Source organism: Leuconostoc mesenteroides subsp. mesenteroides (assembly GCA_009676745.1).
In the GTDB taxonomy this organism is placed as follows: domain Bacteria; phylum Bacillota; class Bacilli; order Lactobacillales; family Lactobacillaceae; genus Leuconostoc; species Leuconostoc koreense.
In genome coordinates, this window is the sequence record CP046062.1 from 1,530,668 (window position 1) to 1,588,338 (window position 57,671).

Consider the following 57,671-nt stretch of genomic DNA (forward strand, 5'->3'; position numbering starts at 1 on the left):
AAGCCTCATTAATTTGCTGCAAGGTTTTAGGGTTGCGCTCGGCCTGGTCTAAATCAAACACTGGGGTTTTAAGCATGGTTGAACTATTAAACACTTCACGCTCATTTAAGACAGCCACAAGGTTGTCAATTTGATCAATAATCTGGCCAAACTCATGACTTGAACGGGTATTGTGCTTCACACGATTAGCAAGGTACAAAACTTTTGCTTCAATCAGTGATTCGCGTGTTCTAATATCTACTGCATCATCACGGAACTCTTTCATCCGTAGGTCAAATTGTTGTTTTGATTGAATAAAACCATACTCTGAGGGTTCTAGTGGCACCACAACATAATCAGAAACGGCAATCATATTCTTAGTGAGGGTCCCAAACTCTGGATGGGTGTCAATTAGAATATAGTCATAATCTTTGATTTCTTCAAGGTGATCTTGAAGCCACATCATCATCAAAAAGTTTTTATTGTTCTTTGATTGTAATGTACCTTCTAATTCGTCTAAATGAGGACTAGCAGGCAATAAACCTAATTGTGGGGTAATTTGTCTAATTTGTGCTAAACCGCCTGTAAAGACGTCATATAGCGTATTTTTATTAGTATAGCTTTCATAGGTAGAGGACAAGTTACCTTGATAATCTGAATCAATTAACAAGACCTTGTAGCCTTGTCGAATCAAAAAACTAGCGAAGTTGAATGTCATCGTTGTTTTACCAACGCCACCTTTAGATGCTGAAAATGTAATTGTTTTACTCATGATGAAGCTCCTTAGTTATTTTATCTGTCAAAACGAAATAACGATGAAACCATCAATCCAGGCATGTAAAACTCGTTTACATATACATTATATCATACGTATAAGATATATATCAATACATTAGACTTTAAATATAGGTATAAGTATGTTTGTGTTATAAGAGGAACATATACACATATATCAATTGAGTATATAGATTGGATACACAAAAGGATAACATTCAAATCATTGCCTCCTGTTCATCCAGGGGGCTTTTTCTTCGCCTCAGGAAAAACCATTTACCTTTATGACATTCTTTGGATACCTTGTACACTGACCACAGATTGAACTTCAATCCAGGCAAAAATAACGTGTTAAAGGAGAAATTATATGTATGAACACTTTACCCCTGGGCGCAACATTTGGAAGAAAGTGTCTCGGTGGCTATTTTTCACAATGGAACGAATCTTTGTCTTAGTCATTGTCTTTGGTATTACTTATTTGATGATTAAGTCTTTCTATCCTTACAACATTGGCAGGTATGGACTAATCCTGATTATCAGTAATGCGCTGCTAGCTGGCTTTTTGATTTTACCTAGTCCAAGCAATCCAATGGGTCTCATGTATCAAGAAATTCTACGTGGCATCTTAAAATCTAGCAAGCACGCCACAGGTGATCTAACTGCGATTACTGAAAACAAGAAACGAGAGGAAAACTAATGGGAATAAAAGCTAAACAAACTCAAAAGGGGCGGGGTTTAACCGTTGTCAAACAAGCATTAGACAACCGCAAACCAATTCCAATCTACTTTGCTTTACCTTATAAAGATATTTTGAATAAAAAGGGGCATCCAATTTTATTGGCAGATGATACGTACGCTGACATGCTGAATCTACCTGGAAAAGATTTGGATTTCCTAAATGCAGAGGGTGATAAGAGTTCTAACGCCATTATCGCTGACTTTCATCAGTTGCTATCAGTTTACGTGGAAGACTTTGATATTTTTGTGAGTCAACTACCCGCTGACACACGTATCCAGCAAGCTTCATGGGGACAAGAGTTAGTCAGAGTGGAAAACCAATTAAATAGTGGTGATCTAGATGATCGACACTACCAACAATTGCTGATGATGCGCCAAACTATTTTGCAAGAAATTAACATTGAAAAGAATGTGGTCGGTGATATTAAGCATCAAGAATACACCACTGTGATCTATGGCAAAACACTAGCCGCCTTAGATAAAAACCGTCGTGACTTTATGGCACACGCAGGCATGGCGTTTACACCTGAGCCAGTCTCAATTAGTCGCAAAAAGATGGTCATGTACCAAATCAATAATCCTGGGGAAACCTTAGAACTGGAGGAGAAATAAGCATGCGCACAAGTTTAAATACCGCGAAACGTTCCGCATTGAAAGCACGCGGCTATAATTTAGAACTCATTGAGGAAGTTCAAAACCCTGGTGGCATTGAATTTCATACTACTTACTTTGATGATGGTATGGCAAGCAGTGCCATTATCAACGTCTATGACTATCCCAAAAATGAACAATTACAAGGTTGGTTTAAAGAGTTAATCAATCATAAAAATACAATTGTAGACATCAAAATTGGGACTGAAAACAAGTTTGAGGTGCAAAAAGCACTGGAAACAGCCACTAACACGTTGCGTAGTAAGGCCCGCAGTGAGGTGACCTCACAAGGTGACGCGTTGGAAGCCGAACAAGATGCTGATATTACACTCCAAGATTTGAATGATGCGCGCAATGGTCGTGAAATTTACAAACGTGTTTATGTCCGTCTATTAGTGAGTGATGTCTCGCCAGAAGAATTACGTCGTCGTGTTAAAGAAATTCAACAACAGCTTTCTAACTATCGCATGAAAGTTTATCCTTCTGAGCAGTTAACGCACTTTCAACAGTTCTTTATGCCCGCCATGAGCATAGAAAATCAAACCATTAAAGACAAAGGTTTCCCAATGAAAGCCTATGCTTTGGCTGGTTCTTATGCCTTTAACCAAACCTTCATTGCTCATCCTCGCGGTTCATACATGGGCTTAACAATGCAACGTGGTGAGGTTATGTATGATCCCAGCTACAATGACCATCGTACGCAATTAACCGCTTATAACCTAGTTGTGGGTGGTGAGCGCTCAGGTAAAAGCTCGTTTGCCAAAAAGAACTTGGGGCCATTAGTTTCTCGGGGTGATACAGTTTGGGTATTTGATAAGTCTAATGAATGGCGTGATCTCGTCAATTATTATTACGGTGTCACTTTGACACTTGATGGCAGTCAAAACATCATTAATTTGATGCAAGTATTTGGCACTGTCTTAGACGCTAATGGCAATGTTGATGTCATTGCTAGCTTCAACCAACACCGAACAAAGGTGATTACTTATTACGCGACACTTAATCCACAAGCCGACAAGAAAGAATTGGAAATGTTAGGGAACTTGATCACCGACTTCTATGTTGAACGGCGTATGTGGTCATTGAGTCCAAAAGATAACCCACAAGATCTACGCGTGATTGGGCTACGAAATGAAGACTATCCAATTCTCGAAGATTTTCAAACTTTCCTAGAAACCAGAAACATGCTGACGCGCAACATGACACAACCTGCCGTAGAACGTTTGGATAATATCTTATCAACGATTAGCAGCCTAATTCAAAACCACGGTGACATGGTGAATGGTGTGACTACCATGCCTGATTTGTCTGGTGAGCGTTTGATTCGCTTTGATACTAGTGGTCTTTCAAGATTAGAGGATGATCTATACAACGCGCAATACTTTACTATTTTGTCTTTGATGGAAAGCTACATCACGATTAATGGCACACAACAACGTGAACGCATTAAACGTGGTGAGGTCTCCACTCAAGCCAACAACAATGGTAATCCACCAAAATACTTCTGGTGGATACAGGATGAGGCGGATGATATTTTCAACGCTAAACACTCATTAGGCATTACCTTCGGTGACAATATGATGGCACAACATGGTAAAGATTTCTTCGGTATGTTTGCTATCTTCCCAGGACTCAAAAACGTTGTCCCAACGGGCAATGCCTCAGATACTGAGGCTAGCCGTGCCGCATCTTCATTCTTTGGCCGATTCCCAAAGCAAACCATTGGTCGGCTTTCAAAAACAGATACCACCCGTTTACGTAGTGTGGTGAGTGAAACTAATATCACTGATGGTCAATTGCAAGCCCTACAAGGATTAGATCAAGGTGACTTCTTAATGAATTTGGTGGGTAAGCAAGCTACGTTCATGCACGTTGATCTCAATGACTCAGAAATTAATTTATTTGGTGGAGGACTCTAAGATGAAATTACCACATCCATTCAAAAAGGCGCGTGATAATCGCGAAAAGATGAAGCAGGAGGCGCAACAAATCGTTGAAAACTATGATAACGGCCAAAAACCTCAGCCAGTGGACAATAAAATTATTTGGTATATCATTGGTGGTTTTGTTTTTGTTTTTATTCTCAAAGGCCTCAGCCTTTTAATCGGAGGTTAGCTCATGTTAGAACGTTGGATGCAAGATAAAAAGCGCCGCTTGTATGTCATCATCGGCATCATTACCACAGCCATTTTGTCACTCTCGGTCATTGCCTTAATGTGTATGATGGTATTTTCTACCCAAAACGCCAATTGTTGGAATGACGACACCACTATTGATGATGGTGGCTCGGCCTTTGGCGGTGATTGGAAGGATCCCAATTCTGGGACACATAAATATATTCAACATGCGATTGATCGCTTTCATAAAGAAATTAAAATGTCAGGGGACAACATCGCTGCTGCGATTGCGATTGGTCTAAGAGAAAGTGGCTTCAATCCAAAAGCGGTTAATCCTGCTGGCTCAGTGAAAGGCATCTGGCAGTGGGGTGCTGGTGGCATCAACGGCGATCGGTTTGGTGATACTGCCGATACCGTTCAAGCACAAGTTCAATTGGCAATCAATGAATTGCATAGTAGCCATAAAGCAACTCTGATTGGTTTAGCGGCTGCTAACAACATTAATAGTTCAATGGTGGCTTGGGATACAAAGTTTGAAGGGGTCGGAGAAAATGATCCACAACGAAAAGTCGCCGACACCGCAAAAACTGCCGAAGAAGTCAAAAAGGTGTTCAAGCTTGATTACCCAGGGGATATTGATGTCTTTGATGGGGGCAACAATGATTCTGGTTCAAGCGATACCTCAGACGATGCCAATTCAAGCGCTATGTCTGATGCTTCATGTGACACAGGTTTGGATACCAACACAGATGGCTTACCAGTTAAAGGAAAGTACAACATAACAGGAGGCTATCCTAACTATGCAGGTCTAACAGGTGCAGAACATTATGGTGTTGATTTTCAAACTGTCAACCACACCATGACTGGTGGTGAAAGTAATGTCTATGCTGTCCATGATGGTGTGGTTGTAGCTAAAAGTTTTGATAGTGTGGGTGGTAATTGGGTTGTCATTAAAGGCACTGATGGTGTGTTCACTTATTATGGTCATGCGCCTACACAGTCAGCCATTGTCGTCAATACAGGTGATAAAGTCTCTGCTGGTCAACACATCAGTCACGAAGGGCAAACTGGTGAAGCAACAGGTATTCACGTTCACTTCGCTGTGCAGACAAAAGATCAATACAATTGGGCGCCCGAAAGTAAAGGACTAAAATCCCCTGGTCTTTATCTCAAGTTACCTGCAAAGGCAGGCACTAACGTTGTTATTCCTAGTGGGCCATTTGATTCTAGTACGGGTAAAAAGGATAAATAGGAGTATTTAAACATGAGTAATTTGAAAAAATGGGGCATAGCAGTATTTTCTTTAGCCGTCATTGCGATATTGACTGCAATTGGTGGAACTTATTACTACAACACAGAGGTGAATGGTTATCCAGATACCAAAAACTTCGCAGACAAAATTGACCAACTAGACAGCAAAAGCCAGAAGAAGACAGTCATAATCTTTCATAAGCCTGGTTGCCCTGACTGTAAGCAAGCGCGTAGCACGATTAAAAAGGGCATCAAGGCGCATCAAAACTCCATTGATTATGTTGTCGTCAATGTTAAAAAATCTGATGCACAAACTTACTTAGCCAAGTATGGTGTGACACAAGTGCCAACAGTGATTGCCTTAAAAGGTAATCAAGTGATTGACAGTACCAGTTCAACCAACAACAAAACCATTGCCAAAGTGGTTGCAGGAGAATAACCATGACAAAGTTCAATTTAAAATGGGTTTACGCGTTTGTGTTAACGCTTGCTTGCCTGTTTTTAGTCCAGCAAGGACTTAGCTATCAACGCACGGTCAAGAGTGTTAATATCGTGCATCAAGAAATCAAAGCAACAAAAGCTAAGACAAGTCAGTACGTTGGCCAGGCTAAACAACTTGATAAGGTTCAAACCGCTGATATTCGAGATACCCAAAACATTCAAAAAATTGGCAATACTTTCCTCAAAGAAATGTTTGCCATCCTACCAAAGTTAAATAAATCAGATGCTAAAAGCAGCGTAGCGACTGATAAAGTGGTGTCAGCTTTTCTAGGGGCAACGTTTGGCGGTGATGTGGATGAAGGGGTGCCAACTTTTCATTTAGAAAGTAATGATATTGTCTATTCCAAAGCAGCCGATGGTTCAGGTCTAGGATTTGGAACGGTTAAATATAAATTAGGCAAAGAAGAAACCAGTACAACACTATTGATGCACATTGAAAATGGCAAAATCACTGAACTACAAACTGGTGCTGTAAAAGATACCTCAGGAAGGAAATGACCATGTCAAAAGTTAATAAAAAAATAGCCTTATTGTGGGCTATTCCGGTGTTGGTGGTGGTTGCTGGACTGGGCTTTTGGTTAGCTATTCAAGTCGCAGTTAAAACGCATCAAAGTGCCTCAAATGAACTTGCGGTACAACAAAGCAAACTCATCAACAAAAAATCAAAAGTCGATACGGTACTAGATTCAAAGCAACCTAATGTGTCGGCTGCCTCAAACTTGCTTGATAAACTGTTTACCCTAGATTGGACAATTGCCTCGCAAAAGGAATTTGATGCCAAAGCCAAACAGATGACACCTTATGTCACTCAGGATGTCGTCAAAAATAGTTTAGATTTCAAGGCTGATCCCGATAAAATGATTACACAGACAGGTGTGGTAATGACCTATGATCACATGGATTTCCTACCCACCTCAGCTAGCGCCACAGAAGTGAAGGGAAAGGTGATTGTCTTTGTTAAAAGCCACCTCAAGGACTCGGCAGATGCCACCACACGTTTTGTCTATAATGTCAGCTACAATCCTAAAACAAATCTTGTGACACAATTAGATCGGATTGGGACTTATCAATTACAAAGTGACAGCAGTGTGTTATGAGTAAATATAAATTATCTGATTTGTATTTCTAAGCCATTTTGATATATTGAAATTATAAACTAATGTTTATTTTTGCTCGATGTGTTCCAGCTCGCCAAAGTAGGAACGACACATCGAGTTTTTTATTTTCTAGTCCCTAAAAATTAAAATAAACTTTATTCTCACAGTTCGTCCATTTGGACGGACCTTTTTGTTTGCCTCAGGAAAAACCATTTACCTTTATGACAATTTTTTGATTCTTGTTATTCTGTGCGTGTGTTGATAACACAACAAAGAAAAAGGAGGACTTTTTGAATGAAAAAGTCAAATGCACATAACAAGTTTCTATGGGAGCGTCGTCCGATTTCACGCTTACAACAAACATTAGCGGGATTGGTTGCTTCATTACCAATGTGGCTACCGACTGTTGCCTCAGCGGACATTGGTGATGCTGCCAAAACAAGTGGTTCAAAGGTCATCACAATTCTTTATATTGTGTTGATTGTTGTTGGCGCTATTTGCTTATTGATTGGTTTCATCATGCGTGCAACTGGTAATGAACAGATGGCGCAAAAGAGTAACAGTAAGCTTATGCACGCCATGTTCGGTATTGGTGGTGGTGCCTTAACTGGCCTATTGTTGACATGGATTTGGCAAACAGCCACAACTGCTGGTGGCGGAAACGTCATCAACTGGCCATTCTAAACGGGGGAATAAGATATGTTTGGAAAGAAAAAACAAACTAGTATCGGTGATCCATTTTTTGCCCGCGTTGAACAATCCGAGATTGATCTCAATGATGAGGTAATTCAAGATTTGGCCGAAAAAAGTGGTGTGAGTGAAAGCTGGCCAAATGTATCACTGGCTGGACTACAACAATTCGCTGCGGGTTTAGTCAATGATGTGGTGCGTGCAGGTGATCATGACGTCCGTCTAGGTAATGTTGTCTACTTTATAACTAACGAAAAAGGTCGTGCTGAGCCAACAGGATTAAGTTGGGAAAGGGCAACTCTAACAGCAGGGTTTGAAAACATTGTTGTTAGCACCGCTGATCATATTTTCAACGACACAGAAATTCGTCAAGATGAAGATATGACCTATGACATTATCGTTGAAGCCTTACAGCCTTTAATGGATGCGGTCATTGCAGATGGTAGTCTGTCATCAGATGATTTGCCAGACTTACCTTCTGAGGAACAATTTAGACAAGCGCGTGAAACTGGTGAAGTCATAACAGTTGAGCCTAATAAGTTCCAACGCACAACGATTGAAGTCAAGCCACCAGTGGTTCAAGCTGTTGAAAATGAAACTAGTGACCAATCACAGGAAAAGGTCGTAAAGACTGTACCTGATATTCCTAAGCTAGTTGAACAGCCAAAGCAACCTTCCACTGCTGGAACAGTGAAGCCAATTGTTCAAGCTGTTGTTCCGACTCAAGACAACGCAGAGGCTGTCATGACTGAAAGTGATCCCACACAAAAGTTAATTGATCGTGTCAACCTGGCACCAAATGCATTTGAAATGAGTGATGTCCAACCTGACTTACCTGCGGAACACCCAGATTATGTGGTTAGCCGTTTGAACGCAGACAAAGCCAAAGCAAACGACTTTCTGAACGACACCAGCAATATTTACACGCAAAAAATTCGCAAGGCTATGGCTGACTTGTTGACACAACAACAAGCAAAGACTAAAGCCGCAGTGGCGCAATTGCGTGAAACTGATGTATCTGAGACAGTTGACGCCCAAATGAAAGAAGAACGGGCTAATGAATTTGAAACCCGCTATGCACAAGCTCACCAAGCTCGTGAAGCAGGTTATCGCACGGCTGTGGAAGATGAGAATGCGCGTCATGATAATACACTCAAAACGCTCAAGAGTGACTTTGTAAGCGACTTAGAGGCATTGAAGGTATCTGTTAATCAAGAGCTGGATAACTGGTTTATAGAACGTTCTAAGGACTTGCAAAGCAATCTTCAAGCCACAGTGGACGATCAAGTCTCAGAAGTGACGTCACAAGCGCAAACAGAGATGCTAACCAGTCTTAAAGCTTTGCGTGATGAGTTATTAGCTCAAAACACACAATCTTTGCTAGACATGCATCAAAAGCTGGAAGAAGACATCAGTAACAAGCGGGCACAATATCAATCAGAGCATGAACAAGCAATGATCAGTGCCACTGAGTTAGAAAGTGCTAAAACGCATGCTGGTAACCTCAGTGAACTTGAGCAACAAGTCCAAATTTTGAAGCAAACTAATCTAAACCTCGAGCAACAATTAAAAGGTAAAGATGCTGTCAATAGTGATGAGGTTTCCCAACTTCGTCAACAGTTACAAATGCTTCAAAATGCCCCCAAGACAACATCACATGATGAAACTAACCAACAATTGATGACTTTGTTAGCAGCGCAAATGAAGCAGCCTCAAGTTGAACAAAAGAAAACAAGTGCTTGGCAATCAGCGGCGATTGGTGTCTTGGCTGTTCTGGCTATTGGTGGTGCGGGCTTTGGTGGTTATGCAATGGCCCAACACAAAACAGATAGCGCCACACAATCATCAAAAGCAGTCTCTGCGAGTAGTCACAACGCAGGCAACGCAACCGTAACCTTAGCACCTGAATCATCTGAGGCTGATTCTTCTTCAAAGGTTAGTGCTTCAAGTAGTCAATCAAGCTCATCTAGCTCATCTAGCTCACAAGCTAACAGTTCTTCTACGTTAGCTGACCGTTACCATGTCGGTGAAGACGTTGATGCCACAATCAATGGTCAAACAGTCACAGCTAAAGTCGTTTCGGTACAAGACAAAACCATTACAGTGCATCATGATGGCTACGATTATGTTGTACCATTTGACAATTAGGCGGTGAACTATGGCAATCAACATTGAACAAGTCAAGCGCCGTCGAACGACAGCGCAACCTAGACGTCCAAATTTCTATCGTTTGAAAAGGCACCATCCAATTCTAAAAACACTGTTATTAGCTTTGATTGGCATCATAATCGTCACGGGTGCCGTAATTTATGGTAATCATACCCAGTGGCAAACCGCTCAAAGTGTCCAAAAAGCTAGTCACAAGGCAGTTACGAAAGCCAAAAAGCAACCCATTGTCAAAGCCAGTCAAGTCAAACAAGTTGCGGCACAAAAAAGTGTTAAACCTGATTACTCAGGCACTGGCGGCTTGTCTAGCAAAGAAGATATGCTAAAGCTAGCGCAAAGCAATCAGGCTGAAATTCTACGTGGTCATGTGGCTGTGCCTAGTTTTAGCATTAGTGAGCCAATCTATGAAGGTACAAGTAACCACGTCTTAGCCATTGGTGCGGGTATGAATGCGCCCAATCTAAAGTTTGGCACTGGCTTAGTGCCAATATTTGCGCACAATATGGGTGATTATAACGCCGTGTGGCCATACCATCCAACCAAGTTTAGTGCTTTACAGAACATGACTGAGAAAACCATTTTAGGGAAAGATATTTATCTCTCTGATGGTCAAACAGTTTATCGTTATAAAGCCACCAAATTAGATTATGGTATCGCTGTGGGCGTGATGAATCAAGAAATAGCTGTTGAAAATACAGGCAAGGCTAAGGTTAAGCTGATTGCCTGTTTGGAAGATCAAGAATTTTGGCAACAAGTCAAAGCGAGTCATTACACAAATTTCACCGCTAAAAAGCGAATCGTGCTCACGGGTGAACTGATTGGAAAACAGTCAATCAATTCACTGGACAACAATTTAAAGCAACAACTGCAATAAAACCTATTAAATAGCATGGGGTGGTAAACCACCACCCCCCACAAACCGAAAGAGAGAATATTTATCATGACAAATAACATTAAGCACAAATTACGCCATCGTATTTTTGAAAGCGCGGCCATTGCCACCATTATGATTCCAATGGCTTCACCTATCATTGCACACGCCACTGATACTGCGACACCAGTTAAGGTATCGACGACTGGGACAAAGGTAAAAATTGATGATGCCGCTTTGAAAAAAGCTATCGCGGAAGCCAAAGCTGCTGGTGTAGAGTTAACGCAGGAAAAGACTGATACACAAACAGTTAAATCTAGTGAAGTAGCCTCAGCTAAAAGTAAGATCACAGAGGGGTACAAATCACAAATAACTACCCTTGAGGCCGCTACTAAAGCGCAAAAAGCCCAAGATGATGATTACAACAAAAAGGAGGCGCAATACGAAAAAGACAAGGCTGCTTTTGACAAACAAGAAGAGGAAAATAAAGACAAGGATGGTCATCCATCTGAAACTGTTCTACAACAACTCCTTCTTCAAGCGGAAGATGATGCCAAAATTTCTGGTAAAATTGACTCAGCCGATGGTAATTTCGTTGACAATGATGGTAAAGACAATGGTCAGACACCTGCTTTGGTTTATCGTAACGGTGATAAAGACTTTGAGAAGAACAAAAACGCCAACGGTGTTTCAATCAATTGGTATCATGTCTTCTTAAACAACGGCAAGAGCTTCACGACTACGCACGAAAACCTTAAAAACGCTAGTTATAAGGGACGTAAAATCACTAAAATGGTGCAAACTGTTAAAAATGTCGGTAATTCAACGGCTGACAATGTCAGTCTTTGGGTTGCCTCAGATCCATCAATGGGAATTTGGTACTCAGGAATCGTTGATAAAGGTAAAGGGGCAACTCGTGAGGTAGTGGATAGCCGCACGTATTACTATGAGGATGGCTCTAAAGTCGTCTTTGATGATGATAACGCCTATATCAGTGTTGGTTCACTGAATGCTGGTTATCAGTCTAACAGTGGGAATGGTTTAGGTAATTCAAAACACGTTGAGAAAAGTAAAATGGCTGATGCCTCATTAATTTCAATCAACGGTGGCACAATCAAAGCGCAGTCAGATGGTTGGGACTATGCAGATATGAATAGCTGGTTCAACAAAGATGGTAGTGTCTTTCAAACGCCATTTGGAAATGGTAATGACTACTTACCCGAGCATACTTGGGACACTGGTACATCTGATAAACGGTGGTACGGTACAGCGGTTTATAAGCTAAAGGCGGGAACAAGCACGATTACAATGTCTGCTCGAACTGATTCACAGGCTTACGATACTAATGGTGCTACCTGGTGGACATCATCAACGACCATGCCTTTCAATACAGCGCCAATTCCACCTGTAAAGCCGACACCTAAAAAAGCAACTTATAAGCTTAGTGAGCTTTACACAACGCCAGAGCCACACAAATCAGAAACAGATGATAGTGGTAAGGACAACAACGGTCAAAATGTTAAGCCAGGTCAAACTTTGCATTACAAGTTGACGTGGGACTTGAAAGGTTTAGAAGCCATTGACGTGGATAAGGATACTTTAGCTAAGGGCTTGTCATTCATGGATGATTATGATGAGACTAAGCTAGATATTACCGATCAAACTAAAAAAGAGTTCACTGTCATTGATGCTAAAACACAAAAGTCAGTGATGGAGGAACTCCAACAGGATTGGGATATTAAGAACGGTAAATGGACTTTGAAAGCAAAGAACGTTCAAGACTTTTTGAAAAATCATGCTGGTCATGAATTGACAATCACTTTTAATCCAGTTGTCAAAAAGGATGCCTCAGGTACGGTAACAAACACCGCGGTTCAAAACGACTTTGGTCAGGATTTCGATACGGAAACAGTGAAGAATCCAATCACGCCCGATGCGCCAAAACCTGATACACCTAATACACCAAACACAAGCTATGGTGAAGCGCCAAAGGGTTGGTTATATGGTGCGATTGCAGCGATTGCATTAGCAGGAGCCGCCTTTGGATTCCGCAAACCAATCAAGAAGTGGTTCCACAAATAACAATGGTTAACAGTGCCTTAGGGCATTGTTTTTTGTTTTGTCCTTATCAAGCGATAAAATAATGAACAATATATCTTGTTTTGTTCTTCACAAAGTGGTATATTAAAGAGGTTCAGAAGAGGTCTTGACATGCAATATCAGTAGTTTGCTTTCAGAATTTTCACAGTTAACTTGCAAGAAATTATCATATCTCACTTCATATAAATACTGTTGTTGCATGGCTTTTCAGAACATTTTTCCTAAGTTAAACAGTGAGTCAATCAGACCTGATTTACTGCGCAAATAAAGCCATCCACTGATGGCTTTTTTGTGTGCGATTATAAACAATCGCACTTGACAAGGTGGATGGACATAGCAAATTGACTGCTATTAGGTAAATTAATTAACTCAATATTATGAGAAAATAAACCAATGTTTTGATTTAAAATCTAGTCTATTATCAATGTCAATATCAGTCTAATGGCTAATATACACGTATATATAACACAAACATATTCACGTATATACTAGCCACTATATACGTATATATATGTGTATATATACACCATTATGTTAGCCATTATAGTGGTGTTATATACACGAACATATATACATTATATACATCTTAAAACCTTGCTATAACAATATTTGCGCAGTTGTTCACTTTTGTTTTTCTTAACATTTTAACTATTGACCGAATGTCAATTTTATAGTCTTATTGAGAGAAGGAATAATTGCCACATGACTAAAAAAAATCCCCAATCCAAATACGCACGTTTAGATTTTAGTGAGCGTATCACGATCAAAAATATGATTGACGCGGGTAAAACCAATGCGGAAATTGCTCGAAAACTAAACCGTCCTCGAGCTACCATTACACATGAATTGCAGCGTAATGCCCGTGTCATGACTTGGCGTGGCAAAAAGAAAATATTGCGCCATACATACGAACCTGTGCAAGCGACAAGACGGGCTGAGTATTATCAATCAAAAGGACACCATTCACAGCCAAAAATTACGCCTAAAAAACGTGAAAAGATTGATTATTATCTCAAAAAGAAACATTGGTCACCAGAACAACTTGCACATGGTGTGCCACGAATTGGTGTCTGCACAAGGACAATCTATAACTGGATACTTAACCGCAACCTGAGTGCAACCATAAATGATTTACCGCTTAAAGGCAAAAGGCGCAGGCATCTTAGGGCAAAACCAGTTAATCCAGAACATAAACGGATGATGATTGAAACACGTTCAATACACAACCGTCCAGAAGTCATCAATAATCGCTCAACATTTGGTCATTGGGAAATTGATGGGGTGATGAGTCCGCAAGACTCCCAGTCTTTTGTGATCACTTTTGTGGAACGTAAAACACGCTTTATGGTTGGTGTCAAAGCAAAAAGTAGGAATTCAGAAGATGTCAAAACAGCCATAGATACCTTTATGTCAAGGTTTGAGAATGTCTGTGACAGTATCACATGTGATCGTGGCTCAGAATTCACCAGTAGTTTATTTATTTACAGCATTGAAAATACGTACGGTAAAAAGTTATATTACGCTGATCCACAATCACCAGGTCAACGTGGTACAAACGAACGCATGAATCGTGAATTAAGGCGTGTATTTCCTGCGGGCTATGACTTTACTAAAATCACGCAACGTAAGCTTCAAAACGCCATTCAGGACATCAATGAGCGTCCCAGAAATGTACTCAGGTTCAAAACACCTGAAAAAGTCTTTACTAAGCGAATCATGGCAGCTTAATCATCAATAGATGCTAAAAAATCGCTAATTGTTAAGACAGTTCAAAGTCAATAGCTTTGGGCTGCATTTTTGCGTATAATAATAACCAGATAAAGACGAATTAAGTGCTTAAATAACTTTTGAAGCAGTCTAGATTGTCAACGGAAAGTCTAAATTGAGGATCAAAAACAACAATAAATTATTTTTGGTCAGCTTTAGAATGGCAAAACGACAAATGGCACTAAAACAGTCTCTGTAATGAGATTGTAAAGAAATCCGCTATCACAACAGCGACAACGGATTAGCGTAATTAAATTCAATTTTTTTAGTTTATTTGTTACTTTAGGGGTTGACAAATTCAATACCAATTAAAGTTAACATAATATATATTATCAAAAGTAATTATTCAGTGGGCAGATGTCAACGTAATTTTTCTATCTGTAAAGGTTTATTAAAGTTTCTGTTACATTCTGTAATTTGTAATGAGTTTGAAATTCTTATTGAACACACTTAATCAAAACGTTTCTTAACTTATATCATCAATATTAACCTTGACATCTTTATCATTATCAATAAATGCATTGATTTCTTCGGCTAACTTTTGTTCATATTGTACTCGTGTTAGCTTGTTTGACCAACTACCTTGCACAGCTAAGGATATTTTCTTATCCCCTGCTTTTTCTCTTTCACTCATAATATCGTTTAAACGTCCTTTCTAACTGATGATATTCAGTACGCATATACTCACTAGGCGCTTTATAGTTTTCTTCGGTAATAAGCCCAGAAAGTCCCGGGTTTTCTATAAAGAAAGCCATGAGTTCAATATCGGTAGATAACGGTTTCCATTCATTCAGAGATGGTTCTTTTTCAGTACGCATCTCATTTTTTATTTCAGCCATAGGCTACCAACTTCCAATATAAAAAGCACTTAAAAAATACTGAGTAAAAATTAAGTGCATATTTGCTATTCTTTGTTTTGATGAACGTACTTAACCCAGTTCGTTTGTTAACGGACTAAATTCTCATGAACTTTATCTAAAAGTGAAATATTGCCACATTTTAACAGAAAAGTTCCTGTTTGTTTTATATTGTTGGATATTTTGTTAACAGTCGGCTATATAGTCCCTCGTCAAGTTGCGCATGGAGAACTTCAAAAATACCGGTTCGTTCACTTTTTTGACTCTCGGTCAAAACTATGTTGATTATCTCCAAATCTAGTTTCTTAAGTGAAATTCGTTTGCTTTTTATAATTTGAGATAATAACTCAATATACAATTCTTGCAAATCTTCGTTGATCCTATCAAAATTGGCGGGAATGTAACCCAAATTGAAACTAGTATCACTGGCAGATATTATTTTCTGTAAAGATGATGATGATATTAGTTGTTTCAAATTGTTTTGTACAACATCTACTGGACTGTAAAATAGTAAAATCAGTTTTCTAAAATATTTTTCAGATTGTTCTTTGAAAAACATTTCTAACCACTGTTTTTGAAATTTAAAATCATATGATGCATGGAAAATCAATTCAAATATATTTGTACCGTTTAGTTTATCCCAGTCAAAAGAAACTTCTATCAAAGGATCAATTTGCTCCAAAGCAATCACAGCTACATTTTGTTCAATCCAAGTATCATGTACACTAGAATTCAGGATTGATATTACAACTTCTTTAAAAACAACTGTCATATCTATGTTCATTTTATATCGTGAAGAAAATCCCTTAAAGGCAAAAATATTTTTTAATTGCTCATCAGGGAAGTATTCATAGTGACGTCCATACATGAAACTTTTAACGTTTGCAAAAGAAATATCATTAATTTTATCAATAATATCTGAATCTAAAGTATTTATTTTTTTTTCGATTGAAGCAAAAAGATTTAGAAACTTACCAATTGGTGACTGAAAAAATTCTTCGTATGTAAAGTCATCATGAGAAGGCACAACATCTGGGAATTTCTTGACATCGATATTCAACAAAAAATTGCTTGCTTGTTCTACATAATCATCTAAATTTAATAAGTTTTCAAAAAAATCAGCGTCAAGGAAATCAAAAAAACCCATGTTTTTGTTTGCATAATGATCAAAAATCTGTTGAATCATACTTTCACTGGAAGTCAAATTATTTTCTTTATCACCAAATAGATGCCATATATATAGCTTCTTGTATGCAGTGTAGAGTTGCGCCACGTTATTTTGCAGAAGCATGCTTACTATTTCTGCAACTTTCGTGGTTTGTTGTTGTAAAAGTTCTTTAAAAAAATCAATAGTTTCATCAACTTTTTGGAGGAATTCATTTTGAAAAAAAATGTCGTCATTATTGTCTTCAGTAATGAGAATATCCACAATCACTGTTTCATCTAAGGTTAACAATTGTTGTTCATTAACAAGTGCATTTTCTCTTACAAAGCCCGACGACAAGTCAAAAATTCCGTCTACGTAATCTATCTTTTTAATTTCCGGATGTAGTCTCTTTATTTCTTCTTCATTATCTTTATAGAAATCGTTAAATAGTTTCCCGTACATGGGTTCGGAGAAGTCACTAATTTGAATTATTTTAGTTACTACGTTCTCCGGTAATAAATTGTCTTTATACAATAACATAAATAATTTAATAAAGATGGGACTGGAAATTAATTTATCAGGAATACCATCTGTCCAATCAATATCCTCAAAGGTTATTGAATTCTTTAATAGTGCTTGATACAATGCACCAAAGACAGGTCGTTTCACTATCATTTCAGCGGATTCAAATTTTATCATACTTAAATTAGATTGATTATCTTCAAAACAGTCTTCCAGCTTTTTTACAGCTTCATGCACCAAATTATATTTCAAATCACTATTATTGAAAAACAAAGTAGCATCGACATCTTCCGATATCTCGAAAACTAACTTCCATCCTAATATGTTCGGATTTTTTGAAAAAGAAGTATATTCAATATCAGCTTTATCCCCCATCATCATTTCGAACCGATCTCTCGTCTCTTCTTCTAGAGTGAGTTTGCCAATTAGCTCATGAACATCTTCATACCTATATGACATATTATTTCCTAAAACATATTCAATAATTTTGTCTATTCCTTTGGAATTAATGATATTAATATTTGCTAATAAAATACTCCAAACTTGAAACGGAAGTTCCTGATCTTTTTCAGAGAAAATACTGCTAGCTAATAATTGTCGCGCCCTTTGCTTGGCCAAATCAGAAGTTAAATTTAAGTCCCGTAAATATGCTTGTAAAATGTCTTTTTCTGAATGATCAATGATTTCAATAATTGTATCATCTTCTGCACTGACGTCTTTAAACAAATGCCAATTACCAAGTTCACGATTTTCGGCTTCAGGATAAGTGACCCTATTAACATCGTCAACCAATTTTTCGATAAATCCTGCTAATTCTGAAAATTCACTACCGTACCAATAAACCTGAGTATTGTTTGTATGTGAATGGTAATCTTCAATCAAATGCCGAATTGCTTTCTTTCCAGGAACATTAGTCTTTTCAGCTGTAAGAAAAGCAATATTTTTGGTTGTCCCATCAGACAGAAGTGATAGTACCTCGTCTTCTTCCATGCTTGAACCGATAAATATTAACAATAATTCTTTTTCTTTAATCAGCCTACGCAACCTTTCAATATCAGGGTTGTTAGAGTAATAATGTTTTTTATAGGATGACGAAGAACTTATAAAATGTTCAACCTGTCCGCTTGGTGTTCCATGTAAATGAATAACACTGTTTACTGTAATATTATCCGTTAACTCAGCTATGTCTTTTACGGGTACACTTATAGTTTTCATGTCGTCCAGATGTTTTTCAATCTGATTATCGTAATTCGTTGTTAAATAAACTGCGTCTAACTTAGTCAACTGAGTTAACACTGGATTTTGAGATACGATTGGGACTAGTTCGTTAAAATAATAACGCTCAAATTCGACTTTTTTTGTTGCAAACGTTTCTGAATCAAATACATTTTCAAGCAATTGATATAATATATCAACCTTACGCTTGTTTGAAATATGTGACTTCGCCAGTTCTCTGATTGTTTCTACATTTAACATTGATTCTGGATTGGTATTACTATCTCTGAGATGTGACTGCCAATACACCAAAAGATTGTCAATATATTCGTCCCAACTAGGATATCCCTGAATTCTAGAAATACCCGCTCCCACAAAAAAAACTAAACGTCCTTTTTTCATTGCATCAGACATGCTATTAACAATGTTTTGGTATGCATCTTCTGAATTAAAAATATCTGTCGAATCAGTTTTCAAAATATTCAAATTCCATTTCTTTTTTTATAAACTAATTATAGTACATTTATTTTTCAGAATTCATATTTCTTTGTAGAAACTAATTTATGCGTTAGTGTTTTAATTCTGTCATCAAACAGTTTCGCTCAACTATGCTAATTTTGAAAATGCTAAAAAGTCAATCCCGATGCGGTGCATTTTCACGACACTCTTAGGCTCTGCCCTTTTACGAAATGTAATCTAGCACCTTACATCTCTCGACATGTCGTTTTTTGATATTGGAGCAGCAATTGTGACCAATTCAAATGTTCTAGATGTTTATCTCTTACTGGTTACAATCTCCGGATTGAACACATTGCTAAATTAGCGTATACTACAAGTTACAGAAACTTTGTAATATGACTATTTAATATCCGCGGTAGGGAATTAAGACTGTGTCAATCAATATAAAGTTTTCAATGTACAAGAGCCAATTTCAAATTCATCTGCAGATGTTTGTGAAGTTGGTTTTTTTTTGCATTTTTCTTATCTTAATATTTTCTTAACATTCAAAAGCAATATGATTTAAAAAAAGCACTTCGATTGTTACAAACGTGTTTCAACGTCTGCACCAATCTCTATGCTTTTAAGTTTACGCTCTTCGCCTATTATTCATTTCATTTTTTGACTTTTAACCGATTTTTTATTTTCACAGCAGTAACTACCACTTATCACATAACAATATTTCAATAGCTAAAACACCATAATACTTCTCTTGTTCAGGAGTATATATTTTATAAGTGTCATTAACCATTTTTTGGATATCATCCGTTGGATTACTACCAACTATTGCACCGTGAAATCGCTCATACAGATCTGAAAACGTAGTGAATTTGTATAATTGTGTTACACTAACCGTAATTTGATTATCATTCTCTAAATCAGTAAATAAAATTTTATGCCCAATTTTTAAACGTGATCGCTTCTCATCATAGAGTCTTATTTCAATTGTTTTTGTACCTTGCTGTACTAAAACAAATTGATCATGATTTAATCCCATTAACATAATCATTTTCTCCATACTAAAGATTTATTATAAGACACAAAGACTGCTATGTCGACATGTTTTAATATATGACCGATTCTCATATATAAACAGTAACATACTTTTACAAGCTTTTTATTATGATATCAAAAACCGAAACCAATAAAATTTGGTTTCGGTTTTTCAAAATAACCAAAGACTTATAAAAATAACGAATTATACGTAATTAATTCCACCATCAACTAAAATAGACTGACCGGTGATATAATTTGATTTTTCATCAGCCAAAAATGACACTAGGTTGGCAACATCAGCTGGTTCTTCACCACGACCCAATGCAATACCATCAATGTATTCTTGCTTTGTCTCCCCTAATGGGCGGTCGTAAATTTTAGCCATTGCAGCATCAATTTGATCCCACATCGGTGTCAAGACGATACCAGGACAATAAGCATTTACAGTAATTTTATCCTTTGCTAACTCTTTAGCTGCAGCTTGTGTAATACCACGTACCGCAAACTTGGTGGCCGAATAAATACCTAACAACTCAACAGCTTGGTGACCGGCAATAGAACAAGCATTTATAATCTTTCCACCCCTGCCTTGTTTCTTAAATTGCTTAGCAGCAGCTTGAATACCATATATTGTTCCATTGACATTGATATTAAAAATCTTAGTAATTTCATCAGGTTTAGCATCTACAATGGCGGCAATCTGTGCAATGCCTGCATTGTTAACAAAAACATCTAGTTGACCGAAATCATTCACAACGTCATCTACTAACTTGAACATGTCCTCATGACTTGATATATCAACATAGTAACCCTTTGAGTCATTACCAACTTCTTTGGCAACTTTCACCGCATTATCTTTGTTTAAATCAGCAACTGCAACAGTGAATCCATCTGAAGCGAGTTGCTTAACAATACCCTCGCCAATTCCTTGTCCACCACCAGTAACCACTGCAACTTTAACCATGTGAATTTCCTCCTTTTTAATTACAACTACATTATAAACTTGTAAGCCTTTACATTCAAGTTTTCAAATATATTTGTGAATATTACAACATTTATTTCGTAAACAGAAAAAATAATTGCCTAATAAATTAAAGAAAATAAAAAACGCTACCTCCGGAGAGATAGCGGGTAGGTAGATAGATACTACCCAGTTGGTCTTAATTAGTATAGCACTTTATTGCCATGATTGCAATAATTCATTAATTGTTAATTGGCCCGGAGCGCTTTGCTGTGTACCATCAAGTACTGCAAATGTCATTTCTGATCCATATTGATATCCCTCGATGCGGCTTCGTTTACCTATATCACCCATACTCATCGTAATTAGTGGTTGCGAAATATTGACATCCCCAGTTATTTTCAATAGGTAATCAACATCTTTTTCAGATTCAGGCATGACAGCCAGCTTGATAATATCCGCTGAAGTATCAGCCATATCGGTAATCAAAGCTGATAAATTTTTAGGAGTAGATTCAAAATCATGGTATGACAATAATACGGGAACATTAGCTTTATGGGCCGCATCCATAATGCTTTGTCGTAGCGGCTCATCTAATGTATATTCAACATCAACAGCTGCAAACGGAAATCCCGAGTGTAATGCAGTAATAATAAAAGTGGCATACTCAGTGGGACTCATTTCACCATGACCACCCTGTGCAACCGTACGGTACGTTAACAGTACCGGAAAACCACCAATACTATTAAACACCGTACCAGTTAATTCTTTAATAATTTGAACATTTATTTGTGGCCAATTTGTCATGAATTCTTGCTTGGCATTATCGATTTCTGATAACATTTTCGCTTCTGTCATAGCAGAAACGTTTTTTTGTGCCAATTCACTTTGTGCCCCAGCCTTGACTTGTTGCCACATAACCGCTTGACTAAAGTCATCAGCTATGTAATCTGCACGCCACTCGACAATGTCTGGATTTTGTTGTTGTAGTTTTTGTGCGAACGGACTAATTTTATCTGTGGGCCCTAAAGTTAAGGGGACTGCTATGATTGGCTTATCTGTGCTGCTGGGTATGTTTAATAGTTCTCTTAATGTCATAGGACTCTGTAGACGATCCAAACCATTTGAGGCTTTAGCTGTTGCCTAATTTGATATTTTTCGTCTCTACTTTCAGGTAATTTTTTGAATTGATCTTCAGAAACAATTGTAAACCGATTTTGCTCTTTTATAAAGTCCTTTAGTGCAACAATTTTACTTGGTGAAAAAATCACTGAAGGTCCCCAAGCATTATCTAAATTCACAGATGTTAAATATCTTTTCATTAAGCCTTCTGTTGCTGCATGGACTACTGCTATATTTCGCTCAAATTTAGTATTTTCAATCACACTCATCGTCATTAAAGGCAGCGAAAATGTTTTTTCAATTGCTAGTTGTGCCCAATTTAAATAATTAAAGTCGGCCCAATTCAAATCTGGTTCCTGATTAGACTTAAATGCAACTGGTAAAATTATTTTATCTCCTTTATAGTCACCTAAATGTAATAAAACTTCTTCAAAACTATTGTGTAAAACTAAGGTTTCGTCTGTTAAATAATATCGTGCTGCCTGTTCAGAATCTGTACCATTTGGTCCTAATGTGTGAAGTTTCATAAATCACCTATTTAATTGCCTATTTTCTTTGTCAATGGCAGCCTGCATCAAAATGGTCATGATACCATCGATCATCTCATCTGTTATATCTACAGAAGCACTAAAATCTGACTTCAATTCTTTACGTAACTTTAACATACGATCCTGTTGAATCGTCGGTATATCAAATTTTTCTTTATAACGAGCTACCGCTTCAACAATCTGCAAACGCTCCGAAATAATTTTAAAAATTTGACGATCAAATGCATCTATTTGTGAGCGCATTTGTAGTAGTGCTAGTTCATCTTCATTGGCACTAAATAAAGCAATGATTTCAGCTGCAATACGCGCCGGTGTTTTACCAACTGTTTCTACGGTAAAATTGGCAACCTCTTCATACTTTGGATCACGTTCCTGCCACAATGCAAAGAATTCCGCTGTTGATTTTTCTTGAAGTAATGGACGCTGCCCTTCAAGAATTAAGCGCCCAATCGTACTTTCTAAGTTACCATGTAAATAGATAATTGTTGCAGGAGAATGACGCAGAATTTCTAAGTTTTCTGGTCGTTCTACTACACCACCACCCGTGGCAACAATACCATCAAATGTTTGCACATCATTCAAAACCTCGGTTTCTAACTCACGGAAGCCAACTTCGCCACGCTCTTCAAAAATTTCTGCGATTGATTTACCAGCAGCACGTTCGATTTCAGAATCAATATCTACAAACTTTGAATGATGTTGCCGAGCAATCTCTTTACCTACTGTTGTTTTCCCAGCGCCCATAAACCCAATAAGCATTAATGTATCTGGTTCTTTAATCATAATCTTCTCACTTTAACAATAAATTTTTTCTTGATTCTTGTGCTGACGAAATTAAAGCCATCAAAGTTGATGCATCATTATCTTCAATTGCTTGAGAAAATAATTTTAATTGCTCGATCATTAAAGATTGACTAGTTAATATTGCTTCTTTATTACTTAGCAATACATCAGTCCATAACTTTGGATCACTTTCTGCTATACGTGTCATATCTTTGAAGCCACCAGCCACATACTGTCCAAATGTCGTTGAATCGCCTAGCTGATAAGTGGCAGTATTCATTAATGCAAAAGACGTAATATGTGGTATGTCACTGACTACAGCCATCAACTCATCGTGGTCCTCGACTGAAATAGGCATAAATTTAGCTGCAATAGGCTTAAGAATTACCTGTAACTTGTAAGCATTAGAAATTGAACTTGGAATCAAAAAGTACGTTACATCTTGATACAGTTTTTCATTCGCCCATTCAACTCCGCTTCGATGTGTACCAGCCATAGCATGACCACCAACAAACTGAATATTTTTGGGTGTCAGAACTGTTTCCGCCACATCCATAATATCTCGTTTTGTCGATCCTGTATCTGTAACTATCACCTCTTTTTTTAGTGATAGTTTAGATAATAAATGAATTAATTCTTCAATATAAGTTACTGGTGTCGCTAAAATAATAACATCAGCATGAGATGCAACATTTACTAATTTAGAATTTACATCAAAAACAATATCATGATCTTTTGCATAGCTGAGTGATTCTTCATTAATATCAACACCAATTACTTGATTTTGTGGCTCTTTGCTTAAAATTTTGGCTAAAGATGCCCCCATTTCACCAAGACCCACAATAACGATATTTTTCATAACCATCCCCTCTTAATTGAGGACACATCTTCTATAAATCCAGGATACGAAACACTCATAGCTTCTTCACCGGTTAATACTACATCGCCTTCAGTAATGAGAGAAGCAATTACGTTCATCATACCAATACGATGATCCCCATGTGAATCAAGTAACGTTGAACCATTTGATGCGTGTAGGGGCGTCCCACCATGAATGACCATGCCATCTGGTTTCTCATCAATATCAGCACCCAATTTAGTTAACTCTCTAATAACTGTTGAAATTCTGTCCGTTTCCTTTACACGTAATTCCTCTGCACCACTTATAACTGTGTCTCCTACAGCCTGTGTAGCAGCTAGAGCAAGAATAGGCAGTTCATCAACTGCACCAGGAATATCTTCAGCCGTAATTTCAATGCCGTGTAAAGTTTGTGCTTTGACCGTAATATCAGCCAACGGTTCTCCGTCAGATGTAATCGGCTGCTTAGAAATTTTTGCTCCCATTCGTTCGAGTAATTTGATCACACCGTCACGCGTTGGATTGACACCAACTTTTTTAATAGTAATTTCCGAATTCGGTGTAATTAAACCAGCCACCATGAAAAAAGCAGCACTTGAGATATCTGATGGTACTAAAACATGCTGACCACTTAGTTTTGGCTGTTTTTTAACAGTAATTACACCATTATCTGTTTTAATTTGCCCACCAAACTGACGTAGCATACGCTCTGTATGATCTCTTGACGGTAGATCTTCGATAATCGTTGTCTCACCCTCAGCTTGTATGCCAGCCAATAAAATAGCACTTTTGACTTGCGCTGATGCTACCGGCATATGATAAGTAATACCACTTAGCTCAGTATTAGCCTTAATAACAGCTGGTAAAAATTCGTCATTAGATAATTCAAATTGAGCATTCATCATTGACAACGGATCCGTAACACGACGCAATGGCCGTTTACTTAGTGACGCATCACCAAAAATATGCAAATCAAACGGTTGCTTACTTAGCAATCCCATGAGCAGGCGAGTTGAAGTTCCTGAGTTGCCCATATCCAATCCAACAGATGGTGCCTTAAAATTTGTAAGACCTTTACCAATAACTGTCACTTGTGATTCGGTGTGGTTGATTTCCACACCAAGTGCACGAAAAACACCCATAGTATGCATCACATCGTCCGACATCAAGAAATTGTCAATGACTGTTTTCCCTTCAGCTATCGCACCGAACATCAATGCCCGATGTGATATTGACTTGTCACCAGGAACCGTGATTTCTCCATGAAGGCCATTTTTTTCCGCTTTGGTCAATTTAATCATTTCTTTTCATCCTTTGTTCATAATATGTACTATAGCCGAAGCTATATTAAAAATTCCTTATTTCTTCACGATACACTGCCACTTGTTCTTTCATACGTTCAATGTTATCTGCATCAAATTTATCCAAAACAGCTTTGGCTAGTTCAATTGCTACCATTGCTTCAGCAATTACAGCAGCTGCAGTGACCGCAGTAGTATCTGAGCGTTCTATAGAGGCCCGATGGTCTTCGTGTGTATCGATGTCAACTGACTGCATCGGACGATACAAAGTAGGAATAGGCTTAACCACGCCACGAACAACAATTGCTTCTCCTGTCGTCATACCACCTTCAAAACCACCGAGATTATCAGAGCCACGATAAAAACCACGTTTTTCGTCCCAAAAAATTTCGTCCATAACTTGATCGCCATACTTTTCTGCGTTATCAAAACCACCACCAAATTGAACACCTTTGAAGGCATTGATACCAACAATAGCGTTGGCAATTTTAGCATCTAACTTCGTATCGGCTGATACATATGAACCCAATCCAACTGGCATCCCCGTTGCAATAACTTGAACTTGACCGCCTACAGTATTTGCATCACGTTTTGTTTTATCAATTACTTCTTTAATAGCTTCATCAGCTTCTGCGTTTAAAGCACGTGTATCGAAACCTTCTGTCACAACGCGCAACTCTTGCAGGTTCTTATACTTAGTTAATTCATTCAGATCAGACTTAGCGGGCCCAACATTCACAACAAAGCCATGAACGTCAACGCCTATTTCGGCCAATAATTTTTTGGCAACAGCACCGACTGCGACACGCATTGTTGTTTCACGAGCCGAAGATCTTTCCAAAACATTACGTAAATCTTCACGGTGACGGTACTTCATTCCACCAACCAAATCAGCATGTCCTGGACGCGGGCGTAATACCTTACGGAGAGTATTTTCTGCTGTCGCTGGCGCGTTAGGGGCCATAATTTTTGACCAATTATTATGATCATCATTATGAACATTCAAAGTAATTGGTGATCCAAGGGTTGTTTGATGACGAATACCTGTCAGAAAGGTAACGGTATCAGTTTCGATTTTTTGACGTTCGCCACGACCATAACCGCGCTGACGTCGAGCTAATTGCTCATTGACATCCTCTTGACTAATCTGCAATCCCGCAGGAATACCTTCAATAACAGCAATTTCTTCAGGACCATGGCTTTCACCAGCAGTAACATATCTCATATCAATTCTCCACAAATGCCGGCATGTCGGCAATTTTCTTCTTTACAATAATTGGCTGACCCACTTTTTCAAGAGCCACTAAATTCAAAACACCATCATGATTCTTTTTGTCATTAATCAAATGATTAAAAAATTCAGTTGTTCCGATAAACTGCGAATGCGTTGGTAAACCGACGGCCTCTAAACGACTCAATAATTCAGTGGTTAACCCGCTAGGCATTATACCCTGTTTCTCAAATCGGCTGCTAATGGCAATCATGCCAATCGCAACGGCTTCACCATGGCGTAGTTCACCATGGGCCAAAAGCTCAATAGCGTGACCAAAAGTATGACCAAAATTCAAAAACTGGCGGTCTCCTGCTTCTTTTTCATCAGCCATCACTACACTAGCTTTATAAGCAATTGCACGTTTTGATAATTCTTGTGCGTGATGACGTATATCTGCTACCGAGTTAATCTGACCGGTAAAATCAAAAAAGTCTTGATTAGCCAATGCTGATGTTTTAACGACTTCCGCATATCCTTCCACTAAATCGCGGTCAGTCAGCGTATTCAAATATGTAACATCGACTAAGTCTAAATCTGGCTGATAAAAAGAACCAGCAATATTTTTTGTATTACCAAGGTTCACGGCTGTCTTACCACCAACCGACGAGTCAACTTGAGCTGTTAATGACGTTGCAATTTGAATAAAAGCAATGCCACGCATGTACAAAGAAGCGACTACGCCACCTAAATCACCAATTACGCCACCACCTAAGGCGATAACACCGTCACCACGAGTAAATCCAGCAGCTGCCATTTTAGCAATTAATTCACCAGCCACTGACAAAGATTTTGACGACTCTCCAGCAGGAACCTCTAACTCGAGTATATCAAACCCTGCTTCACTTAATTGATTTGCCGTATCCTTTAAATATAATGGCCCAACATTGCTATCTGTTAGTAATGCAATCTTTCGCGCAGACCACACAGCCGATATTTCTTCGCCAAGACGTGTGTGTAAAGTGTTATCAATTTTCACATCATATTTTTTTGTCGCTAAATCAACTGTAATTGTACTCATTTAATGGCCTCGCGCACCTTGTTTGCTTTCTGTGTTAATTGCTTGAATTGTGCCGGTGTTAATGCTTGAGCACCATCAACAAAGGCATGTGATGGATCATCATGTATTTCAGTCATCAAACCTTGAGCACCAGCTGCAATTGCAGCTAAGGCAAGTGGTTCAACAAACTTTGAAACACCAGCTGCATGTGAAGCATCTGCAATGACAGGATAGTGAGTTAACGATTGTAAAACAGGGATAGCTGATACATCAAGCGTATTACGCGTGTATTTATTATCATACGTACGAATACCACGTTCCATCAAAATGATTTGGTCATTCCCGCCAGCAGCAATGTATTCAGCAGCATTGAGCAAATCATCAATAGTTGCTGACATACCACGTTTCAAAACTACTGGTTTGTTTTTCTTACCCAGCGCTTTAAGCAAAGCAAAGTTTTGCATATTACGCGTACCAACTTGGAAAATATCTGTGTAAGAATCTACTAAATCAACGTCTCGTGTATCTAAGATTTCAGTCACCATGTCCATCTCTAATGCATCTGCGGCTGCACGATGAGCTTTTAAGCCTTCTTCGCCATTACCTTGGAATGAATATGGGGATGTGCGTGGTTTGAAAGCCCCACCACGCAGGATAGTTGCCCCTGCCTGCTTAACATCTTCACCCATTTCTTTAACATGTTCTGGGGATTCAATTGAATCAGGGCCGGCCATGAAAACGAAATGACCGCCACCAATGATGCTGTGTTTAGTTTTAATAATTGTATCCTCTGGGTGGAAGTCACGTGATGACTTGATGGCAGAGTGATGACTTGTGATTATCTCAACATTATTTTGTGAAATATTATTCAATACCTCTTCAGGTAAACTTTTCACACCTGCTAAAGCAACTCTATTGCCATGAACAAATACTGGTTTAATAGGGTCTTTGGTATCCAATTGCGCTGCAATTTTTTCTGCTTCTTGACTTGTTTTTGCGATAATAATCATTGTTTTATTCCTCAATTGTTTTCTTCATAAGTTTTCTGTCCGCCGGCTTGTCGAACCAATACTCAAAGCTCAGCGCTCCCTGATTGACTAACATCGGCAAACCATTTAATGTTACTAATCCACGTTGGTTAGCAGATTTCAATAATGTAGTTTGTTGATTACGGTAAATCATGTCTACCACTAAAGTGTGCTGCGGTAGTAATGCTATTTGTAAATCCGTTAATAGCGTCCGCAGATCATTCATCCCCACGGTGGTGGCATTGATAAGCATGTCGGCACGCTTTAACGCTTTAGTGAGCACCTGATTATCTGCTAAATCCTCTAAATGCCCATTTCCTTCGCTAAGATAACTAATTTCTGTTTTTCGCTCATGCCAATCTTCATGAACTCTATTAAATACAATTAATTCTCTCACGCCATATAGTTTTGCAGTGGCAATCACCGACCTAGCTGCTCCACCAGTTCCTAAGACAATTACCGTTTCTTTGGATTGATTGGAACTAATACTTTGCCAAAAACCATCCCCGTCTGTGTTAGTACCAACTAGACGTCCCTTGATATTTTTAACTGTATTTACCGCATGAAGGCGCTGAGCAATTGGCGATAATTCATCTAAATATTGAATAATTTCATTTTTAAACGGTGTCGAAACATTGAATCCGCCTACGTGAAGAGCTTTTAGCCCGATAATAGCCTCTTCAAGTTTTTCTGGTGAAATGTCGAACGCGTGATAGTGTGCATCGATACCATACTCCATAATCATCTTATTTTGCATTTGTGGCGAACGTGAGTGTCCGGCCGGATGCGCGATTAACCCATATAAAGTCATGATAGCTCCTGTGTGATTTTATCGGCGATATCCTCAGGATTAAATCCGAATTCATCAAGAGCTATTTGTGCTGCCGCACTCATACCAAATTCATCAATACCAAATACTATGCCATCATTGCCAGCAATTCCTTGCCAACCTAATGTTGTTCCTGCCTCTATTATGACATTTTTTGTCCCCATTTCGGGGATAATTTGTTGCTTTTTATCATTATCTAATGCTAAGAATCGAGATAGATTTGGCATAGAAACAACGTTTGAGGGTTGTGATAGTAATTCACTCACCTTCTGTGCTATTTGAACTTCGGATCCTGTAGCAATCAAGTTAATTTTAGCCTCGTCATGATGACTTATTTGTGCTGCGCCATTTTCAAGTGATTGTTTCGCTTGATCTTTATTGCCTTGAATGCCGATTTCTCCACGACTTAAAATTAAGATTGTTGGTCGATCAGTTGACATCAAAGCTTGCTGCCAAGCACCGGCTATCTCTTCAGCTGTGCCTGGACGTAATACATCCACACCAGGAATCAGGCGAAGCCCCATCAATTGTTCAACCGGCTGATGTGTCGGTCCATCCTCACCAACAGTAATACTATCATGAGTAAAAACATAAATACTTGGTACATGTTGTAAGGCACTCAAACGGATAGCTGCTTTCATGTAATCCGAAAAAGCTAAGAATGTAGCACCGAATACTTTGGTACCACCATGTAAAGCAATACCGTTCATTACCGCACCCATACCAAACTCACGCACGCCAAACGCAATATTTCTGCCCAATCGATTATCAGCATTGAACAATGATGAATCGACTACTTCAGCATTAGTCGATGCTACTAAATCAGCTGATCCACCCCATAACTGTGGCAATTGTGCCGCAAAATGTTGTAACACATATTTAGAAATTTTCCGCCCTGCTTGTATTTTTAAATCCGCAGGGAGCTCAGGTATCGTTAACGAATTTTTAGTTGAAAACGCTATGTAGTCCGTTAATTCGTCATTCAAAGGACGTTTTTGATGCAAAAGTCTATTCGAAATTTTAGCACGCATGTCTTCAAGTAAGTTACTTGGTAATTCAAAGTTCTGTATATGAACGTCTAGTGCTGATGCAAGATCTTGCAATTGTTGACTATCTAACGGTGTACCGTGGGCCTTGTTAGTACCAGCGAATGGTCCAAAATCCCCAATAATCGTTTTCACGGCAATCAGTGTGGGCTCAGGAGACATTTTAGCATTTTCAATTGCATCATGAATAGCTTCTAAATCATTACCATCGTTGACCTCCCGTATATCCCACCCATAACTAGCAAAACGCGCTAGATTATTTGATATATCTGATCTTGGCTTCAAACCATCAAGACTGACGTCATTATCATCATATAGAACAACCAACTTACCGAGCTTTTGTTGACCAGCGAGCGATGCTACTTCATGACTCACCCCCTCCATTAGATCTCCATCACCAACTAACGCAAATGTAAAATGATTAATTACTGAGGGGAATTGGCTATTGAGTTTCGCTTCAGCCATTGCCATACCGACCGCCATACCTAATCCTTGACCAAGTGGTCCAGTCGTTGCTTCAACACCCGGTGTCAAGCCAACCTCTGGATGTCCAGGCGTTTTTGAGTGTGGTTGTCGAAATTCTGACAAGTCTTGGGCTGATAAGTCAAATCCAGCGGCATGTAAGGTTGCATAGAGTAATGCAGCACCATGACCTGCAGACAGAACGAAACGATCACGATTAATCATATTAGGATTTTCTGGATCAATATTAAGTTGATTTGCATACAACTCATATAAAATCGGCGCAGCACCTAAGGCGATACCCGGATGTCCGGAACCAGCCTTGCTAATCATTTGGTTAGACAGTAACCTCAACGACTGAATTGTTTTTGTTGACAAAGATGATATTTCCATGAGATTCTCCTTAAATAAAAATCGTACTAAGTGAGTAAACACCTAGTACGATTTAACAGAAAATTCCACTTCTGAAAAATAAAAGTCACTAAGTGTTTACTATTAACACTTAGTGACTCAACCTTGAAAAGCTTCTGGTCGCTAAGTGCGTCGTAACCGACGCACTTGCAATGCGACGGTTCTACATAAACCAGAAGTAGTAATAACTATTATTTTTCAAGACTTTGTTGTTCATAATTTTTCTCATTCCTATTGATGTAATTAACTATACATTTATTTATTATAAATGTCAACAGTTTATTAAAATAAACTTCATTACACTATTAATTTCTCATGAAAAAGTTTTTTACTCTGGTTTTAAATTTAATTATTATAGTTTTTATTTTGCTTTTTCAGTTAATGCTATAAATTTTTCGATCATTGTTGATCCCATCGGTGTGCCAATGGATTCTGGGTGAAATTGGAAGCCAAACAGCGGCAAACTTTTATGTTGCATAGCCATTATTTCATCGTCATCCTGTGCAATACCAACCACTTGGAAATCTTTTGGAAAGTTTTCTTTATCAAGAATGAGGGAGTGATAGCGCATAATTTCAACTGGTCCCGTGCTCAGTAAAGACGCTGTTTCTGCTGTTAGCATATCAGAAACCTTACCATGACGAATAACAGCTGCCTGCTTAACATGACCACCAAAAACTTCACCAATAGCTTGGTGACCTAGACAAATACCCAACATTGGTTTGCTGTTGGCATAACACCTAATCATGTTTTCCATTTCTCCTGCTTGATCAGGCTTCCCTGGGCCGGGCGAAAAAATAATTCCGTCAGCTTTATCAGCAGTTGAATACAGTTTCTGATCATCGTTTCTTAAAACAACTAAATCAGTTTTTGTGCCTACAATTTGTGCTAAATTATATGTAAAAGAATCATAATTATCTACAATTAAAATCATACATCCCCTCCAACACGCAACAAAGCTTTAGCCTTGTTAAGCGTTTCTTGGTATTCATTTTCTGCTATAGAATCATAGACAATACCAGCACCCGCTTGTACATATCCTTTGTTATTTTTAACAATCATTGTTCGAATTGCAATGGCAAAATCCATCTGGTTATCACGAGATAAATAACCAATTGCACCTGCATAAACACCTCTTTTAACGGGTTCCATTTCATAAATACGTTCTAGCGCACGAACCTTGGGCGCGCCAGAGACAGTTCCAGCTGGTAATGTAGCTTTCAAAGCTTCGATAGCAGGTGTGTGTGCCTTTAATTTACCACTAACTTCAGAAACCAGATGCATGATATAACGGTATTTTTGAATTTCTAACAACGTTGTGACTTTAACACTGCCATATTCAGAAACTTTGCCAAGATCATTGCGTCCAAGATCAACTAACATACGATGTTCTGCTAGTTCTTTCTCATTTGTTTTTAACTCTTTAGCTATAGCAACGTCTTCTGTTAATGTTTGTCCTCGTCTACGCGTTCCCGCAATTGGATTAGTAGTTACTTTCTCTCCTCTTACCGTTACCAGGCTTTCTGGGGATGAACCAATAATTTGATAATCGCCGTAATCCATATAATACATATATGGTGATGGATTAGTACGACGAAGTTGTCGATAAAAATCAAACGGTTTGTCCCGAAAGTCAAAACTAAATCGTTGCGACGGAACCATTTGAAACATATCGCCTTCTTGAATTAATTCTTTCGTACGATTAACGATATTTTTAAATTGCTCGGGCGTCACATTTGATTTTGGATTTAATTCATGTAACTTTACCGAAACAAGCTCATCAGCCACCGGTAATTTTAACTTATTTTCAATTGCAAGAACGACGTGTTCTAAGTTTTGACGCCCCGAATAAACATTATCAACGACAATTTTTATTTTTTCTTGATGATGATCGAAAATAACAAAAGTTTCATATAAAAATAAATGGCTGTCGGGCATACCCAAATCATCTTTGGGTTGGCCTTTTAGTTTTTCATAACAAGCAACTGTATCAAAACCTACATAGCCAATGGCACCTCCTTGAAACGGTAACTCCTCTACAGGCTGCTCTTCCACAACTGCTAAGTTTTGCAATGCCAGTAAGGGGTCTTTACTTTCGCTAGTTTGACCATCAATAGTCACCAGCATGCCGTTTGTCTTAAACTCATGGACAGGATCAAGTGCGATAATTGAATAACGTGATTGCTCACTATTTGTAGGTACAGATTCAAATAAAAAACTGTGTTCTCCGCGCAACCGAAAATAAGCACTGATTACTGTTAGAGTATCCGCATCAATTGTCTTAATTTTGCGCATGCCGCGCTCCCTTCATGTTTTTAATAAAATCTCTCAAATAGGATGTAGCATCCTCTGGGTGATCTTCAATAATTTTGACAAGTGCTGAACCAACAATAATTGCATCAGCAGATTTAAATTGTTTTGCCTGCTCATATGTCGTGATGCCAAAACCAACTGCAACTGGCAAATCTGTTAGACGCTTAATTTTAGTGACAATCTCATCAGCTTCATTTGACAATTCACCTCTAGAACCCGTTATTCCTAAGGAACTAACGACATATATAAATCCAGAGGCCCGTTCAACAATTTTCGGCAAACGATTTCCTGATTGTAATGTTACAAGTTGAATAAAGTCGCGGTCATACTGGTGGGCAAGTTTCAAAAATTCATCTTGCTCCTCCATAGGCATATCAGGTATAATGACACCCTGAATATCTAACGCTTCCATTTTACTGAGAAACTTTTCGTATCCATATTTAAATACTGGATTTGTATATGTTAGAAAAACTAAAGGTACATTCGTGTGTTTGCGAACTTCAGTAACCAAATTAAACACATCAGCTGTTGTTGAACCGTTTTCAAGAACCTTTTGGTCAGCATTCATGATAGTGGGACCATCGGCACTCGGATCACTAAAAGCAATGCCGATTTCAATAAGATCTGCACCAGCCTCAGCCATATCAACAATATATTTTGCACTCTTTTCAAAATCTGGATACCCAGCTACTGCGAAACCAATAAAAGCATTTTTATTTTGTAATGCTTGTGAAATTCTAGTCATTTATTACTCCTTGCTATGCGAACCACTTCGCGCATCTTTTCTAAATTTTTTACACCGTTATATTCTATCCCTGAACTAATATCAACAACTTCTGGTTTTAACAAAGAGATTGCCTGTTGTAAATTATCAGGTGACAGTCCTCCAGCTAAGAAATCTAATGATTGTATTGGTCGAAAATTTTCCCAATCAAATGTTTTGCCAGTGCCCGCCCCTGCATCAATCATACGTCGCACGGCTTGTGTTTTATACTGATGGTCAGGCTTCATCACTTTAATAACCGGTAGTCCTGCTTTTTGAATTTTATTAATTTCCTGTTCTGACTCACTGCCATGCAATTGAACCATTTGAATAATCTCTTTATATTGCAAAATCTGATCTACCTCTTGATTCAAGAAAACACCAACTAATGGTATTTTGTCATCCAATTGCAAACGTATTTTTTGAGCAAGTGCAAAAGATACCGATCGTCGTTTGTTAGGAGCCAAAATAATGCCAGCTAAATCAGGTTGAACTTCATTCAAATAATCTATATCTTGTAAACGAAAATTCCCACATAATTTAACTAGCGTCATTTTTCACCTCTTAACTGCTGTATAACCGCTAATTTATTTTCAGCTTTCATGAACGTCTCACCAACTAAAATACCGTCAACACCAATCTGTTCAAGAGCAGCAACATCTGATCGATTCTTTATACCGGACTCTGAAATAAAGAGAATGTCTGATGGCACTAATTGCCTTAAGCGCTTAGTGTTATCAAAATCAACCGTGAAATCTTTTAAATTACGATTGTTCACACCAATAATTCGTGCATTTGCTTTTACTGCTCGGAGAATTTCTTCTTCATTGTGTGCTTCTACAATTGCTGACAATCCTAATTCGTCTGCTAAAGATAGATATTCTTTTAATTGTTCATCTGTTAAAATGGCAACGATTAATAAAACGATTTGCGAACCAGCTAATTTAGCCTCGTAAATCATGTATGGATCAATTGTAAAATCTTTGCGTAATACGGGAATTGTAGAATCTGCTGCAACTGTTTTTAAAATCTCAAGAGATCCCTTGAAATAACGCTCTTCTGTCAAAACACTTATTGCATCAACGCCTGCCGTCTTATAGTCTTTTGCGATTTCTTGATAATCAAAGGATGAAGAAGGTACAATTTGTCCTTTCGATGGGGATGCTTGTTTAATTTCGGCAATAACCGATATCTTTTGTTGTGATAAATTATTTTCGAAAGGAAATTCTCTTGAAACTGTGATTTGTGACGCTTCTTTTTGTAAGTCATGAAGTGATTTTTGAGCTTGACGCACCAACATATTTTGATGTGTTACTGCTACTAGATCGTCTAATATCATGCTATCACCGCCCTAGAAGATACCCGCAGCGCCTCTAGTTGATCTAATGCTGCTCCACTAATCAAAGTTTCTCTAGCTAGCTGAATAGCATCATCAATGGATGTCGCTTTTTTTGCAATGAATAATGCTAGCGCAGCATTTAAAATTGCAGTATCTGCCATAGGACCCGTAATTTCCCCTGTCAAAATATGCTCCGTTATTTTAGCATTCTCATTTGGCGTACCTCCCTGTAAGGATTCAATAGAAACGTACTCAAAGCCATAATCTTGTGGGTCGAAAATAGTCTCTCTAATATGACCATCTGATAATATGGCCAAATCAGTTTTAGTTGTTAACGTTACCTCATCTAAACCATCTTGTCCATGAACCAATATGGCTTCTTGAACGCCTAACTCTGACAATACATTTGCTAGCGGCACGAGCAACTCTTTTGCGTATACCCCTACCAACATTGTACGTGGACGTGTTGGATTAGTTAACGGTCCAAGAACGTTAAAAATAGTACGAAATCCTAGATTTTTACGAATTAATCCAACATATTTCATTGCTGGATGAAACGAGCGTGCGAATAAAAACGTTTGTCCAGCCTTTGCTAAGACATCAGTCGCTTGTTTTGGCGTTAAATCAATGGCGACCCCAAGTGCTTCCAAGGCATCCGCTGTACCGGACTTAGAACTAGCAGCGCGATTTCCATGCTTAACAACAGGTACTCCTGCACCAGCTACAATAAAACTAGCTGTTGTTGAAATGTTGAATGTACCGGATAAATCACCACCGGTTCCGACAATATCCATTGCCTCAAATTCGGATGGCATTGTCTTTGCATGTTCAATCATGGCTCGTGCCGAACCAACTATTTCAGAAATTGCTTCTTTTTTTACGGCTAATCCCATTAAATAAGCTGCAATTTCAGGATCAGACACTTTACCGTCCATAATATCGTTCATTACTTTTTGTGCCATATCATCTGTTAAATTTTTTTGCACGAGCAAAATTTTAAGTGCTTCTTGAATATTACTCATGAATATCAACCCCTTTATACCGAGCTATCGCAGCAACATCTTTGTCACCTCTACCACTCAAATTAACCATGATTTGTTGATCTTTTCTCATTTTTGGTGCTAATTTCATTGCGTAGGCTACTGCATGTGCACTTTCAATTGCAGCAATTACACCTTCTGTTTTTGCAATATATTCAAATGCAGCAACTGCTTCATCATCTGTAATCGGTACATAACTTGCTCGGTGGATATCCTTTAGATAAACATGCTCCGGTCCAATTCCAGGATAATCCAATCCTGCAGATATACTGTAAACTGGGTCAATTTGCCCATCAGTTGATTGCAAAAATCGAGACTTCATACCATGGAAAACGCCTTTTGAACCTAGTGCCATAGTGGCAGCCGTTTGATCAGTTTTTACGCCTTTCCCAGCAGCTTCAACACCTATTAATTCTACTTCTGCATCATCAATAAACTTCGCGAAGGCACCAATTGCATTAGATCCACCACCAACAGCAGCAATAACAGCGTCTGGCAGTTTTCCAGTCATTTCTAAGAATTGCTTTCTGGCTTCCTCACTTATAACCGATTGGAAATATTTAACCATTTCTGGGAAGGGATATGGGCCAACTGCTGAACCAAGTACATAAAAAGTATCATCGATTCTTTTTGTCCAATCTTGAAAAGTTGCGTTCACTGCATCTTTTAAGACTTGTGTTCCAGTTGTCACTGCATGAACTTTAGCCCCTAGTAGCTCCATACGATAAACATTCAACGCTTGTCGCTCTGTATCCTCCTTACCCATGAAAATTTCTGCTTCCATACCAAACAATGCTGCAGCAGTGGCCGTTGCCACACCATGTTGTCCAGCACCCGTTTCAGCAATTAAACGTGTTTTACCCATTTTTTTGGCAATTAATGCTTGCCCCAAAACGTTGTTAATTTTATGCGCCCCTGTGTGATTTAAATCTTCTCTCTTTAGATAAATTTGCGCACCACCTAAATCTTTAGACATGTTTTTTGCATAATATAACATCGATGGTCGGTTCGCATAATTATCGAATAGATCTTTCAATTCACTTTTGAAATCTGGATCTTCTTTGTATCTGTTGAATGCCTCTGTGACTTCATTAATTGCCGGCATTAGTAATTCTGGAACAAATTGTCCCCCATATTCTCCGTAATAACCTTTTCTTGTCATCTTATTCCTCTTTCTTTAAGCAAACAAAAACCGTCCTGAAAAATTTGCTTTTGCAAAAATTTCAGGACGGTTTTCCCGCGGTGCCACCTGATTTCGTTTAAATCAAATGGTACTCAAAAATCCCACTCGAGTTAAAACGCGTCTCAACAGTTATCTAACAATAACCTGATCACTTACGTGGATCTTACGTTTGGCAGTACTTGAGATTGCTCTCGTTCAACCAACCCTCAACGGTCCATTTGCCATGCTGCGTTCGGCCCTACTTCCAGTAACAAGGGCTCCCTTTACGTGCACACATGGTTTGATCTCCGTCTCATCAGTTTATGACGTTTTTAAATTACTATTAGTTTAAAACATTATGGCAGATAATGCAACCTTTTTTCTTAATTCTAATAAAAAAGCATTAATACCAGTGTATCAATGTTTTTATTAGAAAAATTGTAAGCTATAGGTACCGTTAAATGTATCACCAGCAGCTAACACATTCGAACCAAATTTCTCTTTAAAGTTGCCTGTTGCATCTACCGTATCAGCCAGACCCCACCATGGTTCAAGCGCAATAAATGGTGCTTGTTTACCAGCAGGTGTCCAAACACCAATAAATTGTGCGTTATCTAGTGTCATACGCAATCCATGCTGATTAGCCAAACGAGCCAACAAAAACGATGTTTTTTGTCGATTGAGTTTCAAAATAATCGCATCATCATGATAGTCTTCTTGACGCAAGCGTAGCGGAATACTAGCATTAAAGGGCGTAGGGTGGTTTGGATTAGAATACGGTCCGACTAGGCGCACACGATCATATATTTTTTCAGGTTCAATTGACAGATAGTAGTCTGAAAACTTTCCGCCATCAAGTGGTAAATTAAAAGCTGGATGCCCACCGACACTAAAGAATAAGGTTTCTTCCTTATCGGGATTATGTACAATATAAGCAATATGTAATGTGTCATCCTCTGTTAATTCATAACTGATATCTAATTGAAACTTAAAAGGATAAACACGTTGCGTTGACTCAGAATCAACAATACGAAAAACAGCTTTATTGTCGCTCTGTTCAACAACATCAAATAGCATGTTGCGTGCAAAACCATGTTGGTTCATATAATATGTCTCGCCTGCAACTCTAAATTGATCACCACGTAATCGACCCACGATAGGGAACAAATTTGAAGCATGTCGTCCCCAATATTTAGGGTCTGCAGTCCATATATACTCTAACTCAGCATTTTTATGCCAGACACTTGTCAATTCAGCGCCTTCTGGGTTAATTTTTACAATGAGGTGTTTATTTTCTAGCGTTATCATAACTTTTATTTTACTATCTTTTCTTAGATTTGTGAAGCGTTTAATAAAGGATTTTTGTAACCGTTTACTTATTGGCTCGCGGAAAGAAATTTTGATAATTTTTTTGTAAACTTTCTCGCGTCACGTGAGTATACATTTGCGTCGTTGACAAATTAACATGGCCTAAAAGTTCCTGAACCGTTCTCATATCTGCCCCACGATTAATTAAATGTGTCGCAAAAGTATGACGCAACATGTGTGGATGAATTTTACCGGTCAGTTCAGAATGTTTCATCATTTGGTTTAAAATGTAGGTAATACCTGCCGGTGTAATTGGTTCGCCACGATGGTTTACAAATACATATTCATGTTCTTGATTTACCGTTAATGATGCACGTAAATCTGTAATGTATTCTTTCATTATATTTTCAGCAAAATGCCCAAAAGGTACATAACGATCTTTATTTCCTTTACCATGAATGAGCACCAAACGCTGTGAAAAATCTAGCTGGGATAATGTCAGTCCAGCAATTTCAGCTACTCTTATGCCAGTAGCATACAAAAATTCAAGTAAAGCCGCATTACGCTCCCATAAATAATTTTCATGATTGTAAGCCACCTCAAAAAGTTCATGCAGTTCATCTTCGTAAAAAAATTCTGGCAATTGATTCTGATGTTTCTTTAATGAGACACTATCAAATGGATTATCAATAGCAAAGTGATTAGTAATTAAAAATTGGTAAAACATGCGCAAACTGCTAATCTTTCTTGAAATCGTTGCACGTGCCAACTTTTTTTCATATAAATCATTCAAATAGACACGTACATCTAAAGCTTGAATGTCTTTAAATTTTGTAAATCCACCATTTTCATGTAAATAGTTCTTAAATTCAGCTATATCTGTCAGATAAGCTTTCAGAGTTTGCGGTGAATATTGGCGTTCTGATTCTAAATAATCATGATAAAGTTGTTCTTCACGTGTTGTCATACCTTCATTATACTATCTATTGAAAAGATTAAGAACAATTAAATTTGTTTGCAATCATATAAACTCACCCAAATTTACCTTAAGATGTCGTATAGTAAAGTTAAGACTTACAATTAACGTTGAAGATATGGAGATTAAATATGAAAGTACCAATATATAGCCCCATAGAGCAATTACGTGATCACGTAATGAAATTACAAAACAAGGCAATGGTTAATATTGCTAATTTCCGAAAAAATGTCTTAAAAAATCGAGATGACCGACGTAAACGAATAGCTAAGTTAGCCAAAACACGTGAAATTTCTATTGTTCCTTATGAATCAACAGCCAGAGCCGTTGACACAAACAGCTTCGCCTATGCCTTAGAAGCCTCAATTACGGAGAGTGCAACACCGCAAAAAAAGCATTTTACCATTTCATATTATGTTAAAAACTTCTTCTATCACCCACTTCGTGTGTTATCTACTGTCATTATTCTAATTTTGTTAGTTTATATTGCGATTATGTTTTCTAAGGCCGTTTCCACAAATCAACATCCAATTACTGAAACACGGACACACCAATCTAAAAATACAAAATAAAAAAGTTGCGATGATTTTTATCGCAACTTTTTTATTAGTTTTTAAACGAATGGATTGGTGCTGGAATGTGACCACCACGATTGATAAAGTCTGCACTTGACTTTTCTACAACTGGCATAACTGGAGCAGTACCTAACAAGCCCCCATAATCAACCATATCACCAACCTTTGTGCCCAAAGTCGGCAAAATACGGACAGCCGTAGTTTTATTATTTTGTACACCAATAGCAGCTTCATCAGCAATCATCGCACTAATTGTTGTTGCACTAGTATCTCCGGGAATAGCAATCATATCCAATCCAACCGAACACACAGCAGTCATTGCTTCAAGCTTTGATAAAGTCAATGTGCCTGCTTTTGCTGCATCAATCATACCAGCATCCTCAGAAACTGGAATAAACGCACCAGATAGACCTCCAACGCGTTGGGAAGCCATGACACCACCCTTTTTAACAGCATCATTCAATAGCATTAGTGCAGCTGTAGTTCCGTGCGTCCCCACTTGTTCAAGACCGATTTCTTCAAGTACTTCAGCCACAGAATCACCTCGTGCAGGTGTAGGCGCCAAACTCAAATCGACAATTCCAAATTCAACTCCAAGTCGTTCAGCCGCTAATGCACCAACCATTTGTCCAACACGCGTAATTTTGAAAGCTGTTTTTTTGACAGTTTCGGCAACTACTTGAATGGATTCGCCTTTTACTTTTTCCAGTGCACGTTTTACAACGCCAGGGCCAGAAACACCAACGTTAATGACAACATCAGCTTCACTGACACCGTGAAAGGCGCCAGCCATGAAAGGATTATCTTCGACAGCATTTGCAAAAATAACTAGCTTAGCATTAGCTGTATCAGATTTTTCAGAAATTCCTTTAACGGTTTCACCCATCAATTTAATTGCATCAAGATTTATGCCTGCTTTAGTTGAACCAATATTAACACTCGACATCACTAAATCAGTTTCTGTTAGCGCACGCGGTAATGATTTGATTAATGCCAAATCCCCATTGGCAAAACCCTTTTGGACCAATGCTGAATAACCGCCAATGAAATCAACACCCACTGCTTTAGCTGCATCATCCAAGGCATGTGCGTAATAAAGCATGTCATCCGGTGTTGCATGACCTGCAATCAAAGCAATTGGTGTTACACTGATACGTTTGTTTGTGATTGGAATACCGTATTCACGTTCAATTTGCTCAGCAACTTTTATCAAGTCTTTTGCATATGTTGTAACTTTTATATATATATTTTTTGCAGTTTGTTGTGGATCACCTGCGACTGTGTCGAGCAATGAAATACCCATTGTAACTGTACGGATATCAAGGTGTTCTTCCTCGACCATGTTGATTGTTTCTTGTATTTGCTTTGTTTCCATGACTTCTCCAGATGATTCTATTTGTAAGTTGTTAGCAGATTAGCTACAAATATTAAACTCTACTCATCGCATCAAATATTTCTTCACGTTGTGTATGAATAGTGACACCTAAATTAGTTCCTAACTTATTCAAATCATCTTGCAACACATTGAATTGCCCTTCTAATTCTTCTAAATTAATTAGCATACTCATCGTGAAAATATCCCCCATAATTGTTTGAGAAACATCTAAAATGTTGATATTATGATCTGCTAACGTGTTAGCCACCCCAGCAATAATTCCCGGTTTATCTTTACCAACAACTGTTACAACTGCTTTACTCATAGTCATACAAATTCTCCATTAAAATTTACTTACAATATTATACCAGATTATATAGCAAACTATCTCGCAAAAACGAATAATTAATAGGATAGATCTTTTTTTATTCGTTTTATTATCTATTCAATATACGTTTAAATCGCTGTTATCAAACGCTTGACAAATAACGTCTAAATAACATCACATCTTTTGTTCTGAAGAAAAACTTCCAGTGCACTCTTGAAAACTAAAAGATTTCACCACTAAATTCAATCTTTGGCGTCGTATCAAAGTCATAAGTCTCCAAATCTGAGATATCCGTGATGTAGGCTGTTAATGGCATTCCCATCATTAGATTTACTGCACCAGCTTTTTCTTTCACAACGATTACCGGAATGTTTTTAGCTACTGCATAACCAAATTCCCAAGCAGTTCCCGGATCTACTTCCTGCCCAACATAATCAATAACCGCTACCATGACATCAGCTTGTTTAATTGCCTCAACATCACCATTAAAGGTTGCTACACGCCACTCTGGACCAAACATTTCAAATTCTTCATGTTGGTGTTTACGTGGTGAAAAAATTGAGCTTAATGTTTTATTGGCGGCTAAAGCTTTTTCAACACGCTCAACACGATCGATTTGCTCTTTATCGAAGAATGGACTCGCAAGGTAAACATTTTTTGACATTTTAAACTCCAATATTATTTAATGCTATTAGTATAACACACCTTTTGGTAAGATTAATCGGCCTAAAGGTATAAAATTTCTAAATGAATAACGTTTCGCAAAATGATTGATTAGTAGTTCCTTGATACTTGAAACAGACAATTATTTTAGATATAATGATATTGCAAGCGCTTAGCTATAATGGTGATACCGTGCCGGGACACGCTTCATCAGTTAAGCGCTTTTTCTTTTTCAAAATAAGGGGGCTAAGAGAATGATATTTTTATTCATCATTTTGTTTTTGTTAAGTATATTGTTTGTCAGTTTTACGATACAAAATAAGCAGCGGTATGGGACATTGCTGGTACCACTTATATTCTCTATATTATGTATTAGTGGTACAATTTTTTCTGGTTTTCAATTACCAGCAGTAATACAAAAGATACAAAAGAATAATATTGCCCAGGCAAATTCAAAAAATCCAATCAAGGCACAACAAGCTCATTCACAATCAAATTTGGAAAATGGCAATACGACTGTAATATCCGATGCTACAATGAAACAACAGCAGGAACAACTCAAATTAAAAGAGCAAGAGCTCACTCAGAAACTGGACACAGCTTATAGCAAAATTGGCGACGTCACTTTTAATACTGATACCAAAACTTTCCAGCTCAAACTCTACACTGATTCAGATTTATCAAAGTCGGTTGGTCAAATAGAGACAGACCCAAGTCTAGCAGAAGAAGCACACTGGTCGAATTTCACTGATTCACTTTTAGAAACGTCAAAAAACATCAAAAAATCCTTTCAAACAGGATACACTTTTGAACTAATGGGTGTTAATGATAGTAATAAGGTGTTGTTTGCGGCAAAAGATGGTACTGAAATCAGTTCTATCGCAAAATGAAGAGATGCACAGGCATCTCTTCATTTTTTATTTATATTGTCTTCCACCATTTTTCCAACCTAAAAATTGAAAACGATCTGAATCGGTATAGTCAGATACAACGTTCTCATGTGAATCAAGAAGTTGTGAATTAAATATTTGTTCGTATTGATCCACAGATACTTTTTTCCGATCAGCTAATTCATCTTTAGTGTCTTTTGCTGGGACATATTTAAAGAAATTTTCTTGTAATGTCATAGAATAAAGTTCGGCCTCAGCGCCTGAACCATAACTAAATATGGCTAACTGCTCTCCTGCAACTAAATCTTGTGCGTAACTTAATAATGATAACAAGCTTAAATATACAGAGCCAGTGTACAAATTCCCTACTTCTCGACTAAACTTTTGACTTGCATTTAGGTTGTTTAATAAACGTTTTTGCGTTATTTCATCTGCCTCATCTATAATTTGATCAAAAGCTTTTTTACCCATTTTGGTATATGGTAGATGGAAAGCAAAACCTGCAAAATCAGTGATTTTCCTACCAGATTGCTCCTTATATCGCTGCCATAGTATCAAAAACATTTCCTTATAGACATCTGTTGATAGATGGCCATCCACTATGGCTTCCGTTCTATCAATAGGTCGCCAAAAATCTGCGACATCTCGGCTCATATAAACTGAATCAGAATTAATAGCTGCAATGTGTGGGCTTTCTGAAATAATCATGGCAACAGCTCCACCCCCTTGGGTCACTTCACCAGGTGTATTTAATCCGTATCTAGCAATGTCTGATGCGATAACTAAAACTCGTTTACCGGAATGATTTGCAACGTAATCTCGGGCCTGCATTAGTCCTAATGTTCCCGCATAGCAAGCTTGTTTAATCTCGATTGTTCGCGAAAATTCAGATAGATTAAGTAATTTTTGAACATATAACGCACTTGATTTCGAGTTATCGATGCCAGATTCAGTAGCAAAAATAATTAAATCAATCTGCTGACGATCATCATCATCAATAATTTTTACAGCTGCATTGGCACCCATTGTAACAACATCTTCATAATTCGGTATCACCGATTGTTTATCTTGACCTATGCCAATAGTATACTTATTTGGATCTACACCACGGTGTCGAGCTAATTCTACCAAATCTAATACATATTCAGTCGTGTAAAATGATAATTTATCAATTCCAATTGACATTCTATTGATCTCCTGTTTCGTTGTAGCAAATATCAAAAAAGAATTAATAAGTCGACACTTAAAATTCATAACATGCTACAAATTATGATTTTGCGTCAGCTCATTAATTCAATTGATTAGTAAAGTTCATTTACTTTGTCCTGAATGCTATCATTATTAATAAATTCATCATACGTCGTATCAACGCGATCAACAACTCCCTTTGGGGATACTTCAACAATATGATTTGCTGTAGTTGCTAAGAATTCATGATCGTGTGATGTCATAATAATTGAACCCTTGAATGCAATTACCGCATCATTTAGGGATTGAATAGATTCCAAATCCAAATGATTGGTTGGGTCATCCATCAATAGCACATTAGCCTTGAGCAACATCATCTTCGCCAAAACAATACGGACTTTCTCGCCTCCTGATAATACATTAATCTGTTTTAAGGAATCATCACCACGGAACAGCATTTGTCCAAGCATACCACGTAAACTTGTGTTATCTTTCTCATCTTCTTCGGCAAAATCGCGCAACCAATCCAAGATAGTTACATCTTGGTTATCGAAGTTATCATTCAAATCTTTAGCAATATATGACTGTGATGTTGTAACACCCCAAGAAACGGTACCTTCATCCGGTGCCATCGTACCTGCTATGATTTGCATCAATGTAGTTGTTGCTAAATCTGAACGTGATAAAATAGCAATTTTATCGTTTGGTCGACCAATAAAAGAAATATTATCTAATACTTTTTCGCCGTCAATTGTTTTTGAAACATTTTCAACGCGAACCATATCATTCCCAAGTTCACGATTCATGGGGAAATTAATAAATGGGTATTTTCTTGATGAAGGTTTGATATCATCTAAAGTAATTTTATCTAATTGCTTTTTTCGTGCTGTAGCCTGTTTTGACTTTGAAGCATTGGCTGAAAATCGAGCTACGAAATCTTGCAATTGTTTAATTTGTTCTTCCTTCTTAGCATTTTGTTGAGAAGCTAAACGTTGAGCTAATTCAGATGATTCACGCCAAAAATCATAGTTTCCAACAAAGGGTGTTATTTTTCCAAAATCAACATCCAAAATATTAGTTGAAACGGCATTCAAAAAATGACGATCATGAGAAACAACAATCACTAAGTTCGGAAAATCAGCAAGAAAGTCTTCTAACCAGTTAATTGTTTGTACATCTAACCCGTTAGTTGGCTCGTCTAAAATCAAAATGTCTGGATTACCGAACAATGCCTGTGCAAGCAGAACTTTCACCTTATCATTTTCAGTTAGCTCACTCATTAAGGTATCGTAAAAATTATCATTAATACCAAGTTTGCTCAACAATTGACCCGCCTCAACTTCAGCATTCCAACCATCTAGTTCTTCAAATTCTGCACCTAAATCAGCAACACGCACACCGTCTTCATCATTAAAGTCTGGCTTAGCATAGATAGCATTCATCTCAGTTTTAACTTCGTACAATCGCTTATGACCTTGAATCACTGTATCTAAAACCGTAAATTGATCAAACGCAAAGTGATCTTGTTGCAAGGATGACATTCTCTCGTTGTCACCGATTGAAATGGTTCCTTCAGTTGGTTGTAGCTCTCCTTGCAATAACTTCAAAAAAGTAGACTTACCAGCACCATTAGCACCAATAATACCATAAGTATTACCGGGTGTTAATTTCAAGTTAACATCTTGATAAATCTTAGGGCCTGAGAAACTAAAACCCATATCTGAAACTGTAATCAATGTAAAATCCTCCAATTAAGTAATGTAAAATGATCTCCTCAGTATTTATTAATATATGTATACTTTGAATAACAATCATTAAACACAAATGTAAAATATCCTATACCAGTGTAACAGAAAAAGTGCGAAATATCGCACTTTTTCTAGTTATTACTAATACTATTTATACTTCTCAGTTACCATCAACTGAAACTTGTCCGCTATTCTTTGTCTCACTTTTTAAATCATGAAATCCATTTTCAACTGGAATTTGATTTTCATCTGGATCATCGCGTGTATCTCCGAAAAAGGTAAATAAACTCAGTACGATATACATTAGTCCAAAATAAAATCCATACTGATGAGATACCAAATGAAGTGATGCTGTTGAAATTCCTGAGAATACTGCAGGCAAAGCAAGTAAAATGAGAGGCGACAGTCCACGCTTACGCACACTATACCCAAGATATAAAGTATAAAGACCATTAATGACCAGATAAAACCAGATAACCTTGTGTAACCCACTCATGCTAAGTAACTTACCGATAAATGGTAGTAGCAAACCAAGTAAAAACGCAGCAAGCCACTGATACCCGTAGTATTTTTTGAATATCTTCAGCATTATTTCACCACCTATAGTTATCTCATTTATTTATTATATTATAACGAATTAATTTAGTTCACGCAATACGCTAACCGCCGACATTACATAGAGTGGCGCGGTTTCAGCTCTCAATATTCGAGGACCCAATCCAGCTAACTTAAAATTCCGCATTCTCAATTCCGTAATTTCATTGTCTGTTAGACCGCCTTCAGGGCCGAATACACAAGCAATTTTTTCTCCAGCGGGAACAGCAGAAATAGCCGCCACCAGCGCTGCGCTTTCTCCATCACGAGCTGATTCTTCCCAAGCAACAAGTCCGGTGTTTTTTGGCATTTTGATAGTATCTTGCCACGTAGCAAAAATAATTTCTGGAATAACCAACCGATGTGCCTGCTCTGCTGCAGCTTGCGCTATTTTATTAAATCTTTTAACTTTCTTTTCTTGTTGCTTTTGCCAATCAGCAACTGTACGCTGCATCGAAGTAAAAACGATTGTTTTGACACCGAGCTCTGTTGCTTTTTGGATAAACCAATCAGAACGATCATTCTTTAGAGGAGACACAATGAGTGTTACGTCAATCGGTAACTCAACATTTGAGTAATATCGATCAATCACTTGAATATCGATTACCTCGGAATCAATTAAAATAACTTCTCCAAGGCAAATTTCCAAGTTATTACTAACAAATTCAGCTTTGGAACCCACTCGAGCTCGTAAAACTTTACCAAAGTGCTTAAAAATATCATTATTAGCTGTCAAGCGAATCGTATCGCTAATTGGTTCATTTAGAAAATAGCGTTGCATTATTTAGAATCCTTTTTTGCAATGAATGCATGCCAATCACCCATTGTTGTATGTTGAAAAATTTTATATCCTACTTGCTGTAACTGTTGTTCAATTAATCCTGAAATGTCATCATAGATTCCTGAAACCAAGAAGTAGCCACCTTGATTAAGTTTTGACCACGTCTGTGGAATAAGGCGTTCGATAACGTCAGCCAGAATATTAGCAACAATCAAGTCTACAGGTTTATCAATAGTAATTGACTCCAGTAAATCACTAGCTATCACTGTAACATCATTGGCCACTGGGTTTAATGCTAAATTTTCTTTAGCAACGTTCACTGCCATCTCATCAATATCTGTTGCTAAAATGTCTGCTACACCTAATTGTTTTGCAGCGACAGATAGTACTCCTGAACCCGTACCGACGTCTATCATACTTTCTCCACCCCGAACGACAGTTTCTAGCGCTTGAATCATTAATCTTGTTGTCTCGTGAACACCAGTTCCAAAAGCTAGCTTAGGATCCATAATAATTGGATATTCATTCTTTTGGGCTGCAACAAAGTTTTCCCATGAGGGTACAACAGTAATGTGTCTTGTTATGCGAGTCGCGTGGTAATATTGTTTCCAATTGTTTTCCCAATCTGATTGGGAGACACCATTTAATGTAACAGTTGCAGGCGATGCATCAACCCCAAGCGTCATTAAATTTTTTAACTTTTCTTTTATCTGACTAACAATGCGAGGTAAAGATGCGTCATCTTCAAAGTAAGCTGTCACTGTCACTGGTGAAATATCATCAATAATTTGCACGCCTTCTGCACCGCTTGACATCAATATATCAGCAACTAGCTCAATGCCATAATTGTTCGTCGCAACAGTGATTGCTTGCCATTTATTATTCATCATACTTCACCACCACTTTGCCAATCATTCGTCCAGCTTCCACTTCTTTAGTAGCAGCACGGATATTTTCTACGGATAGTCCGTGATATGTTTTGGAAAGTGTCGTCTTGATTTTATTCTCATCAAGCAAATGTGCTACCAGATTCAATGCGTCCCCTTGAGACTGCATGTTAACACCATAGTTCCCCTTAGCAAACATGAAGACCCAGCTAAACTGTGCACCAATGTTTTTCAAAGGTCCCATATCAATTGGATTTGTCGTTTCAACAATTGATGCAATTCGTCCAAATGGCTTAATAACGTATGTTGCAAGTGGCCAGTAATAATCTGTATCTTGCAAAATTGCAATATTATCAACTTTCTCGTGCTGAATCTTTCTCAATTGCTCGTTCAAATCTTGATGATAATCTAGGATATAATCAGCACCAAGCGACTTAACCCAAGTAACAGATTCTGTGCGAGATGCTGTAGTAATGACTGTCATCCCGATATACTTTGCTAATTGAATTAATACAGATCCCACACCGCCAGCCCCATTCACAATTAAAATCGTGTGCCCTAAAGCACTATTTTCCTCAAAGTCGTAGCACAAGGCATCATGTAAGATTTCGTAAGCTGTAATTGATGTTAATGGCATAGCCGCAATTTCTTCATCATTTAATGAAGCGGGGGCGTGACCGACTAATGCTTCATGAACAACTTGAAGTTCTGCGTTGGAGCCCGCCTTCAATTGTGATCCAGCATAGTAAACTTTGTCACCAGCACTAAAATGTTGAACATCTTGGCCAACGTCTACAACTACACCAACTGCATCAAAACCTACGATACGAAAAACACCATCATGATCATAATTGGCTCTCATTTTTGTATCCACTGGATTAACAGAACTAGCCAAAACTTTAACTAATAATTCATCTTTATCTGGTTGTGGACGAGGGATAAACTTTTCCACAAAAGCTTCTGGTTGATCAATTAACAACGATTTTTCAAATCCAATGGCTCGTATTTTATGACTTTGACCAAATGGCCAAATATTTTTTATTTTATCTAATAAATTCATTCTGATAACCCACTATTTAAAATATTATTCAGCGTTTGTTTCGATACTTGGTAAATTGGTTTAAAATTCTCATGAGTATACAACATTGTTATTGTCATATTCCTCGTCGCTGACGTTGGCATGTCATCTTTCAAAACACTCTGCCAGTGTTCAGCAATCATAGCATACTCAACTAAGCGCAACTGCTCTGAGGATAATTTGCTTGCCTCATTAGATTTTTTTTGTAATTCTTTTTCAACATAACTTTGAACTTTTTTCTGACCGGCAGGTAAATCGATAGGTGTTACTTGATATTGAATCTTCGCATTATGGTATTGATCATACTTTATTTTTGTGATTTTATAGCTACGATCACGTTGTAAGGTCTTTACATATTGTTGCGATAAATCATTTATGACTTGTTTCTTTTGATAATGATGACCATCAAAAGTAACTGAATTTGCTACTTTAGCGCTGCTCTTAAATGCTTTACCAATACTAGTCGCAATTTCTGCTTGCCACGCTTTATTTGTTAAATGTACAACTTGTTTGGTACGTTTGTCATCAGAATGACCTGTCAGGCCAAATTGTAACGCAACTGCTGCATCTTTTTGAAGGGTTTTCACGCGTGTTTCTTGGGAAATACCATCAAAATTAAAGACAACTCTGGCAACTGTCATACTAACCACTAATAGCATAAATATTACTGAACAGACTGTTAGTATTATAGCTTTACGATGTGTTGGCTTTGACTGTTGAGATAAATTTCGTGCTAATCTAGAGCGCTTTGTGTTAGTTTCCTCGGGCATATTGGGCATCGTCCTCCGTTTTAAGCACCGCCATGAAAGCTTCTTGCGGTACTTCGACTGAACCAACCGACTTCATACGTGCCTTACCCCTTTTCTGCTTGTCGAGTAACTTTGCACGACGATCTGGATCACCTGTATGAATTTTAGCCGTAACATCTTTGCGGTAAGCCTTAATGTTTGTACGAGCTAGTATTTTAGCACCAATAGCTGCTTGAACTGGGATTTCAAAGTTTTGACGTGGAATAATCTCTTTCAGTTTAGAAGTAATAATCCGTCCTCGTTCTACAGCAAAGTCACGATGAACAATGAAACTCAAGGCATCAACTTTCTCGCTATTTAACAGAATATCTATTTTGACCAAGTCGGACTGTCTGTAGGACGATAACTCGTAATCAAGTGAAGCGTAACCGCGCGTACTAGATTTTAGTTTATCAAAGAAATTGAAAATAATTTCTGACAACGGTATATAATACTTGACATTAACTCGTGTATCATCCAAATATTCCATTGTGTCAAATTCACCACGTTTACGTTGCGCAAGTTCCATAACAGCACCAACGTAATCATTAGGCACCATAATTTGGGCATGAACATAAGGCTCTTCAATGGATTTCACTTTAGGTGTATCTGGCATTTCTGATGGATTTTCAATTTCTATAATTTCTTCATCATTAGTTATCACGCGATAAGTAACAGAAGGAGCAGTCGTCACCAGGTCTAAATCAAATTCGCGTTCTAGTCGCTCTTGAATGACATCCATGTGGAGCAAACCTAAGAAGCCAACGCGATACCCAAATCCCAATGCTTGCGAGGTTTCTGGTTCAAAGGTTAACGCAGCATCATTGAGTTGTAGTTTTTCCAAAGCTTCTCGTAAATCCGTGTACTTAGCATTGTCTGAAGGATATAGACCAGAATAAACCATAGGGGTCATTGGATGATATCCAGACAATGGTTCACTGGCAGGATTATTTACTAGGGTGATAGTATCCCCAGAATGTGTCGTATGAATGTCCTTAATAGCTGCTGTTAAGTAACCAACATCCCCTGCCATCAAGTAATCGCGTTTCTGGGCATTTGGAGACATTACACCGACTTCGGTAACCTCGTATTCGGCGCCTGTATTCATCATACGAACCTTGTCACCAGGTTTTACAATGCCTTCTCGTACACGCATATTAACAACAACACCACGATAAGCATCGTAAGCTGAATCAAAAATCAAGGCACGTAGTGGTGCATCAATATCACCGTGTGGTGCAGGTAAATCAGTCACAATTTTCTCAAGTAGTTCTGGAATACCGATACCTTGTTTAGCTGACGCTAACACTGCCTCTGAAGCATCAATACCAATTACATCCTCAATTTCCGTACGAACCTTTTCAGCATCCGCCGCTGGTAAATCAATTTTGTTAATGACAGGTAAAATTTCCAAGTCATTATCTAGGGCCAAATAAACGTTAGCTAACGTTTGGGCTTCAACGCCTTGAGAAGCATCAACAACAAGTATAGCTCCTTCAGCAGCGGCCAACGCCCGTGACACTTCATAGGAGAAGTCAACGTGCCCTGGTGTATCAATCAGATGGAAAATATAGGTTTCACCATCTTTAGCGTCGTAATGAACTTCGACGGCATTCAGTTTAATCGTAATTCCACGTTCGCGTTCTAAATCCATTGTATCTAGTAACTGATTCTGCATGTCGCGTTCAGCGACAGTATGTGTCTGTTCTAGGATACGATCAGCAATAGTTGATTTCCCGTGGTCAATGTGTGCAACAATTGAAAAATTACGTATATGTTTTTGTCGTTCTTTAAGTTCATTCAAATTTAATTCTGTCATAATTTGGCATTTTTTCTTTCAGTTTTCTATCTACTTAATTCTACCATAAAGCCTTGCCTTACTTTTCGAAAAAGACGCCGTTATGATAACAAAATAAAAAAGCTAGGCTATTGCCAGCTTTTAACTTTTATGAAAATTTAACGACGTGCGGTCCTTTTTCTTTCAACCCTGCAGACAGTATCTTCATCACAGTAATCATCGATTCATCGGAAACCAGTTTTGGTGTTCCTTTGACCAATGTGTTATAAACAGAATCATAGACTCTACCATAATCACCCTGAATAGTAGGTATATATTTATCAATGCGATCACCACTCTGGTTGTAATATACTAAGTGTCCGTAGTTTTGTGGTGTATCAACGCCAAATCGTGCGTCTCCAGGCATAACACCAGTTTTAAGATCGTTTTCCTGTTCATCAACTTCATACTTGATAAATGTACCTTGTGTACCACGCAATTGCCATTTTGGATATTGAATTGTTGCTAATTCTGTAGTCTGAATAGTTGCTTTAAAAGCTTGTGGATAAAAAAGATTAATCTCAATTTGATCGTCTACAGGACTGTTCAATAATCGAGTGGAACGTATATCGTAAGTTGCAGAATTGGGTGCACCAAAGAGGCTCACAATTTGATCTGCCAAGTGAACCCCATGCCCAAATAGTGATCCGTCAATTTTACTACCAGTCAATTGCCCGTCATTTGGCCGATAATGGTCCATATGAACCTCAAGATCAACTAAACGACCAAGATACCCATTCTGAATGACTCGTTGGACTGTTAAAAAGTCACTATCAAATCGCCTACTTTGAAACGGCATTAAAAATAACTTTTTATCATAAGCAATATTGACCAAATCACGAGCTTCAATATCATTAGCAGCCATTGGCTTGTCAACCATAACATTTTTTCCAGCCAGTAATAATTGCTTCGTCAGCTTATAATGACTAGCTGAGGGCGTTACAACAACCACTAAGTCGATGGCTTCATCTTCAATAATATCATTAATATCTGTTGAAAATATAGTACCAGTAGCTTCTAACTCAGATTGATCTGACGGCCTTCTACCAAGTGTAGGTGTTACTATACGGCTCACGTGAAATTTATCTTGCCGTAACTTCAAGTAAGGTAAATGGTATCGATTGGTGCTTTTTCCAAAACCAACGTAAGCAATATTCAACATAATGACCTCCTACTTTCTAGTGACAAACTGTTATTCAATGATTCTACTTAATGACAATCTGTTCTAAATCACCCAATTCACTAATAAAGCGATGAATAACATTCAGTTGTGCATAACGATTATTTTTAACATCTGTATCCTCAGCGTTAACCATTGTAGCTTCAAAATAAGTTGAAATAGGAGATTGTAACCCAGCCAACGCTGTATACACTTTGTCAGCACCATTTTTTACTAAATGGCTCAAGTTCAGTGCATATGTCGCCTGATACAATTCCTTTTCAGCATCATTTTCAAATAGAGATGGATTTACGCTATCATTGGTTAATTGCTTCACCGCCAAACGATCAACACGTGTCAATGATTCAATCACATCGCGAAAATCATTATCTTTACTATGAGCAGCGAGTACATCAATACGATTGATGAGGTAGACCACGTCAGTATTTCCTGAGCGACTAACTCCTGCAGATACCAAATCTTGGCGAACACCATCATCTAATGTCAACTTACGCACGCGATCTAAGATAAACTCCAGTACAGCTGTGATATCAGCCGCAGCAACTTCTCCCTGTGACTGAGTAAACTTAGTTAATAGTGGTTTCAAAGCAACGTGCCAATTTTTTCCCTGTAATGTTCTTACGATACCTGTTGCTGCACGACGTAGTCCGTAAGGGTCATTTGAACCACTTGGTATCAAGTCAGCTGCAAAGAAAGTTACAATAGCGTCTAGTTTATCAGCGATTGCCAGTACAGCCCCTATGTCAGACTTAGCAATTTTCCCTGTTGCTGAAGTCGGCATGTAGTGCTCTTTAATCGCTTCAGCAACTGCGGGATTCTCGCCAAATAGTTTGGCGTAGTGTTCACCCATAATACCCTGCAATTCGTCAAATTCACCGACCATACCGGTCATTAAGTCGAATTTATAGATTTCTGCTGCACGGCTCACGTTGGATAATTGTTGTTCATCAAAGCCTAGTGATTGTGCTATTGTCTGGGCCAAAACGCCAGTTCGTTGCATATGTTCATAAACACTACCAATTTTTTCATGGAAAACCAATTTTTTAACCTTTTCCATGTAGTCATCAATCGTTTTAGTTTGGTCTTCTTTGTAAAAGAATTCTGCGTCTTCAAGACGAGCAACCAAAACCTTTTCATTACCAGCAATAACATTATCCAAATGCTCTCGATTACCATTACGCACTGACAAGAAGTGTGGCAACAGTTTCCCATCATGATTGGTAACAAAGAAGAAACGTTGATGTTCACGCATTGATGTAATTAATACTTCATCAGGAATTTCCAAATATTTTTTATCAAAAGTACCAGCAAATGCCGTTGGCCATTCGACAATATTATTAACTTCTTCTAGCAAATCTTGTGCCGCATCAGTGTCTAATTCTAATGACCAATTATTTTGTTTAGCAATTGACGTCAATTGCGAACGAATTGTATTTTTTCGTGCCTCAGCATCAACTATAACACTGGCTGATTCAAGTGTACTTACATAATCATCAGCAGAAGAAATTTCAACATGTTCATTTGACAAAAAACGGTGTCCTCTTGTAACACGGCCAGTCTGAACATCTAATACATGAAAATCTACTACTTCATCACCAAACAAAGCGACAAGCCAACGAATTGGTCGCACATACAAGAAAGCATTATTTGCCCACTTCATGTACGTTGAGAACTTCATCTCTGAAACTACCTCGGCACCAATTTTGACCAAAATATCCTTAGCAGGAACACCTTCAATATGCTTAGTTAACCACACATAACCATCTCTTGTTTCAAAGTCATCTGGTGTTGCACCTTGACCGCGTGCAAATCCCATTGCTGCTTTAGTCCACTCGCCATTGGCATCTTTTGCTCTTTCAATTGACGGACCACGCTTTTCTTCACTTAAACTTTCTGATTTTTCCGCTACATCAGTTAATTCAACAGCCAACCGGCGTGGCGTTGAATAAGGCTTGATATCACCGACAGTCAAGCGATGCTCAGCTAAAAATTTTTTTGTTCTTTCAATTAATTGATTTTCTGAACTTGTGACCAAATGTGCTGGCACTTCTTCAAGACCAATTTCTAATAAAAATGTTGACATAAATTATTCTCCAATATTGATTTTATTGCTGTTACAATCAGGCATTTTCTTTGGTATATTTACCATTTTTACCAAGATACTTATCACGTAATGTCTGATCCTTTAGCAAAGGAAAACCAAGCTTAGCACGTTCTTCAATAAATACTTTCGATACTTTACGAGCCATTGTTCGAATACGGTGTAAATAGCCTGCACGTTCTGTGACAGAAACTGTACCACGTGCATCTAAGAGATTAAATGTATGTGATGATTTTAAAATATAATCATAAGCCGGATGTACCAAGCCCAGATCTAATAAACGAGTCGCTTCCGCTTCAAATTCTTCAAAGTGACGCAACAGCATATCTTGGTTTGATTCTTCAAAAGCGTACTTTGAATGTTCATATTCTGGTTCTTTGAAAATATCGCCGTATAACACGCCATTACCCCATTCAAGATCATAAACCGTCGGTACATCTTGAATGTATGAGGCCAATCGTTCTAGACCATAAGTCACTTCTGCTGTCACAGAATCTACTTCAATCCCACCAACTTGTTGGAAATAAGTAAACTGTGTCACTTCCATACCATCTAGCCAGACTTCCCAACCAATTCCTGCAGCCCCCATAGAGGGATTTTCCCAGTTATCTTCAACGAAACGTATATCATGTTCTAGTGCTTTAATACCCAAAGCTTCTAAAGATCCTAGGTAAAGCTCTTGAATATTTTCAGGAGAAGGCTTCATCACTACTTGAAACTGATGATGTTGAAATAAACGATTTGGATTATCACCATAGCGGCCATCAGCTGGACGACGAGAAGGTTGAACATAAGCCGCATTCCAAGGTTCAGGACCATTCGCACGTAAAAAGGTATATGGCGACTGTGTTCCTGCCCCAACTTCATTGTCATATGCTTGCATTAAGTTTGCACCTTGTTTAGCCCAATATTGCTGAAGGGTCAAGATGATATCTTGTAATGATAGTTTCTCATTTGTCATAATTTTTCTTCCTTAACATTTATCAACAACTCAATACAGAGAATGTCGATGTTTGATTATATTTACCGGCATCAAAAAACCACGTGTAAGTTCATCCGATGCCAAAATAGTTGACATCAGGACGCTTACGCGCGGTTCCACCTGACTTCCGAGTTATAAAACTCGACACTCGATTGTTTGTCCGTTCCACCAACGCCACTTGGCTTCATCACGTACAAAACTCATTAATGATATTATGC

53 protein-coding genes (1 of these 53 cut by a window edge) are annotated in these 57,671 nt (G+C 38.1%); 15 read left to right on the top strand and 38 right to left on the bottom strand.

The features are described 5' to 3' along the window. A protein-coding gene (locus GJV51_07645) for an AAA family ATPase (GenBank protein QGM25851.1) crosses the window boundary here: on the bottom strand, positions 1-751 show its 5' portion. The gene continues 29 nt to the left of window position 1, outside the view; 751 of the gene's 780 nt are visible here — the first part of the coding sequence; its start codon is at positions 749-751; its stop codon lies off the left edge, out of view. 369 nt (positions 752-1,120) lie between these two features. On the opposite strand from GJV51_07645, the gene GJV51_07650 reads away from it, so the two are divergent. From GJV51_07650 to GJV51_07710, 13 genes are all read left to right on the top strand, one after another. Further along, positions 1,121-1,450, top strand: coding sequence for a hypothetical protein (locus GJV51_07650; GenBank protein ID QGM25852.1), 330 nt, complete (start codon positions 1,121-1,123; stop codon positions 1,448-1,450). Then, complete coding sequence (locus tag GJV51_07655) at positions 1,450-2,103, top strand: hypothetical protein (protein QGM25853.1); 654 nt, start codon at positions 1,450-1,452, stop codon at positions 2,101-2,103. Before GJV51_07650 ends, GJV51_07655 begins: the two co-directional genes overlap by 1 nt. A 2-nt stretch (positions 2,104-2,105) precedes the next feature. After that, entirely contained in the window at positions 2,106-4,061 is a 1,956-nt protein-coding gene (locus GJV51_07660; GenBank protein QGM25854.1) for a type IV secretion system protein VirB4, read from the top strand. Position 4,062: 1 nt separating this feature from the next. Further along, positions 4,063-4,257: a hypothetical protein gene (locus GJV51_07665; GenBank protein QGM25855.1), complete on the top strand. Its 195-nt coding sequence runs from the start codon at positions 4,063-4,065 to the stop codon at positions 4,255-4,257. A gap of 3 nt (positions 4,258-4,260) precedes the next feature. Next, the gene (locus GJV51_07670) at positions 4,261-5,511 is read left to right on the top strand and encodes a peptidoglycan DD-metalloendopeptidase family protein (GenBank protein ID QGM25856.1); all 1,251 of its coding nucleotides are present in this window, start codon (positions 4,261-4,263) and stop codon (positions 5,509-5,511) included. Positions 5,512-5,523: 12 nt separating this feature from the next. Further along, positions 5,524-5,949: a thioredoxin fold domain-containing protein gene (locus GJV51_07675; GenBank protein QGM25857.1), complete on the top strand. Its 426-nt coding sequence runs from the start codon at positions 5,524-5,526 to the stop codon at positions 5,947-5,949. A gap of 2 nt (positions 5,950-5,951) precedes the next feature. Then, a complete protein-coding gene (locus GJV51_07680; protein QGM25858.1) occupies positions 5,952-6,509 on the top strand; it encodes a hypothetical protein in 558 nt (185 codons plus the stop codon). Between the two features lie 2 nt (positions 6,510-6,511). Next, a complete protein-coding gene (locus GJV51_07685; protein ID QGM25859.1) occupies positions 6,512-7,108 on the top strand; it encodes a hypothetical protein in 597 nt (198 codons plus the stop codon). Between the two features lie 294 nt (positions 7,109-7,402). After that, positions 7,403-7,792: a hypothetical protein gene (locus GJV51_07690; protein ID QGM25860.1), complete on the top strand. Its 390-nt coding sequence runs from the start codon at positions 7,403-7,405 to the stop codon at positions 7,790-7,792. Between the two features lie 15 nt (positions 7,793-7,807). After that, positions 7,808-9,946 (top strand): hypothetical protein, encoded by a 2,139-nt coding sequence (locus GJV51_07695; GenBank protein QGM25861.1) that lies wholly within the window; start codon positions 7,808-7,810, stop codon positions 9,944-9,946. Between the two features lie 10 nt (positions 9,947-9,956). Continuing rightward, positions 9,957-10,838, top strand: a complete 882-nt coding sequence (locus GJV51_07700; GenBank protein ID QGM25862.1) for a sortase — start codon at positions 9,957-9,959, stop codon at positions 10,836-10,838. A 66-nt stretch (positions 10,839-10,904) separates the two neighbouring features. Further along, positions 10,905-12,917 carry a hypothetical protein gene (locus tag GJV51_07705; protein QGM25863.1) on the top strand — a complete coding sequence of 671 codons (2,013 nt, stop codon included), beginning with the start codon at positions 10,905-10,907 and terminating at the stop codon, positions 12,915-12,917. Between the two features lie 720 nt (positions 12,918-13,637). Then, positions 13,638-14,663, top strand: coding sequence for an IS30 family transposase (locus GJV51_07710; GenBank protein QGM25864.1), 1,026 nt, complete (start codon positions 13,638-13,640; stop codon positions 14,661-14,663). A gap of 665 nt (positions 14,664-15,328) precedes the next feature. Here the strand turns inward: GJV51_07710 and GJV51_07715 are convergent. From GJV51_07715 to xerC, 23 genes are all read right to left on the bottom strand, one after another. After that, positions 15,329-15,541 carry a hypothetical protein gene (locus GJV51_07715; GenBank protein ID QGM25865.1) on the bottom strand — a complete coding sequence of 71 codons (213 nt, stop codon included), beginning with the start codon at positions 15,539-15,541 and terminating at the stop codon, positions 15,329-15,331. A 184-nt stretch (positions 15,542-15,725) separates the two neighbouring features. Then, positions 15,726-18,929, bottom strand: coding sequence for a hypothetical protein (locus tag GJV51_07720; protein ID QGM25866.1), 3,204 nt, complete (start codon positions 18,927-18,929; stop codon positions 15,726-15,728). A gap of 670 nt (positions 18,930-19,599) precedes the next feature. Then, positions 19,600-19,944, bottom strand: a complete 345-nt coding sequence (locus GJV51_07725; GenBank protein QGM25867.1) for an ASCH domain-containing protein — start codon at positions 19,942-19,944, stop codon at positions 19,600-19,602. A gap of 195 nt (positions 19,945-20,139) precedes the next feature. Next, complete coding sequence (locus tag GJV51_07730) at positions 20,140-20,901, bottom strand: acetoin reductase (protein QGM25868.1); 762 nt, start codon at positions 20,899-20,901, stop codon at positions 20,140-20,142. Between the two features lie 213 nt (positions 20,902-21,114). Continuing rightward, complete coding sequence (locus GJV51_07735; GenBank protein ID QGM25869.1) at positions 21,115-21,996, bottom strand: type I 3-dehydroquinate dehydratase; 882 nt, start codon at positions 21,994-21,996, stop codon at positions 21,115-21,117. Then, a complete protein-coding gene (locus GJV51_07740) occupies positions 21,993-22,547 on the bottom strand; it encodes a hypothetical protein (protein QGM25870.1) in 555 nt (184 codons plus the stop codon). Before GJV51_07740 ends, GJV51_07735 begins: the two co-directional genes overlap by 4 nt. A gap of 3 nt (positions 22,548-22,550) precedes the next feature. Continuing rightward, positions 22,551-23,351, bottom strand: a complete 801-nt coding sequence (locus GJV51_07745) for a shikimate kinase (GenBank protein ID QGM25871.1) — start codon at positions 23,349-23,351, stop codon at positions 22,551-22,553. A 7-nt stretch (positions 23,352-23,358) separates the two neighbouring features. Further along, the gene (locus tag GJV51_07750) at positions 23,359-24,210 is read right to left on the bottom strand and encodes a prephenate dehydrogenase/arogenate dehydrogenase family protein (GenBank protein ID QGM25872.1); all 852 of its coding nucleotides are present in this window, start codon (positions 24,208-24,210) and stop codon (positions 23,359-23,361) included. Next, a complete protein-coding gene (gene aroA, locus GJV51_07755; GenBank protein QGM25873.1) occupies positions 24,207-25,511 on the bottom strand; it encodes a 3-phosphoshikimate 1-carboxyvinyltransferase in 1,305 nt (434 codons plus the stop codon). The genes GJV51_07750 and aroA overlap by 4 nt, the downstream gene beginning before the upstream one ends. A gap of 46 nt (positions 25,512-25,557) precedes the next feature. Then, positions 25,558-26,736 (bottom strand): chorismate synthase, encoded by a 1,179-nt coding sequence (aroC, locus tag GJV51_07760; protein ID QGM25874.1) that lies wholly within the window; start codon positions 26,734-26,736, stop codon positions 25,558-25,560. A gap of 1 nt (position 26,737) precedes the next feature. Next, complete coding sequence (gene aroB, locus GJV51_07765; GenBank protein QGM25875.1) at positions 26,738-27,802, bottom strand: 3-dehydroquinate synthase; 1,065 nt, start codon at positions 27,800-27,802, stop codon at positions 26,738-26,740. Then, on the bottom strand, positions 27,799-28,791 hold the full coding sequence (gene aroF / locus GJV51_07770; protein ID QGM25876.1) for a 3-deoxy-7-phosphoheptulonate synthase: 993 nt from the start codon (positions 28,789-28,791) through the stop codon (positions 27,799-27,801). The genes aroB and aroF overlap by 4 nt, the downstream gene beginning before the upstream one ends. Before the next feature lie 4 nt (positions 28,792-28,795). After that, the gene (gene aroE, locus GJV51_07775; GenBank protein ID QGM25877.1) at positions 28,796-29,620 is read right to left on the bottom strand and encodes a shikimate dehydrogenase; all 825 of its coding nucleotides are present in this window, start codon (positions 29,618-29,620) and stop codon (positions 28,796-28,798) included. After that, entirely contained in the window at positions 29,617-31,539 is a 1,923-nt protein-coding gene (locus GJV51_07780) for a transketolase (GenBank protein QGM25878.1), read from the bottom strand. The genes aroE and GJV51_07780 overlap by 4 nt, the downstream gene beginning before the upstream one ends. A gap of 379 nt (positions 31,540-31,918) precedes the next feature. After that, entirely contained in the window at positions 31,919-32,491 is a 573-nt protein-coding gene (locus GJV51_07785; GenBank protein QGM25879.1) for an aminodeoxychorismate/anthranilate synthase component II, read from the bottom strand. Further along, positions 32,488-33,852 carry an anthranilate synthase component I gene (gene trpE / locus GJV51_07790; protein ID QGM25880.1) on the bottom strand — a complete coding sequence of 455 codons (1,365 nt, stop codon included), beginning with the start codon at positions 33,850-33,852 and terminating at the stop codon, positions 32,488-32,490. Before trpE ends, GJV51_07785 begins: the two co-directional genes overlap by 4 nt. After that, positions 33,839-34,615, bottom strand: a complete 777-nt coding sequence (locus tag GJV51_07795; protein QGM25881.1) for a tryptophan synthase subunit alpha — start codon at positions 34,613-34,615, stop codon at positions 33,839-33,841. Before GJV51_07795 ends, trpE begins: the two co-directional genes overlap by 14 nt. Beyond that, entirely contained in the window at positions 34,612-35,187 is a 576-nt protein-coding gene (locus tag GJV51_07800; protein ID QGM25882.1) for a phosphoribosylanthranilate isomerase, read from the bottom strand. Before GJV51_07800 ends, GJV51_07795 begins: the two co-directional genes overlap by 4 nt. Beyond that, positions 35,184-35,972, bottom strand: a complete 789-nt coding sequence (trpC, locus tag GJV51_07805; GenBank protein QGM25883.1) for an indole-3-glycerol phosphate synthase TrpC — start codon at positions 35,970-35,972, stop codon at positions 35,184-35,186. The genes GJV51_07800 and trpC overlap by 4 nt, the downstream gene beginning before the upstream one ends. Further along, entirely contained in the window at positions 35,969-36,994 is a 1,026-nt protein-coding gene (gene trpD / locus GJV51_07810) for an anthranilate phosphoribosyltransferase (protein QGM25884.1), read from the bottom strand. The genes trpC and trpD overlap by 4 nt, the downstream gene beginning before the upstream one ends. Continuing rightward, on the bottom strand, positions 36,987-38,174 hold the full coding sequence (gene trpB, locus GJV51_07815; protein ID QGM25885.1) for a tryptophan synthase subunit beta: 1,188 nt from the start codon (positions 38,172-38,174) through the stop codon (positions 36,987-36,989). Before trpB ends, trpD begins: the two co-directional genes overlap by 8 nt. A gap of 429 nt (positions 38,175-38,603) precedes the next feature. Continuing rightward, positions 38,604-39,482 carry an aldose 1-epimerase family protein gene (locus GJV51_07820; protein QGM25886.1) on the bottom strand — a complete coding sequence of 293 codons (879 nt, stop codon included), beginning with the start codon at positions 39,480-39,482 and terminating at the stop codon, positions 38,604-38,606. A gap of 64 nt (positions 39,483-39,546) precedes the next feature. Beyond that, positions 39,547-40,449: a tyrosine recombinase XerC gene (gene xerC, locus GJV51_07825; GenBank protein ID QGM25887.1), complete on the bottom strand. Its 903-nt coding sequence runs from the start codon at positions 40,447-40,449 to the stop codon at positions 39,547-39,549. A gap of 140 nt (positions 40,450-40,589) precedes the next feature. Here xerC and GJV51_07830 point away from each other — a divergent pair, with 140 nt between their 5' ends. After that, positions 40,590-41,030: a hypothetical protein gene (locus GJV51_07830; GenBank protein ID QGM25888.1), complete on the top strand. Its 441-nt coding sequence runs from the start codon at positions 40,590-40,592 to the stop codon at positions 41,028-41,030. A 34-nt stretch (positions 41,031-41,064) separates the two neighbouring features. Here the strand turns inward: GJV51_07830 and GJV51_07835 are convergent, their stop codons facing one another. The 3 genes from GJV51_07835 to GJV51_07845 all read right to left on the bottom strand — a co-directional run bounded on the left by GJV51_07835 (position 41,065) and on the right by GJV51_07845 (position 43,400). Beyond that, positions 41,065-42,408, bottom strand: coding sequence for a DUF711 family protein (locus GJV51_07835; GenBank protein ID QGM25889.1), 1,344 nt, complete (start codon positions 42,406-42,408; stop codon positions 41,065-41,067). Positions 42,409-42,460: 52 nt separating this feature from the next. Further along, on the bottom strand, positions 42,461-42,733 hold the full coding sequence (locus tag GJV51_07840; protein QGM25890.1) for an ACT domain-containing protein: 273 nt from the start codon (positions 42,731-42,733) through the stop codon (positions 42,461-42,463). 223 nt (positions 42,734-42,956) lie between these two features. Further along, positions 42,957-43,400, bottom strand: coding sequence for a nucleoside 2-deoxyribosyltransferase (locus tag GJV51_07845; GenBank protein ID QGM25891.1), 444 nt, complete (start codon positions 43,398-43,400; stop codon positions 42,957-42,959). Between the two features lie 253 nt (positions 43,401-43,653). On the opposite strand from GJV51_07845, the gene GJV51_07850 reads away from it, so the two are divergent. After that, entirely contained in the window at positions 43,654-44,289 is a 636-nt protein-coding gene (locus tag GJV51_07850; protein QGM25892.1) for a hypothetical protein, read from the top strand. Between the two features lie 27 nt (positions 44,290-44,316). Here GJV51_07850 and GJV51_07855 read toward each other — a convergent pair whose 3' ends face one another. The 11 genes from GJV51_07855 to glyQ form a co-directional block, all read right to left on the bottom strand. Beyond that, a complete protein-coding gene (locus GJV51_07855) occupies positions 44,317-45,474 on the bottom strand; it encodes a hydroxymethylglutaryl-CoA synthase (protein QGM25893.1) in 1,158 nt (385 codons plus the stop codon). A 116-nt stretch (positions 45,475-45,590) separates the two neighbouring features. Then, a complete protein-coding gene (locus tag GJV51_07860) occupies positions 45,591-47,213 on the bottom strand; it encodes an ATP-binding cassette domain-containing protein (GenBank protein ID QGM25894.1) in 1,623 nt (540 codons plus the stop codon). A 172-nt stretch (positions 47,214-47,385) separates the two neighbouring features. Further along, on the bottom strand, positions 47,386-47,814 hold the full coding sequence (locus GJV51_07865) for a hypothetical protein (GenBank protein ID QGM25895.1): 429 nt from the start codon (positions 47,812-47,814) through the stop codon (positions 47,386-47,388). Positions 47,815-47,862: 48 nt separating this feature from the next. After that, the gene (locus tag GJV51_07870; protein ID QGM25896.1) at positions 47,863-48,600 is read right to left on the bottom strand and encodes an RsmE family RNA methyltransferase; all 738 of its coding nucleotides are present in this window, start codon (positions 48,598-48,600) and stop codon (positions 47,863-47,865) included. Then, complete coding sequence (gene prmA, locus GJV51_07875) at positions 48,600-49,490, bottom strand: 50S ribosomal protein L11 methyltransferase (GenBank protein ID QGM25897.1); 891 nt, start codon at positions 49,488-49,490, stop codon at positions 48,600-48,602. The genes GJV51_07870 and prmA overlap by 1 nt, the downstream gene beginning before the upstream one ends. Then, positions 49,480-50,547: a zinc-binding alcohol dehydrogenase family protein gene (locus GJV51_07880; GenBank protein QGM25898.1), complete on the bottom strand. Its 1,068-nt coding sequence runs from the start codon at positions 50,545-50,547 to the stop codon at positions 49,480-49,482. Before GJV51_07880 ends, prmA begins: the two co-directional genes overlap by 11 nt. Beyond that, positions 50,544-51,335: a GTP-binding protein gene (locus GJV51_07885; GenBank protein ID QGM25899.1), complete on the bottom strand. Its 792-nt coding sequence runs from the start codon at positions 51,333-51,335 to the stop codon at positions 50,544-50,546. The genes GJV51_07880 and GJV51_07885 overlap by 4 nt, the downstream gene beginning before the upstream one ends. Beyond that, complete coding sequence (lepA, locus tag GJV51_07890; GenBank protein ID QGM25900.1) at positions 51,319-53,172, bottom strand: elongation factor 4; 1,854 nt, start codon at positions 53,170-53,172, stop codon at positions 51,319-51,321. The genes GJV51_07885 and lepA overlap by 17 nt, the downstream gene beginning before the upstream one ends. A gap of 127 nt (positions 53,173-53,299) precedes the next feature. After that, the gene (locus GJV51_07895) at positions 53,300-54,352 is read right to left on the bottom strand and encodes an oxidoreductase (protein QGM25901.1); all 1,053 of its coding nucleotides are present in this window, start codon (positions 54,350-54,352) and stop codon (positions 53,300-53,302) included. Between the two features lie 43 nt (positions 54,353-54,395). Beyond that, on the bottom strand, positions 54,396-56,453 hold the full coding sequence (locus GJV51_07900) for a glycine--tRNA ligase subunit beta (GenBank protein QGM25902.1): 2,058 nt from the start codon (positions 56,451-56,453) through the stop codon (positions 54,396-54,398). Positions 56,454-56,490: 37 nt separating this feature from the next. After that, positions 56,491-57,432 (bottom strand): glycine--tRNA ligase subunit alpha, encoded by a 942-nt coding sequence (glyQ, locus tag GJV51_07905; protein ID QGM25903.1) that lies wholly within the window; start codon positions 57,430-57,432, stop codon positions 56,491-56,493. Positions 57,433-57,671: the final 239 nt, after the last annotated feature.

Bases quoted from the DNA above. Each gene is read 5' to 3' on its own strand.
- glyQ (QGM25903.1), bottom strand. From the start codon at position 57,432: ATGACAAATGAGAAACTATCATTACAAGATATCATCTTGACCCTTCAG.
- GJV51_07835 (QGM25889.1), bottom strand. From the start codon at position 42,408: ATGGAAACAAAGCAAATACAAGAAACAATCAACATGGTCGAGGAAGAA.
- GJV51_07735 (QGM25869.1), bottom strand. From the start codon at position 21,996: ATGACATTAAGAGAACTATTAAACATACCCAGCAGCACAGATAAGCCA.
- xerC (QGM25887.1), bottom strand. From the start codon at position 40,449: ATGACAACACGTGAAGAACAACTTTATCATGATTATTTAGAATCAGAA.
- GJV51_07715 (QGM25865.1), bottom strand. From the start codon at position 15,541: ATGGCTGAAATAAAAAATGAGATGCGTACTGAAAAAGAACCATCTCTG.
- GJV51_07725 (QGM25867.1), bottom strand. From the start codon at position 19,944: ATGTTAATGGGATTAAATCATGATCAATTTGTTTTAGTACAGCAAGGT.
- GJV51_07730 (QGM25868.1), bottom strand. From the start codon at position 20,901: ATGGTTAAAGTTGCAGTGGTTACTGGTGGTGGACAAGGAATTGGCGAG.
- GJV51_07665 (QGM25855.1), top strand. From the start codon at position 4,063: ATGAAATTACCACATCCATTCAAAAAGGCGCGTGATAATCGCGAAAAG.
- GJV51_07820 (QGM25886.1), bottom strand. From the start codon at position 39,482: ATGATAACGCTAGAAAATAAACACCTCATTGTAAAAATTAACCCAGAA.
- GJV51_07845 (QGM25891.1), bottom strand. From the start codon at position 43,400: ATGTCAAAAAATGTTTACCTTGCGAGTCCATTCTTCGATAAAGAGCAA.
- GJV51_07675 (QGM25857.1), top strand. From the start codon at position 5,524: ATGAGTAATTTGAAAAAATGGGGCATAGCAGTATTTTCTTTAGCCGTC.
- GJV51_07880 (QGM25898.1), bottom strand. From the start codon at position 50,547: ATGAATTTATTAGATAAAATAAAAAATATTTGGCCATTTGGTCAAAGT.
- GJV51_07680 (QGM25858.1), top strand. From the start codon at position 5,952: ATGACAAAGTTCAATTTAAAATGGGTTTACGCGTTTGTGTTAACGCTT.
- GJV51_07740 (QGM25870.1), bottom strand. From the start codon at position 22,547: ATGAAACTTCACACATTAGGACCAAATGGTACAGATTCTGAACAGGCA.
- GJV51_07895 (QGM25901.1), bottom strand. From the start codon at position 54,352: ATGTTGAATATTGCTTACGTTGGTTTTGGAAAAAGCACCAATCGATAC.
- GJV51_07885 (QGM25899.1), bottom strand. From the start codon at position 51,335: ATGCCCGAGGAAACTAACACAAAGCGCTCTAGATTAGCACGAAATTTA.
- prmA (QGM25897.1), bottom strand. From the start codon at position 49,490: ATGATGAATAATAAATGGCAAGCAATCACTGTTGCGACGAACAATTAT.
- GJV51_07750 (QGM25872.1), bottom strand. From the start codon at position 24,210: ATGAAAAATATCGTTATTGTGGGTCTTGGTGAAATGGGGGCATCTTTA.
- aroA (QGM25873.1), bottom strand. From the start codon at position 25,511: ATGATTAAATTGACCAAAGCGGAAAAAAATGGCCTTCATGGAGAAATC.
- aroC (QGM25874.1), bottom strand. From the start codon at position 26,736: ATGAGATATGTTACTGCTGGTGAAAGCCATGGTCCTGAAGAAATTGCT.
- aroB (QGM25875.1), bottom strand. From the start codon at position 27,802: ATGAGTACAATTACAGTTGATTTAGCGACAAAAAAATATGATGTGAAA.
- GJV51_07785 (QGM25879.1), bottom strand. From the start codon at position 32,491: ATGATTTTAATTGTAGATAATTATGATTCTTTTACATATAATTTAGCA.
- trpD (QGM25884.1), bottom strand. From the start codon at position 36,994: ATGAGTAATATTCAAGAAGCACTTAAAATTTTGCTCGTGCAAAAAAAT.
- GJV51_07800 (QGM25882.1), bottom strand. From the start codon at position 35,187: ATGACGCTAGTTAAATTATGTGGGAATTTTCGTTTACAAGATATAGAT.
- GJV51_07660 (QGM25854.1), top strand. From the start codon at position 2,106: ATGCGCACAAGTTTAAATACCGCGAAACGTTCCGCATTGAAAGCACGC.
- aroE (QGM25877.1), bottom strand. From the start codon at position 29,620: ATGACTTTATATGGGTTAATCGCGCATCCGGCCGGACACTCACGTTCG.
- GJV51_07670 (QGM25856.1), top strand. From the start codon at position 4,261: ATGTTAGAACGTTGGATGCAAGATAAAAAGCGCCGCTTGTATGTCATC.
- lepA (QGM25900.1), bottom strand. From the start codon at position 53,172: ATGACAGAATTAAATTTGAATGAACTTAAAGAACGACAAAAACATATA.
- GJV51_07840 (QGM25890.1), bottom strand. From the start codon at position 42,733: ATGAGTAAAGCAGTTGTAACAGTTGTTGGTAAAGATAAACCGGGAATT.
- GJV51_07710 (QGM25864.1), top strand. From the start codon at position 13,638: ATGACTAAAAAAAATCCCCAATCCAAATACGCACGTTTAGATTTTAGT.
- GJV51_07850 (QGM25892.1), top strand. From the start codon at position 43,654: ATGATATTTTTATTCATCATTTTGTTTTTGTTAAGTATATTGTTTGTC.
- trpB (QGM25885.1), bottom strand. From the start codon at position 38,174: ATGACAAGAAAAGGTTATTACGGAGAATATGGGGGACAATTTGTTCCA.
- GJV51_07830 (QGM25888.1), top strand. From the start codon at position 40,590: ATGAAAGTACCAATATATAGCCCCATAGAGCAATTACGTGATCACGTA.
- aroF (QGM25876.1), bottom strand. From the start codon at position 28,791: ATGATTATTATCGCAAAAACAAGTCAAGAAGCAGAAAAAATTGCAGCG.
- GJV51_07655 (QGM25853.1), top strand. From the start codon at position 1,450: ATGGGAATAAAAGCTAAACAAACTCAAAAGGGGCGGGGTTTAACCGTT.
- GJV51_07780 (QGM25878.1), bottom strand. From the start codon at position 31,539: ATGGAAATATCATCTTTGTCAACAAAAACAATTCAGTCGTTGAGGTTA.
- GJV51_07795 (QGM25881.1), bottom strand. From the start codon at position 34,615: ATGACTAGAATTTCACAAGCATTACAAAATAAAAATGCTTTTATTGGT.
- GJV51_07685 (QGM25859.1), top strand. From the start codon at position 6,512: ATGTCAAAAGTTAATAAAAAAATAGCCTTATTGTGGGCTATTCCGGTG.
- GJV51_07705 (QGM25863.1), top strand. From the start codon at position 10,905: ATGACAAATAACATTAAGCACAAATTACGCCATCGTATTTTTGAAAGC.
- GJV51_07690 (QGM25860.1), top strand. From the start codon at position 7,403: ATGAAAAAGTCAAATGCACATAACAAGTTTCTATGGGAGCGTCGTCCG.
- trpE (QGM25880.1), bottom strand. From the start codon at position 33,852: ATGCGCAAAATTAAGACAATTGATGCGGATACTCTAACAGTAATCAGT.
- trpC (QGM25883.1), bottom strand. From the start codon at position 35,972: ATGATATTAGACGATCTAGTAGCAGTAACACATCAAAATATGTTGGTG.
- GJV51_07870 (QGM25896.1), bottom strand. From the start codon at position 48,600: ATGCAACGCTATTTTCTAAATGAACCAATTAGCGATACGATTCGCTTG.
- GJV51_07700 (QGM25862.1), top strand. From the start codon at position 9,957: ATGGCAATCAACATTGAACAAGTCAAGCGCCGTCGAACGACAGCGCAA.
- GJV51_07855 (QGM25893.1), bottom strand. From the start codon at position 45,474: ATGTCAATTGGAATTGATAAATTATCATTTTACACGACTGAATATGTA.
- GJV51_07865 (QGM25895.1), bottom strand. From the start codon at position 47,814: ATGCTGAAGATATTCAAAAAATACTACGGGTATCAGTGGCTTGCTGCG.
- GJV51_07650 (QGM25852.1), top strand. From the start codon at position 1,121: ATGTATGAACACTTTACCCCTGGGCGCAACATTTGGAAGAAAGTGTCT.
- GJV51_07900 (QGM25902.1), bottom strand. From the start codon at position 56,453: ATGTCAACATTTTTATTAGAAATTGGTCTTGAAGAAGTGCCAGCACAT.
- GJV51_07745 (QGM25871.1), bottom strand. From the start codon at position 23,351: ATGATTAAAGAACCAGATACATTAATGCTTATTGGGTTTATGGGCGCT.
- GJV51_07695 (QGM25861.1), top strand. From the start codon at position 7,808: ATGTTTGGAAAGAAAAAACAAACTAGTATCGGTGATCCATTTTTTGCC.